Genomic DNA, 41,055 nt, shown 5'->3' with positions numbered 1-41,055 from the left:
GTGGACGGTCGCGGCGGCCTGCGCAGGCCCCTGGTGCCGCGGCCCGGGGCCGCCCCCCGCCGGGCCGCGGCACCAGGCGTTCCCGGTCCGATCCGCCGAGCGCGCCCGACAACGACACCCAGTGCGCCCCGGCCCGGCAAGTGCCGGGCCTGAGCCCGTAGGGCCAGGACGGACCCGGCGGGCATCGCCGAGGAGGGATGCCAGGCGGTCCACCACCGGCAAGCTCGCCGAAGCCGGAAGGAAGGGCACCTCGGCCCAGCGAGCGCGGGCCCCGCTGCGGCGGTCCGCCAAGGCAAGCCAAGCCGGTGCCGGTGCGGGCATCACCGAACAGCGGCACCAGGCACCCACCCCCGGCGAACCAGCCTGCACAAGGACACCGAGCCCCCCACAGACACATGCCGGAAGGCGATCCGGCCCGGGGACGCCCGGCAGTCCGTGCCGATCCCGCACGTTGACCGGGAGTCACGCAAGCCGAGGCGGCCCGGGCGTCCGCCGGGGTGCCGGGGTCGGACCAGAAGCCGGGGCAACTCGGCCGTCCGCGCCCGGTGCCAGGACCGCCGGCAGCGGACCGGGGAACGGCACCGCCCCGCCCTCCTCGGCTGGGTCAGGCCGGGAGCCAGGAGGGCCAGGGGCGGCGGGGTGGGTCGGGTGGGTGGGGGGTGCCGAGGAGGGGGAGGAGGCGGTCGGCTTCCGGTGCGCCGATCGGGGCGAGGATCGCGTGTGCCTCGGCCCAGTAGGGGCGGGCCCGGGCCGGGTCGGGCAGGGCGTCGCCGAGGGCGGCGAGGGCCAGGCCGCGCCCGCGGTGGTCGCCGTCCAGGGTGAGCGCCTCGACCGCGCGCTCCGCGGCCTCGGCCGCTTCCGGTCCGCGGCCGGCCGCGCGCAGGGACTCGCCGAGCCGCAGCAGGAGGCGGCCGGTGCGCCGGTGGTCGCCCGGGTCGGTCAGGGCGAGGGCGGCGCGGCGGTGGGCGGCTGCCTGGTCGTGCCGGCCGAGGTCGTGGGCGATCGAGCCGAGCGAGTCCCGGGCGCGGGCCTCCAGTTCGCGGTCGGCCAGGTCGTGGCCGATCACCAGGGCCTGGTCGACCACCCGGCCCGCCGCGCCGAAGCGGCCCTGCCGGGCGAACGCCGCCGCCAGTTCCAGCAGTTCGGCGGCCAGCGCGCGCCGGTCACCGGTCCGCTGCCACACCGCGACGGCGGCCGAGTACCCGGCCACCGACTCGTCCGGGCGACCGAGTTGGACGAGGCAGGCGGCGAGCGACCCGTGCGCGAGCGCGAGCAGCGGCTGCGGCAGGCCGTGCGCGGTGCACAGGTCGCGGGCCCGGAGCAGCTCGGCCAGGGCCGACGACGCGGAACCGACCTCGGCCAGCAGCCGGCCGAGCACCAGGCGCGCCCGGGCCTCGGCGGTCCGGTCGCCCTCCTGAAGGGCGGCGCGCAGCAGGGCTTTGGCGGCGTGCCCGAGCGGGCGGGTGGCGTGTCCGGAGTCCGCCGACAGGCAGACGCCCAGCAGGAGTTCGGCGAGCCGGTCGAGGCCGGGCGCCGCCCCCGGGGAGCGGCCGGGGAGCTCCGCGCACTGGCGCACCAGCGCCCCGACGGCCACGTAGTCCCCGGCGGCCCGGGACCCGGCCGTCACCCTGGCGTGGTGGTGGTCCACCAACCGGGCCAGCACGGCCGCCCGTTCGGCGTCGCGATCCGCCTCGTCGCTCGGGCCGCCCGGGCAGGCGGTCCGGTCGATCCGCTGGGCGAAGGCCCGCAGCAGATCGTGGTAGCGGTAGCGGTCGGGGCTCGCCGCGACCTCCAGCATCGAGCAGTCCACCAGCGACTCGGCCAGCGACTCGGCGGCCGGATCCGGCCGGTCCAGGACGGCCGCCGCCTCCGCCGCCGACAGGTCCGGGACCTCGGGGACGGCCAACAGCCGGAAGGCGCGGGCCTGTTCGGCGTCCAGCAGGTCGAAGCCGAAGCGGAACGAGGATTCGACGGCGAGGTCCCCGCTGCGCAGCACGTCCAACCGGTAGCGTTCGGCGCCCAGTTGATCGACCAGCCGGGCGACGCTCCAGCCGGGACGGCAGGCCAGCCGCGCCGCGAGGATCCGCACCGCGAGCGGCAACTGCCCGCAGAGCCTCACGAGTTCACGGGACGACTCGCTCTCGGCCGCCACCCGTCCGGCGCCGACCACCCGGGTCAGCAGGGTGACGGCTTCCTCGGCGGGCAGCACCGGCAGTTCGGTGAAGCGGGCATTGGGCAGCGCCCCGATCCGGGTCCGGCTGGTGACCAGGACGGCGCAACCCGCGCCGCCCGGGAGCAGCGGCCGGACCTGCTCGGCGTCGCGCGCGTTGTCGAGCAGCACGAGGACCCGCCGCCCGGCGAGCAGCGACCGGTAGCGGGAGGCCCGTTCGGCGAGTCCCGCCGGGATCGCCCTGCCGGGGACGCCGAACGAGCGCAGGAAGACCGCCAGCGCCTCCTCGGGGCGGGTGGGGCGGCCGTCCGCGCCGTGCAGGTCGAGGTAGAGCCGGCCGTCCGGGAACTCCTCGGCGAGGCCGTGCGCGACGTGCAGGGCGAGCGCGGTCTTGCCGACCCCGCCCATGCCCGCGACCGCCGCCACGGGCATCCGGCCCGGCTCGCGCAGGGCGGACCGCACCGCCTCGACCTCGGCCGACCGGCCGGTGAAGTCGGCGACGGCGGCGGGAAGTTGGTCGGGCCTGAGCAGGGTCGGCGGATCCGCCGCAGCCGGCGGCCCGGCCTCGGCCCCGACGGCGGCCGAGGCAACGGGCGAGGCGGCGGCAAGGGCGGCGACGACGGGCGGCGGTCCGGCGGGCGCCGCCAGGGTCGCGTCCGCCGCGAGGATCCGCCCGTGCAGGTCACGCAGCCCCGGACCCGGGGCGACGCCCAGCTCGGTGCGCAGCCGGCGGTCCGCCGCCCGGTACACCTCCAGGGCGTCCGCCTGCCGTCCGGAGCGGTACAGCGCGAGCATCAGCAGTTCCGAGAGGCGCTCGCGCAGCGGGTGCTCCTCGGCCAGGGCCGTCAGTTGGGCGACCGACTCCGTCCACCGGCCGCCGTCGACCTCCGCTTCCAGGGACGACTCCAGGACGGTGAGCCGGCGTTCCTCCCACTCCCGGCGCCGGCGCTGCACATAGGGGCCGGGAACCCCGGACATCGGCTCGCCGCGCCAGAGCGCCAGCGCCGCCCGCAGCTCGGCCGCCGCCTCGGCGTGCCGCCCCTCGGCGCGCAGCGTCCGGGCCCGGGCCAGCAGCGCCTCGCAGCGTGCGGTGTCCAGGCCGCCGGGGTCGGCGACGAGCAGGTACCCGCCGCCGAGCGAGGCCAGCACCTCGGGCCCGAGGACCCGGCGCAACCGGTGCACATAGGTGCGGATGACGCCGTGGGCGCTGGCCGGTGGCTCCTCGCCCCACAGGTCGTCGACCAGTTGGGCGCCCGACACCTGGCGGCCGGCCCGGAACAGCAGCGCGAGCAGCAGCCCCTGCTGCTGCGGCGAGCCGAGCGCCAGTTCCGTCCCGCCCCGCAGGCCGCGCACCGGCCCGAGCACCTCGAACCGCAGCCCGTCCCGCCGTTCCCCGTGGTCCACCGATCGACTCCCCCCGTGCCGGTACGACTCCCCCGTCCGCATGATAACCACCGGCATTCCCGCTGCTCAGATCCGGTGGAGCGGCGACGGCCGGGGCCGTGGCGGCGATGCTTGCGTTCGAGTGGACTCCAACTCGTAGCTTCGATCACACGACGCGCCTCGTACGACCCGACCCGGGAACGGAGAGCCCCATGAGCACGAACAGGGACAGTGACACCGCCGCCGCCACGCGGGAGGAGCGATTCGAACGGGGGCTGGCCGTCCTCACCTCCGTCGACGGCGAGGCCGGGCGGCGGGTGGTGGACGCGCTCGCCGACATCCACCCCGAACTCGCCCACCAGATCGTGGCCTGGGGCTTCGGCGAGATCTACAGCCGGCCCGGGCTGCCGCCGCGTGACCGGCAGTTGGTCACCCTGGGCATGCTCACCGCACTCGGCGGCTGCGAGCCGCAGCTCGAAGTGCACCTCAACGCCGCGCTCAACGTCGGCCTCACGCCCGCCGAGATCACCGAGGCCCTGCTGCACTCCGCCGCCTACTGCGGCTTCCCCAAGGCACTGAACGCCACCTTCGTCGCCAAGAAGGTCTTCGGCGAGCGCGGCCTGCTGCCCGTGGACGAACGGTGATCGTGGACAGGCCGTGACCGCGCCGAACCCCCGGGCCGGAAAAAGGCGGTGAAGGACGGGAGCGACGGCGGCAGACTGGCCGGCATGACCGAGGAGACGCCGGAGGCGTTCAAGAAGGACCTGCTCGTCTATCTCCAGGACGCCCGGGACGCCCTGCTGTGGAAGCTCGAAGGGCTGTCCGAGTACGACGTCCGCCGGCCGCTGACGCCGACCGGGACCAATCTGCTGGGGCTGGTCAAGCACGCGACGGCGGCGGAGGCCCTGTATTTCGGGGAGACCTTCGGGCGGCCGTTCGACGCGCCCCGGCCGTGGATCACCGGGGACGCCGAGCCGAACTCCGACTTCTGGGCGACCCCGGAGGAGAGCCGGGAGCGGATCGTCGGCCTGTACCGCGCGGCCTGCGCGCACGCCGACGCGACGATCGCCGCGCTGCCGCTGGACGCGGTCGGCCGGCTGCCGTGGGGCGGGGGCGGCGAGGTGACGCTGCACCACAGCCTCGCCCACATGACCGCCGAGACCCAGCGGCACGCCGGGCACGCCGACGTCGTCCGCGAACTCGTCGACGGCGCGACCGGCCAGCGGCGGGGCGGGGAGAACATGGCGCCCGGCGACGAGGCCTGGTGGGCCGGTCACCGGGCCCGCGTCGAACGTGCCGCCCGGGAAGCCCAGGAAGTCCAGGAGACCCGGGAGGCCCGGGAGGCACAGGAGGCCCGGGCCGAACCGCCGGTTCAGGCGTAGCGGCGGGCGACGGCGGTGGCGGCGGCCGCGACAGCCTCCCGCAGCCCGGGCGGGCCGAGCACCACGGCCTCCGGGCCCAGCCGCAGCAGGTCGCCGACGGCCACCGCCGTGCTCTCGACCGCGAGGTCCACCTCCACCCATCCCTCGCCGTCGGGCGGTCCCGCGGTGTCCAGGGCCCGGGTGCCGGCGGCGCCGAACTGCATCGGGAGCAGCCGGCGGGCCTGCGGGGAGATCCGCAGACGGGCGGTCTGCTGGTGGAGGGCGGCGGTCAGCCGGCGGGCGGTCTCCGTCCAGTGGGCGGCCAGGTCGAAGCCGGCGGGGCGTTCGAAGGTCTCCTCGGCGACCTCGACGGCGAGCAGCCGGGAGACCCGGTAGGTGCGGACGGCCGGCCCCGCGGAACCGGCACCCGCCGCACCCGACTCGTCCGCCGCACCCGCGACCAGGTACCAGATGCCGCCCTTGAGGACGAGGCCCAGCGGGTGCAGCTCCCGGTTCACCTCGCCGCGCCAGCGGCGGTAGTGGACGCGCAGCACCCGCTGTTCCCAGACCGCCCGGGCGACCGGGGCCAGGTGGGCGACCGGGTCGGCGTCGCGGAACCAGGCCGGGGCGTCCAGGTGGAAGCGGTCCTGGACGCGGCGGGTGCGGTCGGCGAGTTCGGCGGGCAGCGCCGCCTGGAGCTTGAGCTGGGCGGTGGTCAGCACCGCGCCGAGGCCCAGGTCGCGGGCCGGTCCGGGGGCGCCGGTGAGGAACAGCGCGTCGGCCTCGGCATCGGTGAGGCCGGTGAGCCGGGTGCGGTAGCCGTCCATCAGCCGGTAGCCGCCCTCGGGCCCCCGGTCGGCGGTCACCGGGACGCCGGACGCGGCCAGCGCCTCGACGTCCCGGTAGACGGTGCGGACCGACACCTCCAGCTCGGCGGCGAGCTCGCCGGCGGTCATCCGGCCGCGGTTCTGGAGCAGGAGCAGCAGGGCGAGGAGCCGGTCGGCGCGCATGGTCCCATTCTGGCGCCCGTACCTGACAGAAGGTGTCAGGTACGGGCGCCAGAGTGATCACCGAGCGCCCGGCAGACCCGCCGTGCGCCGGCCCGAGCAGCACCAGAGGACGACCATGAGCGCTACCACCACCGTCACCGGCGGCTTCGGCTACGCCGACTGGACCGAGACGGCGATCGGCCCGACGGAGACCCGTCCCCGGCTGGCCCGGGCCTCCGTCGTCAACGCCTTCACCGGCGGCATCGAGGCGGCGGCGACCGTCTGCGAGTACGTCTTCGTCTACGCCACCGAGAAGACCGGCACCTTCACCGGCCTTCAGCAGATCACCGGTCGGCTGGACGGCCGCAGCGGCGGCTTCACCGTGGAGGAGCGCGGCACCTTCGCGGAGGACGGCACCGTCCGCTGCACCTTCGAGGTGGTCCCCGGCACCGCGACCGGCGAACTCACCGGGCTGCGCGGCACCGGCGACTACCTGTACCACCCCGGCGAGTCGCCCGTCCCGTACACCTTCACCTATGAACTCGGCTGAGCCCGGAGAAGGCGGAGGGCCCTACGCCCGGCCGGTGAGGAGGGAGATCCGGACCGGCTCCGGGTAGCCGGCGGCGGTGGGCGGGGCGGGGAGCGCGGCGCGCAGGCGGGCGGCGAAGGCCGGGCGTTCGGCCGGGGAGGGGAGGGACGTGGCGGGGATGGCGGAGAAGAGGGTGCCCAGGAGCTGATCGGGGGTCAGGGCGTCCTCGTAGTCGATCACCGTATCCCGCACGTCCGTGAAGCCGGCGGCCGTCAACGCGGCGGCGTAGCGCTCGCGTTCGGCGGCGTCGGTGCCGCAGGAGGCGGTGATCGGGCGGCCGAAGTGCTCCTCCAGCGCGCCGCGCAGGGCCTGCGACCAGTCGCTGTCCTGGGCCCAGACCGGCGCTCCGTTGGCGATCACGGCGACCCCGCCGCCCGGGCGGGTGAGCGGGCGCAGGGCGCCGAACAGCTCTTCGGGCCGCATCCAGTGCAGGGCGTTGCCGATCACGGTGACGCCGAGCGGGCGGTCGCCGGGCAGCAGGGCCGCGAGGGCGGGGACGTCCGCGTCGGTGCCGAGCAGCCACAGGGCGTTGCGCACGCCCGCCCGGTCGGCGGCGGTCCGGGCCCCGCGGAGCATGTCCGGCTCCGGGTCCAGGCCGATGACGGTCCGGACGTGGGCGGCGAGCGGGAGGGCGAGTTGGCCGGTGCCGCAGCCCAGGTCGAGCGCGAGGTCGCCGATGCCGGCATGGGCGTCCAGGCCGAAGGTCCGGGCGAGGGCGTCGAACACGGCCGGCGGATAGCCGCGGCGGTACTCGGCGTAGTAGGCGGCCACCTCACCGGAGAAGTCCGGGAGGCCGGAGCCGGGTTCCGGGGCGGAGGCGGCGGACGGGGCGGGGGAGGCGACTGGGGCGGAGGAGGAGGTCATGCCCGAGTATCTGCCCGCCCGGGCCGGGCCCACCCGGCTGATCGCTCTGGGCGGACGGCCCGGACCGGGCTGCGGGGCGGGTGCTCAGACCTCGACGGGCGGTTCGGACATGACCCTCCGCACCTCGATCGGCATGTCGAGCGGCCTGCCCCCGGGGCCGGGGGCGGCGGAAACCCTGGCAGCGATCTCGACCGCGCGCGACTCGGCGCCGCAGTCCACGATCCACCAGCCGGCCACCCACTCCTTGGTCTCCGCGAACGGGCCGTCGCTGACCACCGGTGCGCCGCCGCCGCCGGCGCGGACGATCCGGGCGGTCTCCGGCATGGCCAGCCCCTGGGCGTCGACGAGTTCGCCGGTGGCGGCGAGCTCGGCGTTCAGGTCCCGCATGTACCCCACATGGATCCGGACGTCCTCGACCGGCCACTCCTCGACCTTCGGGATGTCGAGGTCCTTCGCGCTGAACTGCATCAGCAGCATGTACTTCATCGTTCCGCTCCTCGGTCGTGCGCGTGCTCTCACAGGATGGTCGGAGCACACCGCCCGGTCTCGACATCCCGGCGGAAATCCGTGGGGGGAAGTCACCGGCTCCGCCCGCGCACCCCCGGGGGGCGACGTCGTTGACCCGGCGCCGAACACGCGCCTAGGGTCGGGGCCCGTGCAGCGATACGACTGGCTGAAGCGGATTCAGCGCATGGACCCGGAGACCGAGTTCACCGAGATCTACCGGATCAGCAACTGGTACGAATTCCCCTGGGACTACACCCAGTCACTCGGCTTCGCGCTCTACCGCACCTACGCCGTCCCCAGCATCGGCCGGCTGCTCGCGCGGACCGGCGAGTTCACCGGGCGCCCCCAGAAGCGCTACGACGACACCCTGCTGATCCTGGAGGCGGTGGTCGAGCACGGCTTCGACTCCTCCCGGGGCCGGGAGGCGATCCGCCGGATGAACCAGATGCACCGCCGGTACGACATCTCCAACGATGACTTCCGGTACGTGCTCGCCACCTTCGTGGTGACGCCCAAGCGCTGGATCGACGACTACGGCTGGCGCCGCCTCTCCCCGCACGAGATCCGGGCCGGGGTCAACTACTACCGCGAACTGGGCCGGCACATGGGGATGACCGGCATCCCGGAGACCTACGAGGAGTTCGAGCGGCTGCTCGACGACTACGAGCGCGAGCACTTCGCCTTCGACCCGGGCGGCCGGGCGGTCTCCGACGCCACGCTCGGCCTGATGGCCTCCTGGTACCCGGTGCCGCTGCGGCCGTCGATGCGGACCTCCTCGGTCTGCCTGCTCGACGACCCGCTGCGCGAGGCCTTCGGCTACCCGGCCCCGCCGGCCGCGCTGCGGCGCGCCGTCCGCGCCGGGATGCGGCTGCGCGGGCGCTTCGTGCGGCTGCTGCCGCCGCGCCGCAGGCCGCACCTGGGCCGGGACGGCCGACAGATGCGCAGCTACCCCGGGTATCCGTACGGCTATCGGATCAGCGACCTGGGGACCTTCGCGCGGAAGGACGGCTCAGGGTCCTCCTCCGGCGGCTGCCCGTTCCCGCACGCCGCGGCCACCGGCGACGGGGACTGAACGACCGCCGCGCGGACGTCCCCGGGCGAACGGCGGCGCTACGCCACGCCCGCCGCGGTGAGGTGGCGCAGGAGCGGGCCGGGGTCGTGGCTGCCGCAGGCGGTGCGCAGGGCGGCGTCGTGGGCGGCGGCGAGGGCGTCGAGACGGGCCAGGCGGGTGTGGCCGAGCCGGGAGAGGTGCGCGGTGACGCGGCGGCGGTCCTGCTCGTCCTGGCGGCGGTAGACCCAGCCCGCCCCGGTGAGGGCGTCGACGATCCGGCTGAGGCTGGCCTGCGGGATGAGCAGCGTCTGGGCGAGCTCGCCCATCGAGCGGCCGGTGCCGTCGGTGAGGGCGCGCATCACCCGCCACTGGTCGAGGGTGCAGCCCTCGGCCTCCAGCCGGGCGGCCAGGTCACGGGCGAGGCGGCGCTGGGCGAGCGTGAGCAGCTCGATCAGCAGCGGCTGGTCGGCGGTGGCGGCCGGGGCGGCGGCAGAGGAGGCGGCGGGGGCGGTGGTGGCTGGTGGTCTCATGGCCGTGTCTCGTTTCCCCATCGCTGGTCCTGGTCGCCGACCCGAGGGCCGGTCCCGGTCTGCGGTCCCGGTCCGCGGCCCCGGTCTCCGGTGCCGGTCGTTCCGTCCTCGTTTGGCCGGATCGGCTGGCCATGACGATACTCGCAAGCGATGAGCGCCGATGTGAAGCTTCTGGAGCCGCTCGACGCGCGGTACCTCCCCCGGGAGGCGCCGGCGCTGCGGGTGGGCCTGGTCGTGCCGCAATCCGGGCCGCTCGGCCTGACCGGGCCCTCGGCGCTGGACGGCGCGCTGCTGGCCGCGCACGAGGTGAACGCGGGCGGCGGGGTGCGCGGGCTGCCGTTGGAGCTGGTGCTGGTGGACGGCGGCGGCGCGCCCGCGGCGGTGGCCAGGGAGGTGGCGCTGCTGCTGGACGCCGGGGCGGTGGACGCGGTGGCCGGCTGCCACTCCAGTGATGTGCACCGGGCCGTGGAGACGGTGACCACCGGGCGGACCGCGTACGTCTACACACCGCCGCACGAGGGGGGCGACCGGCTGCCGGGCGTGTTCTGCACCGGGGCGGACCCGGCGCGGCAGCTGGAGGGGGTGGTGGAGCGGCTCACCGAGCGGCACCGGCTGCGCCGGTGGGCGCTGGTCGGCAACGACTACATCTGGCCGCACGCGGTGCACCGGGCGGCCGGGGAGGCGGTGGCCCGGGTCGGGGCGCGGGTGGTGCTGCGGCGACACCTGCCGTTCGGGACGGCGGAGCGGTCGCTGGAACCGCTGCTGCACGCGCTGCGCGCGGAGCGGGCGGACGCGCTGCTGCTGAGCCTGATCGGCGCCGACCTGGTGCGGTTCAGCCGGGCGCTGCGCCGCAGCGGCCTGGACCGCAGGCTGGTGCGGCTGTCCGTCGCACTGGAGGAGAACAGCCTGCTCGCGTGCGGCGGGGACGCCACCGGGACGCTGTACGCCACGATGCCGTCGTTCGCGTCCCTCGCGGAGGAGCGGCGGGTGCGGCTGGCGGAGCAGCACCGGGCGGTGTTCGGGCCGTACGCGCCGGTGCTGGACGCGTACGCGGTGGGCCTGTACGACGGGCTGCACCTGCTGGCGGCGCTGGCGGCGCGCGGGGAGCTGGTCGCGGACGGCGGGCTGGGGCGGGCGGCGGCGCGGCTGCTGCGCGGGGACGGCGCCGCGGTGCGGCGGGCGTGGGCGCGGGCGCCACTGGGGCCGGCCGGGGACGGGGTGCACCTGGCGCGGGCGGAGGGGCTCGGATTCACGGTCCTGTCGTAGGGCGGCGGCGACGCGCCGCCGCGGGTGTTCGCCATGCGGACGGAACCGCCAAACCCTTCCATTTGGAAATAACTGGCTCTAGTGTCTCCCCACCACCTCGGGTCGCCCCGCCACGGGTCGTCACGGAAGAGAGCCCCCACATGCCCGAAGCACCCCCCTCCTCCCCCGCCGACATCGAGAGCTACGGCTACAAGCAGGAACTGCGCCGCTCGCTGCGCTTCACCGACCTGCTGGTCTACGGCCTGGTCTTCATGGTGCCGATCGCCCCCTTCGGCATCTTCGGCAGCGTCTTCCAGGGCTCCGGCGGCATGGTCGCCCTGGCGTACGTGCTCGGGATGGTGGCGATGATGTTCACCGCCCTCTCCTACGCGCAGATGTCCCGGGCCTTCCCGATGGCCGGCTCGGTCTACACCTACGCCGGGCGCGGCATCGCGGCGCCGGTCGGCTTCCTGTCCGGCTGGATGATCCTGCTGGACTACGTGCTCGTCCCCGGCCTGCTCTACCTGATCGCCGGCGTGGCGATGAACTCGCTGGTGCCGGCCGTGCCGGTCTGGCTGTGGCTGGTCGGCTTCGTGCTGCTGAACACCGCCGTCAACTACCTCGGCGTCGAGATGACGTCGAAGGTCAACAAGGCGATGCTGATCGGCGAACTCGTGGTGCTGGCCGTGTTCATCGCCTTCGGCGTGGCGGCGCTGGCCGCCGGCAAGGGCCGCGGCTTCGACTTCACGCCGATCTACAACTCGCAGACGTTCTCCTGGAGCCTGGCCTTCGGCGCGGTGTCGATCGCGGTGCTGAGCTTCCTCGGCTTCGACGCCATCTCCACCCTCTCCGAGGAGAACCGGGACTCCACCAAGGCCATCGGCCGCTCGATGATCGCCGCGCTGCTGCTGGCCGGCTCGCTGTTCATCGCGCAGACCTGGATCGCCTCGCTGCTCGTCCCGGACCCGGACGCGCTGATCGCGGACGGCGACCCGAACGGCACCGCCTTCTACGACGCCGCGCGCGCCGCCGCCGGCGGCTGGCTCGCCACCGTCACCGCCGCCGCGACCGCCGTGGCCTGGGGCTTCGCCAACTCCCTGGTCGCCCAGGCGGCCACCTCGCGCCTGCTGTACGCGATGGCCCGCGACCGTCAGCTTCCCGCGTTCCTCGCCAAGGTCCACCCGCGCCACCGCGTCCCGGTGAACGCGACCCTGCTGACGGCGGGCATCTCGCTCGTCCTCGGCCTCTACACCGCCTCGCGCGAGGACGGCATCACCCTGCTGTCCACCCTGGTCAACTTCGGCGCACTGACCACCTTCCTCGTCCTGCACGTGTCCGTCGTGGTGCACTACCTGTTCCGCCGCCGCAGCCGCGACTGGTGGCGCCACCTGGTCGCCCCGGTCATCGGCTTCGCGATCCTCGCCTACGTGGTGATCAACGCCGACATCGCCGCCCAGCGGCTCGGCTTCGTCTGGCTGGCGATCGGCGGACTGGTCCTCACCGGGCTGCTGCTGACCGGCCGCCGCCCGAACCTGGCGGCGGTGGCCGTCGACGCGACCCCCGATTCCGACCCCGCCTCCGTACCCGCCTCAGCACCCGCCTCCGGCAAGGAGAACCCGTGAGCCTGCCCGACGTCGTCTCCCTCTCCCCCAAGCCCGACGACTACGCCTACACCTTCGGCGGACGCACCCCGCTGGTGACCGTCCAGCCCGGCACCGTGGTCGAGCTGACCACCGAGGACTGCTTCGGCGGCCGGGTCCGCGGCTTCGCCGACCTGCCGAGCGCGGTCTGCGAGTTCCCCTACCTCAACCCGGTCACCGGGCCGATCGCGGTGGCCGGCGCCGAGCCCGGCGACACCCTGGCCGTGCACTTCGTGGAGATCACCCCGGCCCGCGACTGGGGCGTCTCCAGCACCTTCCCGCACTTCGGCGCACTCACCGCCACCCACAGCACGGCGATGCTGCACGCGCCGCTGGAGGAGCGGGTCTGGGTGTACGAACTGGACGTCGCGGCCGGCGTCTGCCGGTTCCGGGCCCGCAACAGCGACTTCACCGCCGAGCTCCCGCTGGACCCGATGCACGGCACGGTCGGCGTCGCCCCGGCCGGCGGCGAGACCCTGATGTCGATCACCCCCGGCGCCCACGGCGGCAACCTCGACACCCCCGAGATGCGGGCCGGCACCACCGCCTACTTCGGCGTCAACGTGCCCGGCGGGCTGCTCGCCATCGGCGACGGCCACGCCCGCCAGGGCGAGGGCGAGGTGTGCGGGACGGCGATCGAGACCGCGATGCGCACCACCGTGGTGGTCGACCTGATCAAGGGCGGCGGACCGGCCTGGCCCCGGCTGGAGAACGACCACTACCTGATCTCCACCGGCTCGGCCCGGCCGCTGGAGGACGCCTTCCGGATCAGCCAGCACGACCTCGTGTGCTGGAGCGGGGAACTGCTCGGCCTGGACACGCTGGACGCCTACCAGCTGGTCAGCCAGGCCGGCCTGGCCCCGGCGGCCAACGTGTGCGACACCAACTACACGATGGCCGCCAAGCTGCCCAAGTCCCTGCTGGGCCGCACCCGGGCCTACGACGGCCTGCACGACCGGCTCCGCGAGACCGCCGCCGGCTACCTGCGGGGGCGTTGAAGAGGGGTCAGGTTCCCAGCACAACGGTGTTCTGGTTGGCGGTGAGCAGCCACCGGCCGCCCTCCTTCGCCATGACGTACAGCGGGCTCCCCTCCTCCCCGACCTGCCCGCCGTCGCCGTCGAGGTAGCGCTGGCGCACCTTGACGGCGGCGACGTCGGGCCGGATGAAGAGCACGTGCACCACTTCGTAGGTGGCCGTGCTGCCGCTGCCGGCGAAGGCACCGGGCAGCACCTTGCGGGTGAAATCGGCGATCTCCTCCCGGCCGCGCAGCAGCACGCCGTGGCCGGTGGTCCAGATCGCGTCCGACCGGAACAGGCCGATGAACTCCTCGGGGAGCTCGTTGACCTGCGCGTGCTGGACGGTGGCGACCACCTGTTCGATGGCGGCGATCTCGCCTTCGAGCGAGCCGGCGTCCATCAGGGCGGTCCCAGTGGTGTTCCTGTTGGTGTTCATGCCGCCCATGATGAAACCTCACGTCGACTTCAGGTCAAGGCCCGGGGTGACCGCCTCCGGGAGTGACCGGCGGATGCAGCGGGGGGAGGAGAGGTGGCAGGCAGGACAGCGGGCGGCGTCCCGCCGAGCCACCGGGCGGCGAGCGTGCCGACCTGCCCGGGGCTCGCGTCGAGGGCGGTGGCGGCGGTCAGCGGAAGCGCGACCCACCGCCCGCGCCCGCTCCTCGCCGCCGCCCGCTCCCGCATCCGAACGGGTGATCTAGGCTGGTGGGGTGCCCCTTCTCGTTCGCCGTCGCCACGTGGACCTGCTCCGCGTGACCAGCATGTCCTGTCGACGCTCCGGCTGAACCTCGCGCCCCTCACCCTCAGCGCGGCCCGCAGCGGCCGCCTCCCCCCCCTCCCGGCCCCGGGCACACCGCCGCACCAGGCGCGCGTGCCCGGCGTTCCCGGTCACCACCGGAGCCGGCCGGGACGAGACCCAGCGGATGTCACCCATGTCGCAGCAGTACCGCCCCACCAGCCCCGCCGACGCCAACGCCGCCGACGCCCTTCCGGTGATCGACCTCTCGCTCGCCGGCGGCAGCCCGGCGGACCGCACCCGCCTGCACGACGAGCTGCGGAGCGCGGCCACCGGTGTCGGCTTCTTCCAGCTCGTCGGCCACGGGGTCACCCCGGCCGAGACGACCGCGCTCACCGGCGCCATGCGGGCCTTCTTCGCCCTCCCCGAGGCCGACCGCCTCGCCGTCGCCAATCTGCACTCCCCGCACTACCGCGGCTACACCCGCACCGGCGACGAGCGCACCGGCGGCAGCCGGGACTGGCGCGACCAGCTCGACATCGGCGCCGAGCGGCCCCCGCACGTCCCCGCCCCCGGCGAGCCCCCGTACTGGTGGTTGGAGGGCCCCAACCAGTGGCCCGCCGCCCTCCCCGAGCTGCGCGACGCCGCCCTGGCCTGGATCGACCGCCTCGGCGCGGTCGCCCGTACGCTGCTGCACGAACTCCTCACCGCGATCGGCGCCCGCCCCGACTTCTACGACCCCGCCTTCGCCGGCCACCCGCACCTGCGGCTCAAGCTGGTCCGCTACCCGGGCACCGCCCCCGACGGCGCCGCGCAGGGCGTCGGGGCGCACAAGGACTACGGCTTCATCACCCTGCTCCTCCAGGACACCGTCGGCGGCCTCCAGGTGCAGCGCCCGGACGGCTCGTTCCTGGACGTCCCGCCCCTCGACGGCGCCTTCGTCGTCAACCTCGGCGAACTCCTGGAGGTCGCCACCGACGGCTACCTCAAGGCCACCAGCCACCGGGTGATCAGCCCGCCCGGCGCCCGCGAGCGCTACTCCGTCCCGTTCTTCTACAACCCCCGCCTCGACGCCCACATCGAACCCCTGGACTTCCCCCTCGCCCACCACGCCCCCGGCGTCACCCAGGACCCGGCCAACCCCCTCCACGCCGACTTCGGCTTCAACGAGTGGAAGGGCTACACCCGGGCCCACCCCGAGGTCACCCGCCGCCACCACCCCGACCTCGCCGCCTGAGGTTCCACCACGCCCGGGGCCGGCAGGGTTCCGGGCGTGGACCCGGTGGGACAGTGGTGTCACACTCGTGGTGTCACAGTGGTGGTGCTACGGGTGGGAGGCGGGGGTGGAGGTGCGGCTGACGGTCGACGAGTTGGCGGCGCGGGCGGGCGTGACGGTGCGGACGGTGCGGTTCTACGGGACGAAGGGGCTGCTGCCGCCGCCGGTGCTGGGGGCGCGGCGGGTGGGGTGGTACGGGGCGGAGCACCTGGACCGGCTGGGGCTGATCGAGGAGCTGCAGCGGCAGGGGCTGACACTGGCCGCGATCGAGCGGTACCTGGCGCGGCTGCCCCAGGACTCCACGCCGCTGGATCTGGCGATCCACCGGGCACTGGTGGCGTCGTGGACGCCGGAGGTGCCGGAGGAGGCGGGCCGGGAGGAGCTGGAGCGGCGGGCCGGGCGGCGGCTGTCGGAGGAGCAGCTGGACCGGCTGGCCGCGATGGGGGCGCTGGAGCGGACGGCGGACCCGGAGGTGTTCCGGGTGGACCCGGGCCTGCTGCCGCTGGGGGTGCGGATCCTGGACGTGCCGATCCCGCTGGAGACGCTGGTCACGGCGCGCGCGGTGGTGGTGGAGCACAGCCGGGCGACGGCGCGCGAGTTGCAGCGGCTGTTCCGGGAGACGGTGTGGAAGCCCTACCGGGAGAGCGAGCCCGCGCCGGACGAGGTCGAGCGGATGAAGGCGCTCACCGGCCACATTCAGCCGATGGTGGCGCAGGCGCTGGTCACGGCGTTCCAGAAGTCGTTGCGGGAGGAGCTCGGCGAGGAGCCGGGCGGGGAGCCGGGCGGGGAGCCGGGCGGGGCGGCCGCCGAAGAGGAACGGGCCGCCCCGCCCGGGCGGTGATCAGTCCGTGAAGGTGCGTCCCTCGGCGGCGATCCGTTCCAGCAGGGCGGGCGGCGCGAACCGCTCGCCGTACGCGGCGGCGAGTTCGCGGGCGCGGTCCGCGAAGCCGGCCGGGCCGCCCGGGTAGCCGTTGATGTACTGGAGGACGCCGCCGGTCCAGGCCGGGAAGCCGATGCCGAGGATGGAGCCGACGTTGGCGTCCGCGACCGAGGTGAGCACGCCCTCCTCCAGGCAGCGCACCGAGTCCAGGGCCTCGCTGAACAGCATCCGCTCCTTGAGGTCCTCGAAGGGGACGTCGGCGTCCGGGCGGGTGAAGTGCTCGCGCAGGCCCGGCCAGAGGCGGCCGCGCACGCCGTTCCCGTCGTACTCGTAGAAGCCGGCGCCGCCGCTGCGGCCGGGGCGGCCGAACTCGTCGACCATCCGGTCCACCACGGCGTCCGCCGGGTGGGCGGTCCACTCGCCGCCGGCCGCCTCGATCGCGCGCCGGTGCTCGTCGCGGATCCTGCGCGGCAGGGTGAGGGTCAGCTCGTCGAGCAGCGAGAGCACCTTCGCCGGGTAGCCGGCCTGGGCGGCGGCCTGCTCGACGCTGGCCGGCTCCACGCCTTCGCCGATCATGGCGACGCCCTCGTTGATGAACCGGCCGATCACCCGCGAGGTGAAGAAGCCCCGCGAGTCGTTGACCACGATCGGCGTCCTGTCGATCTGCCGGACCAGGTCGAAGGCGCGGGCCAGCGCCTCGTCCCCGGTCCGCGGCCCGCGGATGATCTCCACCAGTCGCATCCTGTCGACCGGCGAGAAGAAGTGCAGGCCGATGAAGTCGGCGGGGCGCCGCACGCCCTCGGCGAGCAGGCCGATCGGCAGGGTGGAGGTGTTGGAGCAGAGCAGGGCGTCCGGCGCGACGACGCCTTCGATCTCCTGGAACACCTTCTGCTTCAGCTCGGGGTTCTCGAAGACCGCCTCGATCACCGCGTCGCAGCCGGCCAGGTCGGCGGCCTCGGCGGTGGGGGTGATCCGGGCGAGCAGCTCGTCGCGCTGTGCCGCGGTGCTCCGCCCGCGCGCCACAGCCTTGGCCGACAGGCCCTCGGAGTAGGCCTTTCCGCGCTCGGCGGCCTCCAGGGTGACGTCCTTGAGCAGCACCTCGATGCCGGCCCCGGCGCAGGCGTGGGCGATGCCGGCGCCCATCATGCCGGCGCCGATCACCGCGACCTTGCGGACCGTCCGCTTCTCCACCGAAGCGGGCCTCCCCGCACCGGAGTTGACCGCCTGGAGGTCGAAGAAGAGCGCCTGGATCATGTTCTTGCTGGTCTGTCCGCAGGCCAGCTCGGTGAAGTAGCGGGCCTCGACCACCATCGCGGTGTCGACGTCCACCTGGGCGCTCTCGACGGCGGCGGCGAGCACATTGCGCGGCGCCGGGTAGGGGGCGCCGGCCAGCTGCTTTCGCAGATTGGCGGGGAAGGCGGGCAGGTTGGCGGCGAGGGCGGGGGTGCTGGGGGTGCCGCCGGGGATCTTGTAGCCCTTGACGTCCCAGGGCTGGACGGGGGCCGGGTTGGCCTCGATCCAGGCCCGCGACCGGGCAGCCAACTCCTCCGGGGTGTCGACGAGTTCGTGGACCAGTCCGTTTTCGAGGGCCTGCGCGGGGCGGTACTGGCGGCCCTGCAGCAGGAACTTCAGCAGGGCGTCGGTGATGCCGAACAGCCGGACGGTGCGGACGATCCCGCCGCCGCCGGGGAGCAGGCCGAGGGTGACCTCGGGCAGGCCGATCCGGCTCGCCGGGGTGTCCAGGGCGATCCGGTGGTGGCAGGCGAGGGCCAGCTCCAGGCCGCCGCCGAGCGCGCTGCCGTTGACCGCGGCGACGACCGGCCTGCCGAGCGTCTCCAGGGTGCGCAGGGCGCGCTTGATCCGCATCGACTTCTCGAAGACGGCGGCGGCGTCCCCGGGGCCGGCGGCGGAGAGCATCCGCAGGTCGCCGCCGGCGAAGAAGGTCTTCTTGGCGGAGGTGACGACCACGCCGCGCAGTCCGCCGGCGGCGGCGAGGCCGGCCAGCCGGGCGACGACGGCCTCGAAGTCGGCGGTGAACGCCTCGTTCATGGTGTTGACGGACTGGGCGGGGTCGTCGAGGACGAGGGTGACCACGCCGTCCTGGTCCTGCTCCCAGCGGATGGTGGTGGTGTCGCTCATGGGTTCGGATCTCCGGAGAGGTGGGGAGAGGACGGGGGTCAGACGCGCTCGACGATGGTGGCGATGCCCATGCCGCCGCCCACGCAGAGGGTGGCCAGGCCGTAGCGCAGCTCGCGCCGCTCCAGCTCGTCGACGAGGGTGCCGATGAGCATCGCGCCGGTGGCGCCCAGCGGGTGGCCGAGGGCGATGGCGCCGCCGTTGACGTTCACCTGCTCCGGGGAGAAGCCCATCTCGCGGATGAAGCGCAGGGCGACGGCGGCGAAGGCCTCGTTGATCTCGACCAGGTCGATGTCGGCGGCGGTCAGCCCGGCCTTGGCGAGCGCCTTGCGGGTGGCGGGCGCGGGGCCGGTGAGCATGATGGTCGGCTCGGAGCCGGAGACGGCGGCGGAGACGATCCGGGCGCGCGGACGCAGCCCGTAGCGCTCCCCGGTCTCGCGGTTGCCGATGGCGACCAGGGCGGCGCCGTCGACGATGCCGGAGGAGTTGCCGGCGTGGTGGACGTGGTCGATGGCCTCCACCCAGTGGTACTTCTGCAGGGCGACGGCGTCGAAGCCGCCGGCCTCGCCGATGGCGGCGAAGGAGGGCTTGAGCGCGGCGAGCGTCTCGACGGTGGTGCCGGGGCGGATGAACTCGTCGCGGTCCAGCACGACCAGGCCGCTGCGGTCGCGGACCGGGACGACCGAGCGGTCGAACAGGCCGTCGGCCCGGGCCTTGGCGGCGCGGGCCTGGGACTCGGCGGCGAACGCGTCCACGTCGGTGCGGGAGAAGCCCTCGATGGTGGCGATGAGGTCGGCGCCGATGCCCTGGGGCACGAAGTTGGTCTCGTAGGCCGTCATCGGGTCGGCGAACCAGGCGCCGCCGTCGGAGGCCATCTTCACCCGGGACATCGACTCGACGCCGCCGGCCAGCACGAGGTCCTCCCAGCCGGAGCGGACCTTGGCGGCGGCCAGGTTGACGGCCTCCAGTCCGGAGGCGCAGAAGCGGTTCTCCTGGACGCCGGCGACCGTGTCGGGCAGACCGGCGGCGACGGCGGCGATCCGGGCGATGTCGGAGCCCTGGTCGCCGACCGGGCTGACCACGCCGAGCACGATGTCGTCGATCGCCGCCGGGTCCAGCTCCGGGAAGCGGCGGCGGATCTCGTGGATCAGGCCGACGACCAGGTCGATCGGCTTGGTGCCGTGCAGCGAGCCGGTGGCCTTGCCCCGGCCGCGCGGGGTGCGGATCGCGTCGTAGACGTACGCTTCGGTGGTCACGGTGGGGAGCCTTTCGGGGCGGGGGTGGCGGCGGGGGTGGCGGCGGGGGTGGCGGCGGGGTCGGGTGGTGGGGATCAGTCGAGCAGGGAGCGGCCCACGATCTCCTTCATGATCTCGGTGGTGCCGCCGTAGATGGTCTGGATGCGGCCGTCGGTGAACGCCCGGGCGACCGGGTACTCGGCCATGTAGCCGTAGCTTCCGTGGAGTTGGAGGCAGCGGTCGGCGGTGCGCTTGTGCAGTTCGGTGGCCCACCACTTGGCCATCGAGGCGTCCGCCGGGGTGAGCGCGAAGCGGTTGTGCTCGGTGATGCAGCGGTCGACGAAGGCGCGGGTGACGGCGCACTCGGTGGCCAGTTCGGCGATCTCGAAGCGGACGTGCTGGAGCTTGGCCAGCGGCCGGCCGAACGCCTCGCGCTGCTTGACGTACGCGGTGGTGATCTCGACCAGGTGCTCGGCGCCGGCGATCGCGGCGGCGGCGATGGTGAGCCGCTCCTGGGCGAGGTTCCGCATCAGGTACAGGAAGCCCTGGTGCGGTTCGCCGAGCAGGTTCTCCTTGGGGACGCGGACGTCCCGGAAGAACAACTCGGCGGTGTCCTGGGCCTTCTGGCCGATCTTGTCGAGGTTGCGGCCGCGCTCGAAGCCGGGCATGCCGCGCTCGACGACCAGCAGGCCGAGGCCGTGCGCGCCGCCCTCGGGGGTGGTGCGGGCGACCACGACCACCAGGTCGGCGAGGATGCCGTTGGAGATGAAGGTCTTGGCACCGTTGAGCAGGAAGTGGTCGCCCCGGTCGACCGCCCGGGTGCGGATGCCCTGGAGGTCGGAGCCGGTGCCGGGCTCGGTCATCGCGATGGCGGTGATCAGCTCGCCGCTGCAGAAGCCGGGCAGCCAGCGGCGCTTCTGCTCCTCGGTGGCGAGCGAGGTGAGGTAGGGGCCGATGATGTCGTTGTGCAGGCCGAGCGCCAGGCCGGAGGCGCCGGCCCGGGCGAACTCCTCGGCCAGCACGGCGGCGTAGCGGAAGTCGGCGGTGCCGCCGCCGCCGTACTCCTCGGGGACGGCGAGACCGAGCAGGCCCTGCCGGCCGGCGGCCGTCCAGGCCTCGCGGTCGACGATGCCGGCCTTCTCCCACCGGTCGTAGTGCGGCAGCACCTCCTTGGCGAGGAAGGCCCGGACGGCGGCCCGGAAGTCCTCGTGCTCATCGGTGAAGAGGTCGCGTTGCACGGCAGTCTCCTTGGCGGGGCGGGCGGTTCAGTCGACCGCTGACGGATCGAGCGCGGGTACGCCCCAGTCGGCGGCGACCTCGGCGGCGTCGGCACCCGGCCTGGCGGGCGGGCGGCGCAGCGCGCCGGGAGTGGCGGAGAACCGCGGGGCGGGCGCGGGCTGGGTGACGCCGTCCACCTCGACGTACGTCGACCGGCTCGCCAGGTGCGGGTGGGCGTGCGCCTGACGCATCGTCAGCACCGGTTCCACGCAGGCGTCCGATCCGGCGAAGACGGCCTCCCACTCGGCGCGCGGCCTGCTGGCGAAGCGTGCGGCGATCCGGGCCCGCAACTCGGGCCAGCGGGCGCTCTCCCACTGGCCGGGTGCGTCCGGGCCGAGCTCCAGCAGCCGGGCGAACTCGGCGTAGAACTGCGGCTCCAGGGCGCCCACCGCGAGGTGGCCGCCGTCGGCCGCCGGGTAGACGGCGTAGAACGGCGCGCCGCCGTCGAGCAGGTTGACGCCGCGCCGCTCCTGCCAGCTCCCGCCGGCCAGCAGGCCCTGGAGGACGGCGGTGAGGTGGGCGGCGCCGTCGACGACGGCGGCGTCGACGACCTGGCCGGCGCCGGTGGCGCGGGCGTGGTGCAGGGCGGCGAGCAGTCCGACGACCAGGTAGAGCGAGCCGCCGGCGTAGTCGCCGAGCAGGTTGGCGGGGATGGCGGGCGGGCCGGCGGCGGCGGTTGCGGGGCCGGCGGCGGGGACTGCGGGGCCGGCGGCGGGGGCGACCAGGCCGAGCGCGCCCGACACCGCCGTGTACCCGATGTCGTGCCCGGCCCGGGCGGCCAGCGGCCCGTGCTGGCCCCAGCCGGTCATCCGCCCGTACACCAGCGCGGGGTTGCGGGCCAGGCAGGCCTCGGGCCCGACGCCGAGGCGTTCGGCGACGCCGGGCCGGTAGCCCTCGATCAGCAGGTCGGCGCGGGCGGCCAGGTCGAGCACCGTGCCGGGACCGCCGGGGGCCTTGAGGTCGACGACCACCGAGCGCTTGTTGCGGCCCGCGACGTCGTACGCCGGGTCGATGCCGAGCGGCGAGGGCTCGGGCCGGTCGACCCGCACGACGTCGGCGCCGAGGTCGCCCAGCAGCATCGCGGCGAACGGCCCGGGGCCGATCCCGGCGAGTTCGACCACGCGCACACCGGCCAGCGGTCCGCCGCGCCCGTCCCCGCCGCTGTCACGTTCCGGCGCCACGGTCCCTCCGGATGGTCGACGAAGTCTGACAGTAAAGCTGTCACACTCGCGATGATAGGGAAGCGACCGTTCAGTAACAAGACCTTCCCGCTTCGGTGCGACCCCTGGCGTGCGCCGTGCGGACGCGGCCTCGAAGGGCGCCCCGGTGCGTCCACGTACGGCCGGGTACCGTCTTCCCCTGGCGGGGGGCTGCTGACCTTCCGTCGGATCCGCAGGAAGGAAGAGCAGCCGCACATGGTCTACCCAGGGTTCACCACCGGGCCGGTCGCGCCCAGCACGTCGCCGTTCGCCAGTCCCACGCCCCGTCCGACGCCCTCCCCGGCACCGGTTCCGACAGCCGCACCGGGCCCGGTGCCGTCCCCCTCCCCCGGGGTGGACCCCGGCGGCACGACCACCCGGCTCGACCGCCCCTACGAGCTCAACGCCTCGGCCGGCATCGCCCGCCAGATCGCGACGGACCTCGACAGGGCCAACGGCAGGGGCGGCAACAACCTCTCCGAGCACGCCTCCACCGCCGCCGGGAGGATCCGCGGCTTCGCCTTCGGCGGCGCGCTCACCGGCTCCACCGAGCGCTGGCTCCAGCAGTGCAAGACCCTGCACGACAAGCTGACCGGCACCGCCGACAACCTGGACGCCACCCAGCGCGCCTACCAGTCCAACGAGACGTCCGTCGTCGGGCAGCTCGGCCGCCCCGGCCGCTGAGCGGAGAGGAGCAACCCCCATGGTGTCCTTCAAGGAGCTCCACGAGGCCGACTTCGCCGGCGTCACCGAGACCGCCGAAGCCTGGACCTCGATGGCCACGGCCCTCGACGCGCTCGACTCGCGGGTCTCCCGCGACCTCACCGGCACCCCGCAGCGGGCCGGCTGGGAGGGTCCCGCCGCCGTCCGGGCGGGTGCCGCCCTCAAGGGCGTCGACACCGACGTCACCCAGGCCGCCGCGGTGGCCAAGGCGCTCGCCGCGATCATCCGCGACGCGGCCGCCGAGTTCACCGCCGCCCGCAGGGCCCTCGACACGGCGATCCACGACGCCGAGAGCCAGACCATGACCGTCAGCGCCGACGGCGAGGTCCGCTGGCCGCCGATGCCCGGCGCACGCAACGACCCCGACGCCGGCCCGGCGGTCAAGAAGTACGACGAGGAGATGAAGGTCAAGGCGGAGGCGATATCCGCCCGGCTCACCAAGGCCGTGCAGCAGGCCACCGCCGCCGACCGGAGCGCCGCCGTCGCCCTGCAGAGCGACGTCGGCAGCAGCACCACCGCCTTCAACGCCAAGCCCTACGGCGGCGGCGACACCGCCGACGCCCGGCGCGCCAACGACCTGCTGACCAAGGGCGGCAGCCTCTCCGACAGCGAACTCCAGCAGTTGCAGAGCCTGCTGGCCGCCAACTCCGGTTCCAAGGAGTTCTCCACCACCCTGCTCAACAGCCTCAACGCCGGCGGCCACGGCGGCCCCGAGGCGCTGCTCGACTACGCCAAGGTCTACGGCGACCTCGGCCGCGGCAACCACAACGCCCAGCAGTACCAGGACGTCCACGCCGGCCTCGGCCAGGTGCTCGCCACCGCCACCAAGGACGGCGGCATGGGCAGGTCCTGGGAGGACGACCTGCTCAAGGCCGCCCGCAAGCCGGGCGGGTCGGCGGCCGGGTACAACGACAACTACCGGGCGCTCACCGAGCTGATGGGCGCCGGGGGCGACTTCGACAAGCCGTTCCTGACCAAGGTCGGAAACGACCTGGTCGACTACGAGCGCACCAGCGCGCTCAAGGGCGAGGAGCTCTGGGGCCCCGACTACTCGGCCGTCACCGGCCGGCAGGGCGACCCGATGCGCGGGCTGATGAAGGCGATGAGCCACAACCCGGAGGCCTCCAAGGAGTTCCTCGACCCCGGCGCCAACAAGAACCTCGACTACCTGCTCAAGGACCGCCAGTGGCCCAACCAGGGCTACGAGCACCAGCAGACCGATTCCCTGGCCCGGGACACCTCGCGCGGCGCCTTCGGTGACGCGCTCCAGGCCGCCACCACCGGCCGCGACCCGCACGGCAACCAGCCGCCGGTCCGCCCGCACGACGAGGCGATGGCCCGGATCATGTCCGAGACCGTCAACCACTTCGGCGGCGACAGGGCCGGCCACGAGAACGAGCTGCCCGCCGCGCTGCGCCGGCCGCTCGGCGAGATGATCGCCGACTACGCCCCGGACACCTACGAGATCCTCGGCAAGGAGACCGGCGGCACCTCGGAGACCAGCGGGCTCACCATCAGGCAGGACCAGATGCTGCGTGTCATCCGCGGTGTCGCCGAGGACCCCGAGGCGTTCCAGCCCATCACCCGCGCCGAGACCGAGGAGATCGCCCGTCGGTTGGAGGGGTATCCGGACGAGGCCTTCCAACCGGATGGCACGGGCCGTCCCAACCACCGGATCGAGGGCTTCGCGCACGAGGCGGCCGAGGTGATGGGCGCGCTCAGCGGCGTGCGTACCGACGTCATCGACGACCACCGGGACGACCAGAACTTCCGCGCCAACTGGACCTCCAAGATGCAGTACCACGTGATCGGCGCTCCGCTCACGCCCATCCCCGTGGTGGGCGACGTGGCTCAGCGACTGGTCGACATCGGCACCGCCGCCCACGCCAATGAGATCATCACCAAAAATGATCGGGAGGCCGCCGCACAGATCTCCGACGCCTTCCGAGCCGGCGACGAGCAGCTCAAGGCGATGATCCGGGGGCGCGCCCAGGCCGCGGGGATCCCGCTGCACGAGGTCGACGCCACCGGCGGCGTCACCACGGCGCTGCTGAACGAAGTCGACAAGAGCTACCAGACCGGCGTCGACAACGCCCACCGCCAGGCACTCGGACGGGACTGATGAACGAACCGACGAACGAGCACCGGCCCCTGAGCGAGCAGGTCGACACGGCGCTCTCCAAGCGCGGCTTCACCACCCGGGCGCTACGGCTGCGGGCGGCCGGCGTGCTGCTGGCCATCACGGCCGGGGTGGCGGGGCTGCTGCTGCTCAGGTTCACCAACGTATTCGGACCGGACAGCGTGTGCGGGGGCGCGGCGAGCGCCGACGCCGTCCACGCCGCGCTGGGGCCGGGGCGGATCAGCGAGGAGAAGTCCCCCGGCTACTCCCCCACCGCCGTCGACCCGCTGCAGCACTGCGCCGCCACGGTGAGCTTCGGGCTGTTCGGGGACACCGAGCAGAGCGTCTCGTTCGGGCTCTCCGTGAGCCGGAGCGTACACGCCGAATCCCGCCCGGGGGCACGGCTCTTCGCCGAGCATGGTGCGGTGGGTGCGGTGACTCCGGGCGGCGCGTGGGCGCTGCTCCCGGAGGGCTGCCCCACCGGCTTGCAGGCGTCGGTCGGAACCGGCCACAACGGAGAGGACGGCGACAACGCGGAAGGCATCGCCCGGCTCGCCGTCGAGCTCGCCGGTCTCGCCGCGAAGGACCGCAACTGCGGCAGCACGCCGCCCGCGCCGAAGACGCTGTCCCCGGCGGGCGCCGAGCAGCCGGTCGACTGGGGGAACCTCTGCGGCCTGCCCGGCATGGCGGTCACCAAAGCACCCGACGCGAACCATGACGAGTGGTACCGCCAGCAGGCCACCACGGCTTTCTCGCCCATCTGGTCCTGCGACGTGACCGACAAGCCGTCCGGGGACCTCGTGGCATCGTTCATCGTCGTCACCGAGCCCCGGATGCTGGACCTCCCGCCGGAAGGGGAGCGTTCCACGGCGTTCGGGCGGAGCACGTGGACCGGCAGCTCGAACGAGGACGTGGTGGCCCTCTGCCAGGGCCGGAAGACGTACTTCCACTACGAACAGCGCCCGGCACCGGCCCTCAGGGAACGGCACCTGCTGCCCGACACCGAGGCGGTCTGGACGCAGTTCCTCACCGCCGCCGGCAAGGCGATCGGCTGCGAGCCGATCGTCCCCTAGCCGCCCCCTCCTCCCCGAGGACCGCCGCCTCCTCCTCCGGTTCACCCCGGCGGGGGAGGCGGATCGGGTTGCCGGAGGACGTGCCGGCGGGCGGGGCGCGGGAGCGTGGGGGCATGACCTCGACACCGCCGCTCCTTCCCGCCGATCCGCCCGCGCCCACCGTCCCGTCCACCGACCCGCCCGCGCCCGTCGGCCGGCTGCGGACCGCGGCGGCCTCGGTGGCCGTCGCGGCGACCGTGCCCTACCTGACCCTCAAACTGCTCTGGCTCACCGGCCACCCGGTGGGGGTCGGCGACGCCGGGGCCATGGACGACCTGTGGCTCGTCAACCTGCTCACCTTCGGCATGGACGCCGTCGCCGTCCTCCTGGCGCTCGCGTTCGTCCGGCCGTGGGGGCGGCGGGTGCCGGCCGGGCTGCTGGCCTTCCCGATGTGGGTCGCGACCGGCCTGCTCGGCACCATCCTGGTCGCCCTGCCGCTCTCCATGCTCTCCGCCCTGGTGCTCGGCCCGGAGCAGCAGGCCGCTCAGGACGACGACGGGCCGAGCGGCTGGGTGTTCACCCTGGTCTACGGCGGATTCGCCGCCCAGGGGCTGGCGCTGATCACCGGGTTCCTGCTGTACGCGTGGGAACGCTGGGGCGGGCTGCTGCGCCGCGACCGGATCGGCGACCTGCCGCACTCCGCCACGCTGACCACCCAGCGGGCGTTCGCGGGCGTCGCCGCGCTGCTCGCGGCAGGGGTCGCGGCGGCCCGGCTGTACTGGGCGCTCGGCGGGTCCGCGGGGCTGCCACTGGCGTGGCTGGACCAGCGCGGCCGGAACACGGTGATCATGGACGCGGTGACGGCGGTGATGGCGGTGGCCGCGGTGGCGGCGCTGCTGGTGCTGGTGTTCCGGTGCCGGCCGGGGTGGCGGCTGCGCGGGCCGCTGGCGGTGGTGTGGACGGCGGCCGGGTCGGTGTTCGCCTGGGGCTCCTGGCAGTTGGTGGCGCACGGCACGTCCGTCACGGCCTCCGTCGACCCGCGCGAAGCGGTGCCGGGGCTGCTGCCGCTGGTGGAGGCGGCACAGGTGGTGACCGGGCTGCTGGTGCTGGCGGTGGGCGCGGTCGCGCTGGCCGAGCGGGCGGCGCGGGGTGCCGTCCCGGACACCGCCTGGGCGGCGGCGACCGTCGTCCGGGCCGAGGACCCTGACGTAGAGTCGGCGGAATGATCACGGGGGCGGGTCGGGAGCGGGACCGGGGCGGCGGCGCGCTGCGACGGGCGGCGGGCGCCCTGCTCGGGCGCCGCGCCCGGCGGCGCTGGGTGCACCTGGTGCTCGGCGGCGCGCTGCTGATGCCGTACTGGATGCTGTCGACGGTCCTCCTGGGCTCGCTGGACCCGCGCAAGGGCCCGCTGGTGCAGGTCCTGCTCTACTTCGCCGCGCTCGCCGCCTCGCTCCCGATGGCCGCCGTCACCGCCCTGGTCCCGACCGTCCGGGCGCTGGAGGGGGTGGCCGCGCGTGCGCTGTGCGCGCCCCGGCGGGCGGCGGAGGTGGTGACCGGCCCGGCCCGGTCCTGGGCGGCCCGGCGGCGGACGGCCGGGTGGTTCGTGCTGCACCTGCTGTTCGGCGGCATCGTCAGCGGGATGACGCTGGCCGGTGTGCCGTTCGCCGTCGTGCTGATCCTCCGGCCGACCGGTTTCGAGGAGATGGTGCGGTTCTGGGAGGAGCAGGGCCTGCCGGGGTGGCTGCCGGGCTCGTTGCTGGGCGGCGCGCTGCTGGCGCTGATCGTCGGCACCAGCGCCGGCCTCGGCGCGCTGCTGGCGCGGTGGGCGCCCGTGCTGCTCGGCCCGACCCCGGACGAGCGGCTGGCGGCCGCCGAACGGCGGGCCGCCGTGCTCGCCCAGCGCAACCGGCTGGCCCGCGAACTGCACGACTCGGTCGGCCACGCGCTGAGCGCCGTCGGCATCCAGGCCTCGGCCGCCGCCCGGGTGCTGCGCTCCGACCCGGGGTTCGCGGCGGAGGCGCTGGCCGCCATCGAGGAGACCGCGCGCGACGCCGTCGCCGAACTGGACGCGGTGCTGGGACTGCTCCGTGAGGAGGACGGCGACACGGCCGGCCCCGCCGGACCGACCCTCGGCGCACTGGACGACCTGCTTCGGCAGCTGGCCCGCACCGGGCTGGCGGTGGACGCCGAGGTGGCCCCCGGGCTGGACCGGCTGCCGGCCGCGCTCTCCCGCGAGGCCTACCGGATCGTCCAGGAGGGCCTGACCAATGTGCTGCGGCACGCCGGCGCGGCCGGCCCCGTGCCCGCCCGGCTGCGGATCGCCCCGGCCGGCGGGCGGCTGGAGATCGAACTGACCAACCCGCTCGGCCGCTCGCGGCCCGGCCGGCCCGGCGGCGGGCGCGGGCTGCGCGGGATCGGCGAGCGCGCGACGGCACTGCGCGGCGGCTGCGAGGCCGGGCCGGTGGACGACGGGACGACGTGGCGGCTGGCCGTCTGGCTGCCCATGGGAGGAGAGCGGTGAACGGGAACGGCAATGGCAACGCAAGCGGCAACGGGAACGGGAACGGGAACGTCGCAGACGGGACGGGCAGTACGGCCGGCGGGCCGGTCCGGGTGGTGATCGCCGACGACGAGCGGCTGGTGCGCACCGGCCTGCGGGTGGTGATCGAGGCCGAGCCGGACCTCACCGTGGTCGGCGAGGCGGCCGACGGCGCCGAGGTGGTGCCGCTGGTGCGCGAGCTGCGGCCGGACGTGGTGCTGATGGACGTCCGGATGCCGGGGATCGACGGCATCCGGGCCACCGAGCAGCTGCTCGCCGGGATGGCCGAGCCGCCGCGGATCCTGGTGGTCACCACCTTCGAGCACGACGACCACGTGTACGACGCGCTGCGGGCGGGGGCGGCCGGGTTCCTGCTGAAGCGGGCGCGGGCCGAGGAGATGGTGCAGGCGGTGCGGCTGATCGCGCGCGGGGACTCGCTGCTGTTCCCGGCGGCCGTGCGCGAACTGGCCCTGCGGCACACGGCGCCGGCCGCGCGGGCCGACCGCCCGGCCCCCGAACGCGGCCCGATCGGGCGGCTCACCGAGCGCGAGGGGCAGGTGCTGCGGCTGATGGCGACCGGGCTCAGCAACGGGGAGATCGCCGCCAGGCTGGTGCTCAGCCAGGAGACGGTGAAGACGCACGTCGGCGGCGTACTGGCCAAGCTGGGCGCGCGGGACCGCACCCAGGCGGTGATCGCGGCGTACGAGTCGGGGTTCGTGCTGCCGGGCTGAACCCGGGGCTCAGCAGTGGGCAGGAACGATTCTTTCGTTCACGTCCCACCGACGGGTAGAGTGCGGCCCTTCCCCTCCGACCGTCCGATACCTCCCGTATCGCCTGAAACGAACTGGTGACCGCATGTCAGTCCGGACCGGCCCGGCGCTCTGGTGGCGCGCCGGCATCGTGCTCTCGGCAGGCCTCGGCCTGACCCTGCAGACCGCACCGCTGGTGTACTTCACCATCGAGAGCAATGTGATCGTGCTCGGCTACTTCGCCGGCGCCGTCTACTGGATGCTCAAGCGCGGCACCACCGACGCCCCCGCGCCCCGGCTGCGCGGCGCCGCCACCCTGTACATCCTGATCACCGGCCTGGTCTCGCACATCCTGCTGGAGCACGGCGCCAACCCGCTGCCCGGCCTCTTCGACGGTCCGGACAAACTCCAGCACTGGTCGTCGTTCTTCCTGCACTACGTCACCCCGGCACTGGTGATCGCCGACTGGCTGGTGTTCAGGCCGCGCAACGCCTCCGCCTGGCGGGACATCCCGCTCTGGCTCACCTTCCCGCTCGGCTACGCGGCGGTGGTGCTCCTCCGCAACGCGCTGTTCTCCAACTACCCGCTGCCGTACCCGTACTTCTTCTTCGACCCGACCACCGAGGGGTACGGCTACGTCTGGGGCCAGATCGCGCTGCTGACGGTCGAGTTCACCGCGCTGGGCGCCGCCGTGGTCGGCCTGGACCGGCTGGGCACGCTGGTCCGCGCCCGGCTGCACCGCGGCCCCGTCCCCGCCGGGGCCTGACCGCCCCCTCCCCGCCGGCGGCCGGCCGCCCGGTCAGGGCCCGGTCCGGGCCCGCCTGCGCTCAGATCCGCCACGACCGGATCCGGTCGGCCGCCGCGAACACGTCCGCCCGCCCGTCGGCGATGCCCCGGGCCAGCTCCACCAGAGCCCCGTACGGCGGGTCGATGCCCTCGCCGGCCGCGTGCATGTACGCGGCCGTCGTCATGCAGGCGTACAGGTTGTTGCGCACCGGGAGCGGGCGCAGCAGCACGATCGTGTGCATCAGGGTGGCCGCGCACCAGGCCGGATCGGCGTCGTGGCCGAGCTGCGCGGTGTTCACCCGGTGCCGCGCGACGGCCGCCTGGAGCGCCGAGTAGTCCCGCACGCTGAGGTCCTCGGGCGAGGCCAGCTCCTGGACGTCGAGCAGCCAGCGCAGATCGACTCGCAGCAGCATCATCGCGGCCCCCGTCGCACGCCCGCTCAGGCGGCCGGCGCGTCCTCCGGGAACTCCCGGTCGAACTCCTCGCGGTGCGCGTTCCAGAACGCCACCGCGTGGGAGACGAACACCCGGCGCTGCTGCTCCCGCACACTCAGGTCGTGCACATACGCCTTGACGCTCTTGCCGTCGGCGGCGGCCGCCTCGCGGATGGCGGCGAGTTCGTGCTCCGTGTACTCGATGTTGAGGGCTGGCATGGCGCCGATGGTACTGGAGCGCACGGGAGTTGGACACCGAGCCGCCGACCCCGACACCGCTCCGGGAGCGCGTACGCCGCCGGTCGGAGCCGGGTCTTCCCGGCGTACCTCCACGGTCGCGGTGCGGACCGCTCCGCAGGCTGACGTGCCACGGCCGCACCGGCTCGTACCGTCGACCCGTGGGCGGCGGAGGGGTTCCGCGGGGGAGGCCCGGACCTGGAGGCACGGCGGACGGCATGGGTATGGGGCAGAGGAAGTCGACGGCCAGGACTGCGGCCGGGGCGACGGCCAGGGCGGCGGGGATCGCGGCGGTCGCGCTCGCGGTCACGGCGGGAACCGTGGGTGCGGCCGGTGCGGCGACGGACGGGGACGGTGCGGCGGAGCGGCCGGGCGTCAACCGGCTGGAGGGCGTCTGGCAGACGGACGGCTACGGCACGATCATGGAGATCCACGGAACCTCCTTCACCACGTACGACGTGACCCGGATCAGCTGCACCCCGGGGTTCCTCGGCGGCGTGCAGGTCGGCAGCCCCGGGCCCGGCGGCGCCGTCCGCTACGGCCTGCCCGGCAAGGGGTACGGCGAGCTGACCGTCACGCCCCGGGGCCGCGACCGGGCGGTGTACGAGGACGACGGCGCCACCGCGACCAAGAACCTGTCCCGGCTGCCCGGCGGGCTGCCGGCCCGGTGCACGCAACCGGCGCCGCAGGACGCGCTCGCGGTCTTCGACCGGTTCTGGGCGACCTTCGAGGAGAACTACCCCTTCTTCGCCGCCAAGGGCATCGACTGGCACGCCAAGGGCGCGGCGGCGCGGGCGACCATCACCCCGCAGACCGACACCGCCGGACTTGAGGGGATCATCAAGGGCCTCCTGGAACCCCTCGGCGACGCGCACACCGCGCTGGCCCGCAAGGCGGCCGACGGCGGGTACGACCTCGTCTTCGGCGGACTGCGCCCGGGCACCGAGGAGCCGACCGACGAGCTGCGGGAGCAGGCGGGCCGGGCGGTTGCCGCCCAACTCCTCGCACCCGAGCAGACCTTCGGCCTCGGCCGGCTGGGCGTCGGCGAACTCCCCGGCGGCATCGGCTACCTGCGGGTGAGCGGCTTCGACGGGTACGTCGACGACGGCCCCTACCAGGACCACGCGGCCGAGCTGGACAGGGCGCTGGACCTGCTGCTGGCCCACCCCGAGCGGCTGAACGGCCTGGTGATCGACCTCCGGCTGAACGGCGGCGGCTCGGACGAGCTGGGGCTGCGGATCGCCTCCCGGCTCACCGACCGGCCCTTCCTCGCCTACCGCAAGGTGGCCCGCAACGACCCGGCCGACCCGACCCGCTTCACCGCGCCCCAGCCGAGCGTGGTCCGCCCGGCCGCCGGGACGACCCGCTACACCGGGCCGGTCGCCCTGCTCACCGCCGGCTCGACGGTGAGCGCGGGCGAGACCTTCACCCAGGCGCTGATGCAACGGCGCCCGGCGCCGGTCCGGATCGGCGAGAACACCCAGGGCGTGTTCTCCGACATCATGTTCAAGCCGCTCTCGGCCGAGCTCCTGGCCATCCTGCCGAACGAGAAGTTCCTCACTCCGGCCGGCACCACCTTCGACGGACCGGGCATCCCGCCGGACGTCCGGACCCCGGTCTTCACGAAGGAGGAGCTGGCCGGGCTGAAGGACTCCGCCCTGACCGAGGCCCGGCGACTGCTCGCCACCGGGACCGGCCCCCGCTGATCACATCGGATCCACCGCCCTCAGCTCGCCGTCCAGCTCCAGCCAGCGGGTGACGCCCAACCCGCGCAGGAACGGCACGTCGTGGCTGGCGACGATCAGCGCGCCCTGGTAGGCGGCGAGCGCCTGGGTGAGCTGGCGGACGCTGGCCAGGTCGAGGTTGTTGGTCGGCTCGTCGAGCAGCAGCAGTTGCGGCGGCGGGTCGGCCAGCAGCAGCGCGGCCAGGGTGGCGCGGAACCGCTCCCCGCCGGAGAGCGTGCCGGCCGGCTGGTCGGCCCGCCCGCCGCGGAACAGGAACCGGGCCAGCCGGGCCCGGATCGCGTTGTCCCCCGCGCCGGGCGCGAACAGCTTGACGTTGCCCACGACGGTCAGCTCGTCGTCGAGCAGGTCGAGCCGCTGCGGGAGGTGGCGCAGCGGCACCGGGGTGACGACCTCTCCCCGCAGCGGGGCGAGTTCGCCGGCGATGGCACGCAGCAGGGTCGACTTGCCCGCGCCGTTGCGGCCGACCAGGGCGATCCGCTCGGGCCCGCGCAGGTCGAGGTCGGCGGTGATGCCGTACGGCAGCCGGACCTTGTCCAGGGTGAGCACGGTGCGTCCGGCCGGCACGGCGGTGCGCGGCAGGTCGATCCGGATCTCGGCGTCGTCCCGGACGGCCTCCTCGGCGACGGTCAGCTTGCGCCTGGCCTCCTCCAGCCGTTCGGTGTGCATGCCCTGGAGCCGGCCCGCGGTCTCCTGGCCCTGGCGTTTGAGCTTGCCGGCGACGATGTGCGGGTCGTTGCGGGTGATCGAGCGCTTCCGGCCGTAGCTGGCGCTGCGGTCCAGCCGCATCCGGGCCTCGGCCAGGTCCCGTTTCTGGCGCTGGACGTCGGCCTCGGCGTTGCGCAGCAGCCGCTCGGCGGTCTCCTGCTGGGCGGCGACGGTCCGCTCGTACTCGGCGAAGTTGCCGCCGTACCAGCTGACCTGGCCGTCCCTCAGCTCGGCGATCTGGTCGACGTGCTGGAGCAGTTCGCGGTCGTGGCTGACGATCACCATCACGCCGCCCCAGCCGGCCACCGTCTCGTAGAGCCGCGCGCGGGCGGACCGGTCGAGGTTGTTGGTCGGCTCGTCGAGCAGCAGGACGTCGGGGCGGCGCAGCAGCAGGGCGGCCAGCCGCAGCAGGACGGCCTCGCCGCCGGAGAGTTCGCCGGTGGTGCGGTCGAGGCCGAGCCGCTGCAGACCGAGCCGGTCGAGCAGCGCGCGGGCGCGCTCCTCGACGTCCCAGTCGTCGCCGACCGCGTCGAAGTGCCGCTGGTCGGTGGAGCCGGACTCGATGGCGTGCAGGGCCTCGCGGGCGGCCCGGACGCCGAGCGCCTCGTCGACCCGCAGTCCGGTGTCCAGGGTGAGGCCCTGGGGCAGGTAGCCGATCTCACCGGCGGCCCTGACGGCGCCCGAGGTGGGGGTGAGTTCGCCCGCCAGCAGGCGCAGCAGGGTGGACTTGCCCGCGCCGTTGAGCCCGATCAGCCCGGTGCGGCCGGGCCCGACGGCGAGGTGGAAGCCGTCGAGGACGGGCCTGCCGTCCGGCCACTCGAAGGAGAGGTCGGTGCAGAGGAGTGAGGTGGTGGGTTGTGCCATGGAAAGCCTCCCGGAGGTCGCCGACGTGGTCGTGGAACAACACGGGGAGACACCGCGGGTGCGGGTGGGACCGGGAGGTGGGGGCCGGGGTCGTCGCAGTGACGGGGACGCCGGGCCGGCTCACCACTGAGGTCGGGCACGCGCACACTCACGGACCGCGGGCAGCGGCATGGTCGGCAAAGGGCCGGTGCCATGGCTGCGGTGCGGCGGGGGCGGTGTCTCGGGACCTCAGTAGATCAAGGGCCTGCTCCTGTTCTGGCGGGTGACGGGCATCACGCTACGGAGGCGCCCGGTGACGTGCAACCGGTTTTTCCGGTGCCGATCACGTGCCGATCCGGTGACAGCCGCGCCCCGGACCGGCCCGCGGGACGGAGGGCGTCCGCCGCTCGTGGCAGACTCCTCCCCTGCCACCCGCTCGACATCCGCGGCTGTGGCGTGCATTCACAGGGGGAACTGAAAACATGTCACCGATATCCCGGGCGACGCGTGCCGCGCTGGGCGCCTCCGCCGTGGCGCTGACCATGGTCGTCGCGACCGCGTGCGGCCCGGAGAACAGCGACCCGGTCGCCGCCCCGTCCGGCGGTCCGACCGGCGCGACCACCGCGGCCGCCCCGGACTCCACCGGCAAGCCGGGCGGTCTGCCGCCGATCAAGCTGCCGAGCGCCGACGAGCTCAAGAAGTGGAGCTTCGACGACTGGGACGAGTGGGCCCAGCAGAACGTCATCACCCCGGCGGTCAAGGGCTTCTGGGACCTGCAGAAGATCCTCAAGGCCAAGCCGGCCAAGCCGGGCCCGGGCAGCCCGCCCACCGCGCAGCCCAGCACGCCGCCCACCGCCCAGCCGACGTCGGCGGCCCCGACGGCCCCGCCGACCGGCGCGTCCCCGGCCCAGCCCGGGGGCACCGGGGGCACCGGGGGCACCGGGGGCGGCCAGAACGACCCGCAGCCGAAACCGGTCGAGATGAAGCCCGTCCCGCACCCGTACGCCAAGCCGGCCCACGTCAACGGCAAGCTGTTCTTCCAGGACGGCAACCAGGACTACGTCTGCTCCGGCACCGTCGTGTCCGACCCGGCCAACCCGGGCCGCAGCAACCTGGTCTGGACGGCCAGCCACTGCCTGCACGGCGGAAAGGGCGGCAAGTACCACACCAACATCACCTTCGCCCCGGCCTTCAACAGCAGCGGCGCGGTCAGCGCCGGCAAGCGGGGCTCGCTCGCCGACGCCGAGCCGTACGGCGAGTGGGGTGCCGTCGCGGGCATGATCTCGCCGCAGTGGGCGGCCGAGGCGGACCCGCAGAACGGCGGCCCGTGGAGCCAGTACGACTTCGGCATCCTCAGGGTGGCCAACCCGGACGGCAGCGGCAAGTCGCTGGAGGAGGTCGTCGGCGGCTCGGTGCCGGTCTGGTTCAACGCCCCGCGCGAGCAGATCACCACCGTGAGCACCTACGGCTACCCGGCCGGCAAGCCGTTCGACGGCATGGAGCTGGAGCGCTGCGAGGCCGGCAAGCCCGCCCGCCGCTCCATCGACCCGGCCCGCCCGACCATGCTGATGACCGGCTGCAACGGCACCGGCGGCGACAGCGGCGGCGGCTGGTTCACCACCAGGGACGGCAAGCAGGTGCTGGTGTCGGACACCTCCATCGGAGGCTTCGACAACACCTGGGAGGCCGGCCCGTACCTGGACGACGTCGCCCAGCACGCGCTGGACTACTTCTCGAAGAAGACCAAGTGACCCCGGTCACGCGCTGAACCCACTCCGCCGGGGCGGTGCACGGGCCCGCCCCGGCGGAGTGGGCGGGTGGGCAGCACCGCTGCACGGCACCGCCCCCGGCGGCATCCGCGTCCGCCCGCCTAGAATCGGGGCATCATGAGCGCCACACTCGTCGTCAAGGACCTCGCCGCCGGCCACGGCGACCGCACCCTCTTCTCCGGCCTGGACCTGGTCGTCGCCCCCGGCGACGTGATCGGCCTGGTCGGCGTCAACGGAGCCGGCAAGTCCACCCTGCTGCGGCTGCTGGCCGGCCTGGACACCCCGGAGGGCGGTTCGCTGCGGCTCAGCCCGGCCACCGCCAACGTCGGCCACCTCCCGCAGGAGCCCGAGCGCCGCCCGGACGAGTCGGTCCGCGACTTCCTGGCCCGCCGCACCGGCGTGGCCGCCGCGCAGGCCGCTCTGGACGAGGCCACCCAGGGCCTGGTCGACGGCGCACCCGGCGCCGACGACGCCTACGCCACGAGCCTGGACCGCTGGCTGGAGCTCGGCGGCGCCGACCTGGAGGAGCGGGCCGAGGAGGTCGCCGACTCGCTCGGCCTCAAGGTCTCCCTGGACCTGCCGATGACCGCCCTCTCCGGCGGCCAGGCGGCCCGGGCCGGCCTCGCCTCGCTGCTGCTCTCCCGCTACGACGTCTTCCTGCTCGACGAACCCACCAACGACCTCGACCTGGACGGCCTGGAGCGGCTGGAGGCCTTCGTCAAGGGCCTGCGCGCGGGCACCGTGGTGATCAGCCACGACCGCGAGTTCCTGGCCCGCACCGTGACCAAGGTGCTGGAGCTGGACCTGCACCAGCACCGGGTCAACCTCTACGGCGGCGGCTACGAGGCGTACCTGGAGGAGCGCGCCACCGCCCGCCGGCACGCCCGCGAGGAGTACGAGGAGTACGCCGACACCAAGGCGGGTCTGGAGGCCCGGGCCCGGATGCAGCGCGGCTGGATGGAGAACGGCGTCCGCAACGCCCGCCGCAAGTCCAACGACAACGACAAGATCGGGCGCGCGATGCGCACCGAGTCCACCGAGAAGCAGGCCGCCAAGGCCCGCCAGACGCAGCGGATGATCGAGCGGCTGGACGTGGTCGAGGAGCCGCGCAAGGAGTGGGAGCTGCGGATGGAGATCGCCGCCGCGCCGCGCTCCGGCTCGGTGGTCGCCACCCTGCGCGCGGCCACCGCCCGGCGCGGCGACTTCACGCTCGGCCCGGTGGACCTCCAGATCGACTGGGCGGACCGGGTGGCCATCACCGGCGCCAACGGCGCGGGCAAGTCCACCCTGCTGGCCGCCCTGCTCGGCCGGCTGGACCTCGACTCGGGCAGTGCCGTGCTGGGCTCCGGCGTGGTGGTCGGCGAGGTCGACCAGGCGCGCGGATTGTTCCTGGGCGGGGAGCCGCTGCTGGAGGCGTTCGCCGCCGCCGTCCCGGAGCTCGCGCCGGAGGAGGTGCGCACCCTGCTGGCCAAGTTCGGCCTGAAGGCGGTGCACGTGCTGCGCCCGGCCGACACCCTCTCCCCCGGCGAGCGGACCAGGGCGGCGCTGGCGCTGCTCCAGGCGCGCGGGGTGAACCTGCTGGTGCTGGACGAGCCCACCAACCACCTGGACCTGCCCGCGATCGAGCAGCTGGAGTCGGCGCTGGCCTCGTACACCGGCACGCTGCTGCTGGTCACCCACGACCGGCGGATGCTGGACACGGTCGCGGTGAACCGGCGGATCGAGGTCGGCGGCGGCCGGGTCCGCGAACTGTAGGCGGTCACACGGCGGGCGGGCCGGGAGACGAGGTCCAGACCTCTTCCCCGGCCCGCCGTCATGTGCTGTGCTGTCGCCCATGGTTGACAGCACAGCGCTCGACAGCGCGGTGGCAGACGTGTCCCACCCGACCGTCCCGCTCACCCCCATGACCGTGCCCGCCCACGAGGCCGAGGCCCGCAGCAAGGCTTTCCACGACGTGATGGACCAGCGCCGGACCGTCCGCGACTACTCGACCCGCCCGATCCCGGACGGCGTGGTCGAGTGGGCCATCCGCACCGCCAACACCGCACCGAGCGGCGCTCACGTGCAGCCCTGGCGGTTCGTGGTGATCACCGATCCGGAGCGCAAGAGCCGGCTCCGCGAGGCCGCCGAGGCCGAGGAGCGCGAGTTCTACGCGCACCGGGCCTCCGAGGAGTGGCTGGCCGCGCTGGCGCCGATCGGCACCGACTGGCGCAAGCCGTTCCTGGAGGACGCGCCCGCGGTGATCGTCGTCTTCGAGGTGCACAAGGGCCCCCACTCGCCGCGTCCGTACTACACCAAGGAGTCGGTGGGGATCGCGGTCGGCCTGCTGCTCTCCTCGCTGCACCAGGCGGGTCTGGCCACCCTCACGCACACGCCGAGCCCGATGAAGTTCCTCAACGAGGTGTGCGAGCGGCCGCAGGAGGAGCGGGCCGCCTACGTCATCCCGGTCGGCTACCCGGCCGAGGGGGCGCGCGTGCCGGACCTGCGGCGCAAGGATCTCGACGAGGTGCTGATCCGGCTCTGACGCGCCCCCGGACGGGCCCGCCGCGCGGCGGCGGCCGGTGGTGACAGGTACAGGACGCCGACATAATCGCTGTCATGAATCACGTCATGCCGCCGCCGTGCGGGGACGCGACCGCGCCCGGCGCACCCGTCCGAGTCACACCCGGCGCACCCACTCCCGGCCGGCCGCCCGAACTGCTGCGGCCGGCCGGGGGGATCACCCTGCGGCGGCGCTCCCCGGCCCAGGCGCCCGCGCTCAACACCGCCGTCCGGGCCAACCTGGACCATCTGCGGCCCTGGCTGGAGTGGGCCGCCGAGGCGCCCACCCCGGCCAGGACCGCCCGGCTCACCGCGGCCGGCGTCGCCGCCTGGGACGCCGGCACCGATTTCATCTACCTGGCCGGCCTGGACGCCGAGCCGGGCCGGGTGATCGGCTCGTTCGGCCTGCACGGCAGGATCGGCCCGGGCGCGCTGGAGATCGGCTACTGGGTGAGCGCCGAGCACGGCCGCCGCGGCATCGCCACCGCCGCCGCCCGCTCGCTCACCGAGGCGGCACTCGCCCTGCCCGGGATCCACCGGGTCGAGATCCACTGCGACCCGGCCAACACCGCCAGCGGCGCGGTGGCCCGCCGGCTCGGCTTCCGGCTCGACCGGGTGGTCGACGCACCGGTCCGGGCACCGGGCGAGACCGGCCGCAAGCAGATCTGGATCCAGGGCCGCTAGCCGCTCAGCACCGCCGGCCCCTCACTGCTGCCGGTCCCTCACTGCCGCCGGTCCCTCAGTACCGCTCGCCCGACGCCGCCGGCAGCGCGTCCAGCTCGGCGAGGTCGGCCGGCGAGAGCACCAGGTCGGCCGCCGCCGCGTTCTCCTCCAGGTACTTCGGCGTCTTGGTGCCCGGGATCGGCAGCACGTACCGGCCCTGCGCCAGCACCCAGGCGAGCGCCACCTGCGCGGGCGTCGCGCCGAGCCGCACCGCGATCGCCCGCACCCGCTCGACCAGCGCCAGGTTGGTCTTCAGCGCCTCCTGCTGGAAGCGCGGCAGCCCGCGGCGGAAGTCGTCCGCCGGCAGCTCGTCGAAGGACGTGATGCCGCCGGTCAGGAAGCCGCGGCCGAGCGGGGAGAACGGCAGGAACGCGATCCCGTGCTCCTCGGTGTACGGCAGCACCTCGGCGAGCGAGTCCCTGGTCCAGAGCGACAGCTCGTTCTGCACCGAGGCCACCGGGTGGACGGCCCGCGCGCGCTCGATCTCCTCGACGGTCACCTCGGACAGGCCGATCCGCCGCGCCTTTCCGGCCGCGACCACCTCGGCCAGCGCGCCCCAGGACTCCTCCACCGGCACCTCGGGGTCGATCCGGTGCAGCTGGTACAGGTCGACGTGGTCGGTGCCGAGCCGGCGCAGGCTGTCGTCGATGGACCGCCGGATGTGCTCGGGGCGCCCGTTGCGCAGCACCCGCTCCTCGGCGTTGCCGGGCACCAGGCCGACCTTGGTGGCGAGCACCGCGCGCTCCCGGTACGGTCCGGCCAGCGCGGCGCCGACCACCTCCTCGTTGGTGTAGGGACCGTAGATGTCGGAGGTGTCGATCAGCGTGACGCCGAGGTCCAGCGCCTGCCGGATCACCCGCACCGAGTTCCCGTCGTCACGGTTGTGGACGTCGTAGGCCCAGGTCATCCCCATGCAGCCGAGGCCCACGACCCCGACCTCGGGACCCTCGCTGCCGAGCGTGGCGTTGCGCATGACGTACTCCTCACTGGTGTCGGCCCCGGTGGCGCCGACCGCGGTCGGATCAACGGGAACAGCCTCCCCCTTCGAGTGCGCTCTAGGTCAAGCCCGTTCCCACCAGGGGGTGATGGGCCGTCAGCCAGTTCCGGAACCCGCCCCGCAGCACCAGGCCCGCGAGCCGCCGGTACCCGTCCGCCCCCGGATGCGCGCCGTCCCCGGCCAGGGCCTCCGCCGTCCAGACCCGGTCCGCCGCCAACTCCCGGGTCACGTCGATGAACGGCACCCCGCGCCCGGCACAGGTCCCGGCGATCCCGTCGGCCAGCGCCAGCAGCCGCTCCAGGTGCGGCGTCCCGGCGCCGACCACCGGCGGCGGGCCCACCACCAGCGGCGCGAGGCCGCGTTCGCGCGCCCCGTCCAGCAACGCGGCCACATTGGCCAGGCACTCCTCCGGCGCGACCCGCGGCCGTCCGCCCTCCTCCACCGCGTCGTTGCTGCCCACCGACAGCACCAGCCGGTTGTCCGCGCCCGGCAGCACCCGGGCCGCCGTCTCGTCCCGGCAACGGGCCAGCACGTCCGCCGAAGTGTTCCGCCGCACACCGAGGTTGAACACCGTCACCCCCTCCGGCCCCGCCGCGAGCCCCGCCCAGCACTCCGCCATCACCCGGCCCACCCAGCCGCGGTACTCCGGGTCCCCGACCCCCTGGGTGAACGAGTCGCCGAGGAAGACGATCCGCAGATCCCTGTCGCCCGCGCCCGAGCCCGGGCCCGTGCCGTCCAAGTCCTTGTCCATGGCGGAACCTTAAGGTCCGCGTAAGCCTTGCCGCGACGTTCCTTTGGTCCTCCGACGGTCCTTGACGTGCGCGCGCGGTCTGGTCCAGGTTGATGCCCGGAAGCGCGCGCACTCCCCCACCGGACCACCCCTCCCCCGCCCCCCCGGCCGCGGCGCCGCCCCCCGCGCGGGGGGGGGGGGGGGCCCCCCCGGCGCCCCCGCGGGCCCCCCCCCCCCGCCCGGGGGGGCGGGGGGCGGCCCGGGGGGCGGCCGGGGCGACCG

Annotated in this window: 36 protein-coding genes; 21 read left to right on the top strand and 15 right to left on the bottom strand. The window is 74.5% G+C overall.

What is annotated here, in order from left to right; translation table 11 throughout:
• Positions 1–604 precede the first annotated feature (604 nt).
• Positions 605–3,574: a BTAD domain-containing putative transcriptional regulator gene (locus ACFU74_RS14875; RefSeq protein ID WP_380756426.1), complete on the bottom strand. Its 2,970-nt coding sequence runs from the start codon at positions 3,572–3,574 to the stop codon at positions 605–607.
• 191 nt (positions 3,575–3,765) lie between these two features.
• On the opposite strand from ACFU74_RS14875, the gene ACFU74_RS14870 reads away from it, so the two are divergent.
• Positions 3,766–4,197, top strand: coding sequence for a carboxymuconolactone decarboxylase family protein (locus tag ACFU74_RS14870; protein ID WP_380756423.1), 432 nt, complete (start codon positions 3,766–3,768; stop codon positions 4,195–4,197).
• Between the two features lie 84 nt (positions 4,198–4,281).
• Positions 4,282–4,935: a DinB family protein gene (locus ACFU74_RS14865; protein ID WP_380756421.1), complete on the top strand. Its 654-nt coding sequence runs from the start codon at positions 4,282–4,284 to the stop codon at positions 4,933–4,935.
• Here ACFU74_RS14865 and ACFU74_RS14860 read toward each other — a convergent pair.
• Positions 4,926–5,924, bottom strand: a complete 999-nt coding sequence (locus ACFU74_RS14860; protein ID WP_380756419.1) for a helix-turn-helix transcriptional regulator — start codon at positions 5,922–5,924, stop codon at positions 4,926–4,928. The genes ACFU74_RS14865 and ACFU74_RS14860 overlap by 10 nt on opposite strands.
• 115 nt (positions 5,925–6,039) lie before the next feature.
• Here ACFU74_RS14860 and ACFU74_RS14855 point away from each other — a divergent pair, with 115 nt between their 5' ends.
• Positions 6,040–6,453 (top strand): DUF3224 domain-containing protein, encoded by a 414-nt coding sequence (locus ACFU74_RS14855; protein WP_380756417.1) that lies wholly within the window; start codon positions 6,040–6,042, stop codon positions 6,451–6,453.
• 21 nt (positions 6,454–6,474) lie between these two features.
• On the opposite strand, the gene ACFU74_RS14850 is transcribed toward ACFU74_RS14855, so the two are convergent.
• Together ACFU74_RS14850 and ACFU74_RS14845 are read right to left on the bottom strand one after the other, a co-directional pair.
• Entirely contained in the window at positions 6,475–7,356 is an 882-nt protein-coding gene (locus ACFU74_RS14850) for a class I SAM-dependent methyltransferase (protein WP_380756415.1), read from the bottom strand.
• Positions 7,357–7,440: 84 nt separating this feature from the next.
• Positions 7,441–7,842, bottom strand: a complete 402-nt coding sequence (locus tag ACFU74_RS14845) for a YciI family protein (RefSeq protein WP_380756413.1) — start codon at positions 7,840–7,842, stop codon at positions 7,441–7,443.
• A gap of 169 nt (positions 7,843–8,011) precedes the next feature.
• Between ACFU74_RS14845 and ACFU74_RS14840 the strand changes: the two genes are divergently transcribed.
• The gene (locus tag ACFU74_RS14840) at positions 8,012–8,935 is read left to right on the top strand and encodes an oxygenase MpaB family protein (protein ID WP_380756411.1); all 924 of its coding nucleotides are present in this window, start codon (positions 8,012–8,014) and stop codon (positions 8,933–8,935) included.
• Positions 8,936–8,973: 38 nt separating this feature from the next.
• Here the strand turns inward: ACFU74_RS14840 and ACFU74_RS14835 are convergent, their stop codons facing one another.
• On the bottom strand, positions 8,974–9,444 hold the full coding sequence (locus tag ACFU74_RS14835) for a MarR family winged helix-turn-helix transcriptional regulator (RefSeq protein ID WP_380756409.1): 471 nt from the start codon (positions 9,442–9,444) through the stop codon (positions 8,974–8,976).
• Positions 9,445–9,594: 150 nt separating this feature from the next.
• Here ACFU74_RS14835 and ACFU74_RS14830 point away from each other — a divergent pair, with 150 nt between their 5' ends.
• The 3 genes from ACFU74_RS14830 to ACFU74_RS14820 all read left to right on the top strand — a co-directional run bounded on the left by ACFU74_RS14830 (position 9,595) and on the right by ACFU74_RS14820 (position 13,327).
• Positions 9,595–10,710 (top strand): ABC transporter substrate-binding protein, encoded by a 1,116-nt coding sequence (locus ACFU74_RS14830; RefSeq protein ID WP_380756408.1) that lies wholly within the window; start codon positions 9,595–9,597, stop codon positions 10,708–10,710.
• 140 nt (positions 10,711–10,850) lie between these two features.
• Positions 10,851–12,311: an APC family permease gene (locus ACFU74_RS14825; RefSeq protein WP_380756406.1), complete on the top strand. Its 1,461-nt coding sequence runs from the start codon at positions 10,851–10,853 to the stop codon at positions 12,309–12,311.
• The gene (locus tag ACFU74_RS14820; RefSeq protein WP_380756404.1) at positions 12,308–13,327 is read left to right on the top strand and encodes an acetamidase/formamidase family protein; all 1,020 of its coding nucleotides are present in this window, start codon (positions 12,308–12,310) and stop codon (positions 13,325–13,327) included. The genes ACFU74_RS14825 and ACFU74_RS14820 overlap by 4 nt, the downstream gene beginning before the upstream one ends.
• A 7-nt stretch (positions 13,328–13,334) precedes the next feature.
• Here ACFU74_RS14820 and ACFU74_RS14815 read toward each other — a convergent pair whose 3' ends face one another.
• On the bottom strand, positions 13,335–13,781 hold the full coding sequence (locus ACFU74_RS14815; RefSeq protein ID WP_380756402.1) for an SgcJ/EcaC family oxidoreductase: 447 nt from the start codon (positions 13,779–13,781) through the stop codon (positions 13,335–13,337).
• Positions 13,782–14,274: 493 nt separating this feature from the next.
• On the opposite strand from ACFU74_RS14815, the gene ACFU74_RS14810 reads away from it, so the two are divergent.
• The gene (locus ACFU74_RS14810; RefSeq protein ID WP_380756400.1) at positions 14,275–15,315 is read left to right on the top strand and encodes an isopenicillin N synthase family dioxygenase; all 1,041 of its coding nucleotides are present in this window, start codon (positions 14,275–14,277) and stop codon (positions 15,313–15,315) included.
• A 67-nt stretch (positions 15,316–15,382) separates the two neighbouring features.
• Positions 15,383–16,195 (top strand): MerR family transcriptional regulator, encoded by an 813-nt coding sequence (locus ACFU74_RS14805; protein ID WP_380756398.1) that lies wholly within the window; start codon positions 15,383–15,385, stop codon positions 16,193–16,195.
• Here ACFU74_RS14805 and ACFU74_RS14800 read toward each other — a convergent pair whose 3' ends face one another.
• From ACFU74_RS14800 to ACFU74_RS14785, 4 genes are all read right to left on the bottom strand, one after another.
• Positions 16,196–18,373 (bottom strand): 3-hydroxyacyl-CoA dehydrogenase NAD-binding domain-containing protein, encoded by a 2,178-nt coding sequence (locus tag ACFU74_RS14800; protein WP_380756396.1) that lies wholly within the window; start codon positions 18,371–18,373, stop codon positions 16,196–16,198. It abuts the gene before it with no gap.
• Between the two features lie 38 nt (positions 18,374–18,411).
• On the bottom strand, positions 18,412–19,626 hold the full coding sequence (locus tag ACFU74_RS14795) for an acetyl-CoA C-acetyltransferase (protein ID WP_380756394.1): 1,215 nt from the start codon (positions 19,624–19,626) through the stop codon (positions 18,412–18,414).
• A gap of 74 nt (positions 19,627–19,700) precedes the next feature.
• Positions 19,701–20,843: an acyl-CoA dehydrogenase family protein gene (locus ACFU74_RS14790; protein ID WP_380756392.1), complete on the bottom strand. Its 1,143-nt coding sequence runs from the start codon at positions 20,841–20,843 to the stop codon at positions 19,701–19,703.
• Between the two features lie 27 nt (positions 20,844–20,870).
• A complete protein-coding gene (locus ACFU74_RS14785; protein ID WP_380756390.1) occupies positions 20,871–22,064 on the bottom strand; it encodes a CaiB/BaiF CoA transferase family protein in 1,194 nt (397 codons plus the stop codon).
• A gap of 351 nt (positions 22,065–22,415) precedes the next feature.
• Between ACFU74_RS14785 and ACFU74_RS14780 the strand changes: the two genes are divergently transcribed.
• From ACFU74_RS14780 to ACFU74_RS14750, 7 genes are all read left to right on the top strand, one after another.
• Complete coding sequence (locus ACFU74_RS14780; RefSeq protein ID WP_380756388.1) at positions 22,416–22,766, top strand: hypothetical protein; 351 nt, start codon at positions 22,416–22,418, stop codon at positions 22,764–22,766.
• Positions 22,767–22,785: 19 nt separating this feature from the next.
• Positions 22,786–24,927: a DUF6571 family protein gene (locus tag ACFU74_RS14775; RefSeq protein WP_380756386.1), complete on the top strand. Its 2,142-nt coding sequence runs from the start codon at positions 22,786–22,788 to the stop codon at positions 24,925–24,927.
• On the top strand, positions 24,927–25,997 hold the full coding sequence (locus ACFU74_RS14770; protein WP_380756384.1) for a hypothetical protein: 1,071 nt from the start codon (positions 24,927–24,929) through the stop codon (positions 25,995–25,997). Before ACFU74_RS14775 ends, ACFU74_RS14770 begins: the two co-directional genes overlap by 1 nt.
• 113 nt (positions 25,998–26,110) lie before the next feature.
• Complete coding sequence (locus ACFU74_RS14765) at positions 26,111–27,202, top strand: hypothetical protein (RefSeq protein ID WP_380756382.1); 1,092 nt, start codon at positions 26,111–26,113, stop codon at positions 27,200–27,202.
• Complete coding sequence (locus ACFU74_RS14760; protein WP_380756380.1) at positions 27,199–28,497, top strand: sensor histidine kinase; 1,299 nt, start codon at positions 27,199–27,201, stop codon at positions 28,495–28,497. The genes ACFU74_RS14765 and ACFU74_RS14760 overlap by 4 nt, the downstream gene beginning before the upstream one ends.
• 95 nt (positions 28,498–28,592) lie before the next feature.
• The gene (locus tag ACFU74_RS14755) at positions 28,593–29,246 is read left to right on the top strand and encodes a response regulator (protein ID WP_380756377.1); all 654 of its coding nucleotides are present in this window, start codon (positions 28,593–28,595) and stop codon (positions 29,244–29,246) included.
• Positions 29,247–29,370: 124 nt separating this feature from the next.
• On the top strand, positions 29,371–30,030 hold the full coding sequence (locus tag ACFU74_RS14750) for a Pr6Pr family membrane protein (protein ID WP_380756375.1): 660 nt from the start codon (positions 29,371–29,373) through the stop codon (positions 30,028–30,030).
• A gap of 61 nt (positions 30,031–30,091) precedes the next feature.
• On the opposite strand, the gene ACFU74_RS14745 is transcribed toward ACFU74_RS14750, so the two are convergent.
• Together ACFU74_RS14745 and ACFU74_RS14740 are read right to left on the bottom strand one after the other, a co-directional pair.
• Positions 30,092–30,463, bottom strand: coding sequence for a toxin Doc (locus tag ACFU74_RS14745; protein WP_380756428.1), 372 nt, complete (start codon positions 30,461–30,463; stop codon positions 30,092–30,094).
• Between the two features lie 26 nt (positions 30,464–30,489).
• The gene (locus ACFU74_RS14740; RefSeq protein WP_344322900.1) at positions 30,490–30,702 is read right to left on the bottom strand and encodes a hypothetical protein; all 213 of its coding nucleotides are present in this window, start codon (positions 30,700–30,702) and stop codon (positions 30,490–30,492) included.
• Positions 30,703–30,944: 242 nt separating this feature from the next.
• Here ACFU74_RS14740 and ACFU74_RS14735 point away from each other — a divergent pair, with 242 nt between their 5' ends.
• Positions 30,945–32,426, top strand: coding sequence for a S41 family peptidase (locus ACFU74_RS14735; RefSeq protein WP_380756373.1), 1,482 nt, complete (start codon positions 30,945–30,947; stop codon positions 32,424–32,426).
• Here the strand turns inward: ACFU74_RS14735 and ACFU74_RS14730 are convergent, their stop codons facing one another.
• Positions 32,427–34,034: an ABC-F family ATP-binding cassette domain-containing protein gene (locus ACFU74_RS14730; protein ID WP_380756371.1), complete on the bottom strand. Its 1,608-nt coding sequence runs from the start codon at positions 34,032–34,034 to the stop codon at positions 32,427–32,429.
• 461 nt (positions 34,035–34,495) lie between these two features.
• On the opposite strand from ACFU74_RS14730, the gene ACFU74_RS14725 reads away from it, so the two are divergent.
• The 4 genes from ACFU74_RS14725 to ACFU74_RS14710 all read left to right on the top strand — a co-directional run bounded on the left by ACFU74_RS14725 (position 34,496) and on the right by ACFU74_RS14710 (position 39,007).
• Positions 34,496–35,764: a hypothetical protein gene (locus ACFU74_RS14725; protein WP_380756369.1), complete on the top strand. Its 1,269-nt coding sequence runs from the start codon at positions 34,496–34,498 to the stop codon at positions 35,762–35,764.
• A 135-nt stretch (positions 35,765–35,899) separates the two neighbouring features.
• Complete coding sequence (locus ACFU74_RS14720) at positions 35,900–37,537, top strand: ABC-F family ATP-binding cassette domain-containing protein (protein ID WP_380756367.1); 1,638 nt, start codon at positions 35,900–35,902, stop codon at positions 37,535–37,537.
• Positions 37,538–37,616: 79 nt separating this feature from the next.
• Entirely contained in the window at positions 37,617–38,306 is a 690-nt protein-coding gene (locus tag ACFU74_RS14715; protein WP_380756365.1) for a nitroreductase family protein, read from the top strand.
• 74 nt (positions 38,307–38,380) lie between these two features.
• Positions 38,381–39,007 carry a GNAT family N-acetyltransferase gene (locus ACFU74_RS14710; RefSeq protein WP_380756363.1) on the top strand — a complete coding sequence of 209 codons (627 nt, stop codon included), beginning with the start codon at positions 38,381–38,383 and terminating at the stop codon, positions 39,005–39,007.
• A gap of 55 nt (positions 39,008–39,062) precedes the next feature.
• Here the strand turns inward: ACFU74_RS14710 and ACFU74_RS14705 are convergent, their stop codons facing one another.
• Positions 39,063–40,019: an aldo/keto reductase gene (locus ACFU74_RS14705; RefSeq protein WP_380756361.1), complete on the bottom strand. Its 957-nt coding sequence runs from the start codon at positions 40,017–40,019 to the stop codon at positions 39,063–39,065.
• Positions 40,020–40,101: 82 nt separating this feature from the next.
• Positions 40,102–40,794 carry a GDSL-type esterase/lipase family protein gene (locus ACFU74_RS14700; protein ID WP_380756359.1) on the bottom strand — a complete coding sequence of 231 codons (693 nt, stop codon included), beginning with the start codon at positions 40,792–40,794 and terminating at the stop codon, positions 40,102–40,104.
• Between the last annotated feature and the right edge of the window lie 261 nt (positions 40,795–41,055).

It is taken from the genome of Kitasatospora sp. NPDC057500 (assembly GCF_042802195.1).
GTDB lineage: Bacteria > Actinomycetota > Actinomycetes > Streptomycetales > Streptomycetaceae > Kitasatospora.
The sequence above is the reverse complement of the archived record's forward strand: the minus strand, read 5'-3'. Positions and strand labels throughout refer to the sequence as shown.

Coding starts and splice junctions, on each gene's coding strand:
- ACFU74_RS14870 (WP_380756423.1), top strand. CDS start 3,766: ATGAGCACGAACAGGGACAGTGACACCGCCGCCGCCACGCGGGAGGAG.
- ACFU74_RS14865 (WP_380756421.1), top strand. CDS start 4,282: ATGACCGAGGAGACGCCGGAGGCGTTCAAGAAGGACCTGCTCGTCTAT.
- ACFU74_RS14860 (WP_380756419.1), bottom strand. CDS start 5,924: ATGCGCGCCGACCGGCTCCTCGCCCTGCTGCTCCTGCTCCAGAACCGC.
- ACFU74_RS14855 (WP_380756417.1), top strand. CDS start 6,040: ATGAGCGCTACCACCACCGTCACCGGCGGCTTCGGCTACGCCGACTGG.
- ACFU74_RS14850 (WP_380756415.1), bottom strand. CDS start 7,356: ATGACCTCCTCCTCCGCCCCAGTCGCCTCCCCCGCCCCGTCCGCCGCC.
- ACFU74_RS14845 (WP_380756413.1), bottom strand. CDS start 7,842: ATGAAGTACATGCTGCTGATGCAGTTCAGCGCGAAGGACCTCGACATC.
- ACFU74_RS14835 (WP_380756409.1), bottom strand. CDS start 9,444: ATGAGACCACCAGCCACCACCGCCCCCGCCGCCTCCTCTGCCGCCGCC.
- ACFU74_RS14830 (WP_380756408.1), top strand. CDS start 9,595: ATGAGCGCCGATGTGAAGCTTCTGGAGCCGCTCGACGCGCGGTACCTC.
- ACFU74_RS14825 (WP_380756406.1), top strand. CDS start 10,851: ATGCCCGAAGCACCCCCCTCCTCCCCCGCCGACATCGAGAGCTACGGC.
- ACFU74_RS14815 (WP_380756402.1), bottom strand. CDS start 13,781: ATGAACACCAACAGGAACACCACTGGGACCGCCCTGATGGACGCCGGC.
- ACFU74_RS14810 (WP_380756400.1), top strand. CDS start 14,275: ATGTCGCAGCAGTACCGCCCCACCAGCCCCGCCGACGCCAACGCCGCC.
- ACFU74_RS14800 (WP_380756396.1), bottom strand. CDS start 18,373: ATGAGCGACACCACCACCATCCGCTGGGAGCAGGACCAGGACGGCGTG.
- ACFU74_RS14775 (WP_380756386.1), top strand. CDS start 22,786: ATGGTGTCCTTCAAGGAGCTCCACGAGGCCGACTTCGCCGGCGTCACC.
- ACFU74_RS14770 (WP_380756384.1), top strand. CDS start 24,927: ATGAACGAACCGACGAACGAGCACCGGCCCCTGAGCGAGCAGGTCGAC.
- ACFU74_RS14765 (WP_380756382.1), top strand. CDS start 26,111: ATGACCTCGACACCGCCGCTCCTTCCCGCCGATCCGCCCGCGCCCACC.
- ACFU74_RS14760 (WP_380756380.1), top strand. CDS start 27,199: ATGATCACGGGGGCGGGTCGGGAGCGGGACCGGGGCGGCGGCGCGCTG.
- ACFU74_RS14750 (WP_380756375.1), top strand. CDS start 29,371: ATGTCAGTCCGGACCGGCCCGGCGCTCTGGTGGCGCGCCGGCATCGTG.
- ACFU74_RS14745 (WP_380756428.1), bottom strand. CDS start 30,463: ATGCTGCTGCGAGTCGATCTGCGCTGGCTGCTCGACGTCCAGGAGCTG.
- ACFU74_RS14740 (WP_344322900.1), bottom strand. CDS start 30,702: ATGCCAGCCCTCAACATCGAGTACACGGAGCACGAACTCGCCGCCATC.
- ACFU74_RS14735 (WP_380756373.1), top strand. CDS start 30,945: ATGGGGCAGAGGAAGTCGACGGCCAGGACTGCGGCCGGGGCGACGGCC.
- ACFU74_RS14730 (WP_380756371.1), bottom strand. CDS start 34,034: ATGGCACAACCCACCACCTCACTCCTCTGCACCGACCTCTCCTTCGAG.
- ACFU74_RS14725 (WP_380756369.1), top strand. CDS start 34,496: ATGTCACCGATATCCCGGGCGACGCGTGCCGCGCTGGGCGCCTCCGCC.
- ACFU74_RS14720 (WP_380756367.1), top strand. CDS start 35,900: ATGAGCGCCACACTCGTCGTCAAGGACCTCGCCGCCGGCCACGGCGAC.
- ACFU74_RS14715 (WP_380756365.1), top strand. CDS start 37,617: ATGGTTGACAGCACAGCGCTCGACAGCGCGGTGGCAGACGTGTCCCAC.
- ACFU74_RS14710 (WP_380756363.1), top strand. CDS start 38,381: ATGAATCACGTCATGCCGCCGCCGTGCGGGGACGCGACCGCGCCCGGC.
- ACFU74_RS14705 (WP_380756361.1), bottom strand. CDS start 40,019: ATGCGCAACGCCACGCTCGGCAGCGAGGGTCCCGAGGTCGGGGTCGTG.
- ACFU74_RS14700 (WP_380756359.1), bottom strand. CDS start 40,794: ATGGACAAGGACTTGGACGGCACGGGCCCGGGCTCGGGCGCGGGCGAC.